This is a genomic window from Corynebacterium sp. HMSC04H06, from assembly GCF_001815935.1.
Taxonomy (GTDB): domain Bacteria; phylum Actinomycetota; class Actinomycetes; order Mycobacteriales; family Mycobacteriaceae; genus Corynebacterium.
This window is the reverse complement of record NZ_KV823442.1, coordinates 1-45,192: the sequence shown is the minus strand read 5'-3', so window position 1 is coordinate 45,192 and position 45,192 is coordinate 1. Positions and strand designations below refer to the sequence as shown.

The following is a 45,192-nucleotide window of genomic DNA, read 5'->3' as shown; positions in this document are numbered from 1 at the left end:
CGGCGGCGGTGGCGGCGATCCGCAGGCCGCGGGGGCTCAGACCCGCGCCGGCGGCACGCAGCGCCTCGGCCTCTGGGGCCTGCAAGGCGGCCACGCCGTTGACCTTTTCGACGACCAAGGGCTGGAGGCGGCCAGCGGCGATGAGCTCGCGCAGCCCGCCTAACGCCCGCTGCAATGCCTCGGCCGGGTCGACGCCTTCCGGCAGCACGTGAGGGAAGGTGGTCAGGGACTTGCCGCCGCGGCTTAAATGCACGATGGGCAGCCCGTCGACCAGCGCCACGAGGGCGCCAGCGGCGCGGTTGGGCTTACCGGGGGTCTCCGGCCAAGCCAGGGCCGCGCCATAGGGGTTGGCCGGGTCGCAGGCGGCAAGCACCACGGTGTCCGGTTCGTGGCCCGACGGCCAGCCGGTGACATCGGGGCTGTCCTGATCCCCGCGCAGGCGGTCGATGACCGCGGGTACGGAGAACTGCGCCGCGCCGAGGCCCTCAATGACGTAGCCGCGCATGGCCTTGCCGGATTCCTCGAAGCCGGACAGGACCTTGTAGGCTAGGGCGAAACCGCCCAGGACGTCCTCGGCCACGACGCTGCCGCGGGTGACCACGCCGTAACGGTCCAGCCAGGCTTCGCCGTGCGCGACCGAGCGCGCCGTCGGGTCCTGCGCGGCCGGCGGGGTGAGCGCCCAACGCCCGCCCACGTCCGGCGGGGTGCTCACCCGCTGCGCTTGCGCAAAGGACGTCCTCCCCATCCGCAGGCGCGAGCGGTTCGGCCGGCGCTTGGCGCGGTGGGCTGCCTTGCCGCCGGTCTTGCCCGCCAGGCGGGCGCGCACCGGGGCGAAGGAATCCGGGGAGACCGCGCCGGCCTCCACCAGCTGCCACAGCGCCTGGCGGACCTCCTCCTCGGTGCCCGGCGCGTCGGCGGCCAGTTCCCCGAAGTGGAAGGCCCCGCCCGTGCCCAGGTGTTCCAGGAGCGCACGCTCCAGGATGGAATAGCCCTCCGGTTCGTTCTGCGGCAGCAGCTGGGCGGCGTAGTCCGCCGGCAAGAGCATGATCCAAGGATCGGCCGAGCCGGCCTTGCCCGCGCCGACGATGAGGACCTCGCCGGACAGCGTGAGCTCGTCCAGGTGGGCGGGCGAATAATCCCCCACCCGGGCCGGCAGGATGAGGCTCTCCCAGGCCGAGGCCGGGGCCTTGGCCCCAGCGAGCTGTTCGATGACCGCTAGGACCCCGTCGGCCCCGCGCAGCGCCGGGCGGGTACCGGCCGGGGCGACCTGCTGCCAGGCGGGCAGGAAGCGGGCGAAGGCGGTGGCGCTAACCGGCTCGGTCGCCGCGCGGGCGGCGGCCAGGGAACGGCTGCGGATTACCTTGAGGACCTCGGCCGCGCAGTACTCGGTCTCCTCCACCCCGGCGCGGTAGTGGCCCTCCACCACCTTGTCCAAGCCGGTGATGGCCCCGTAGGCCGCAGAGACCGACAGCCCGAAGGCGGCCGCGGCCTCGCTAATCAGGAACGGCCCGCGGGTGCGCGCCCAGCGGCTGAGCAGCTGCGGCAGCGCGTCGGTGACCGTGTCCACCTGTGCCGGCACCCCGGGCGGGACCGGGATACCCAGGCCGTCGCGCAGCAGGGCGGCGTCATTGACCTGCGCCAGGTGCTCGGTCCCGGCTATGCGCACGTGCATCACGCGGCCGGCCAGGGCGGCATCGATAGCGCTTAACGGAACGTCCGTGTGCGCCGGCAGATCCTCGATGGCCACCGGGCCCAGGGTGCGCAGCAAGTCGGCCACCTCCTCGGTGGTTCGGGCCCGGCGGTCGGGGGCGGTGCGCTGGAGCTGGGCGTGAACTTCGGCGATGATGTCGGCATCCAGCAGCTCGCGCAGCTCCACCGTGCCCAAAAGCTTGGCCAGCAGGGACGGGTCCAGGGCCAGCGCCGCGGCGCGCTTTTCCGCCAGCGGCGAGTCGCCCTCGTATATAAAGGCGCCGGTGTAGTTGAACAGAAGCGTCGAGGCGAACGGCGAGGGGCTGTCCGTGGTGACTTCTGCGATCCGGATGCGCCGGTGGCCCAGCTCCCGCATGACCTCCTGCAGGGCGGGCAGATCGTAGACGTCCTGGAGACATTCGCGCACGGTCTCCAGGATAATGGGGAAAGACGGGTACTTCCGGGCCACGTCCAGCAGCTGCTCGGCGCGCTGGCGCTGCTGCCACAGCGGGGCGCGCTTGCCGGGGTTGCGGCGCGGCAGAAGCAACGCGCGGGCGGCGCACTCGCGGAAGCGGGAGGCAAAGAGCGCGGAGCCGCCGACCTGCTCGGTGACGATGTCGGTGATGTCGTCGGCGTCAAAGTTAAACAGGCTGGCGTCCGGTTCCTGGTCGGCCTCCGGCAGGCGCAGGACGATGCCGTCGTCGCCGGCCACGGCTTGGGCGTCCATGCCGGTGTTCTCCGCCACGCGGGCGCCGACCGCCAGCGCCCAGGCGGCGTTGACCCCGCGGCCGAATGGGGTGTGCAACAGCACGCGCCAGTCGCCTAGCTCGTCGCGGAAACGCTCGAGCAGCAGGGTCGTATCATCCGGGATGAGACCGGTGGCCTCGTACTGCTCACCCAGGTAGGAAACAATGTTGTCCCGCGCGCGGACGTCGACGTCGGCGAGGATTCCCGGGTCCTGGTGGACGTCCCGGCGCCAGGCGCCCAGCGCCCGGCCGAGTTCGTAGGGGCGGCCGGCGGCGTCCCCGTTCCAGAAGGGCAACCGCCCGGTGTGCCCCGGCGCGGGGCTAACGCGCACCTGGTCGCGGGTGATGTCCTCGATCCGCCAGGAGCTAGCGCCCAGGGTGATGATGTCGCCCACGCGGGACTCGTAGACCATCTCCTCGTCGAGCTCGCCCACCCTGCGCGGGGCCTGGTTTTCGGCGCCGGAGACCAAAAAGACGCCAAACATGCCGCGGTCCGGGATGGTGCCGGCATTGGTCACCGCCACGCGCTGCGCGCCCGGGCGCGGGGTTAGCACGCCGCCGACGCGGTCGTAGACCACCCGGGGTTTGAGTTCCGAGAAATCCGTCGAAGGGTAAACGCCGCTGACTAGATCGAGCACGGCGTCGAATACCTCACGCGGCAAGTCCCGGTAGGGCCAGGCCCGCCGGACCGTGTCGTACCAGTCCTCCACTCCGAGCCCGTCCGGGGCGGCGGCGACGGCGGCCACGGTCTGCTGCGCGAGCACGTCCAGGGGGTTGGACGGGGTGTGCAGACGCTCGATGAGGCCTTCGCGCATGCGCTTGGTGGTCAGGCTGGCCTGGAGCAGGTCGGCGCGGTGCTTCGGGTAGAAGGAGCCGGTGGACACCGCGCCCACAGTGTGCCCGGCGCGGCCGACGCGCTGCAGGCCGGAGGCCACCGACGGCGGGGATTCGACCTGGATGACCAGGTCGACCGCGCCCATGTCGATGCCGAGTTCCAGCGAGCTGGTCGCCACCACCGCCTTGAGCGTGCCCTCCTTGAGCATGGTCTCGGTCATAGCGCGCTCGTCCTTGGACACGGAGCCGTGGTGGGCGCGGGCGATAACGGCCGGCGCCTTGCCCGCGACGTCGACCTGCTTCATCAGCTGCGCCGGGTCCCGGCGCGTGGGCGCGGACAAAGATTCCGGGTCGTGTTCCTGAGCGTAGAGCTCGTTGAGCCGGCTGGTCAGCCGCTCCGCGGTGCGGCGCGAGTTGACGAAGACCAGGGTCGAGCGGTGCGCCATGACCTCGGCGTAGACGTCCTGCTCGATAAAGGGCCAGATGGACTTCGCCGTCGGCAGCGCGGATTCTTCCAGCAGGTCGTCCCCGCTGGTAATGCCAATCGAATCATCCACCGTCAGCTCCCCAATGGGCGAGCCCTGCTCCGGGGTGGGCAGGTCCGCCATGTCATCCACCGGGCAGTGCACGGCCAGGTCCCAGCGCTTGCTGGCCGGCGGGGCGATGATGTCGACGGGGCGGGACCCGCCCAAAAAATGTGCCACCGTCTCCAGCGGGCGCACGGTGGCGGACAACCCGATGCGCTGGAAGTCTCCGGCCAGCAGCGCCAGCCGCTCCAGGCTCAGCGCCAGGTGCACGCCGCGCTTGGAGCCGGCCAGGGCGTGGATCTCATCCACCACGACGGTCTCGACCGAGCTCAAGACGCCCGCGGCCTTGGAGGTCAACATGAGGTAGGCCGACTCGGGCGTGGTGATAAGGATGTCCGGCGGGCGGCGAACCTGGCGGTTGCGCTCAGCCTGCGGGGTGTCCCCGGAGCGCACGCCCACCGAGATGTCCGGGTGGTCCAGGCCTAGGCGCTCGGCCACGCGGGCGATGCCGGCCAGGGGCGCGCGCAGGTTGTGCTCCACGTCCACGCCGAGGGCCTTGAGCGGGGAAATATAGAGCACTTTCACCCCGCCATGGGTGGAGCTGCGGCTGGCCTCCTGCCCGATGGGCAGGCTGGTCTGGCCGTCGCGCTCGACCAGCCTGTTGAGCGCCCAGAGGAAGGCCGCCAGGGTCTTGCCGGAGCCGGTCGGCGCGACGACCAGCGCGTGGTCGCCCTGTGAAATAGCCGACCATGCCTCCTGCTGCACCTCGGTGGGCTGCGCAAAGACCTCGGTAAACCAGTCCCGCACCGGCGGGCTGAAGCGCGACAGGATGTTTTCGGCCATGCCTTACTTTAACGCGGCGGCTAGACTCTACGGGTATGACCGTCCAGCTAGATGATGCCCGCCTGACCAACATGATCGCCGAAGGCTGCGGCGAGATCCTCAAAGGGGTCCGCAAGGGAGGCCTGCTGCGCAGCCGCGCCTTAGGCGACGCCGGGGACGAGCTCGCCCAGGAGTGGATCTCCCGGGTGCTGGCCCAGCACCGCCCCGACGACGGATTCTTGTCGGAGGAGGCCACCGACAACCCGGATCGCCTCTCCAAGGACCGCGTCTGGGTGGTCGATCCGCTCGACGGCACGAAGGAATTCGCCACGGGCCGCCAGGACTGGGCCGTGCACATCGCCCTGACCATCGACGGCCGCCCCGCGCACGCCGCGGTGGGCCTGCCGGACCTGGGCGTGACGTTCAAGTCCTCCGACGTCCGCGCGGTCACCGGCCCGCTGTCCCACAAATTCGTGGTCTCGCGCAACCGCCCGCCGAAGGTGGCGGACTATATCTCGGAGAAGATGGGATTTGAGACCGTCGGCGTGGGCTCGGCCGGCGCCAAGGCCATGCACGTGCTGCTGGGCGACTACGACGGCTATATCCACTCCGGCGGGCAGTACGAGTGGGACCAGGCCGCCCCTGTGGGCGTGGCGCTGGCCGCCGGCCTGCACGCCTCCCGCCTGGACGGCAGCCCGATCACCTTCAACAACGAGGACACCTTCATCCCGGACCTGCTGGTCTGCCGCCCGGAGCTGGCCGACGATATCCTGGCCCACGCGGCGGACTACGCCAAAGAATACGGAGGGTTCTAAACTAGCGCTATGGCATACACCCCGTACGAAGACCTGCTTTCCGACATCCTCGACCACGGCTCCCCCAAGGGCGACCGCACCGGCACGGGCACAACCTCGTTATTCGGCCGGCAGCTGCGCTACGACTTATCCGAGTCCTTCCCCCTGCTGACCACCAAGAAGGTCTACTTCCACGGGGTCATCGGTGAGCTGCTGTGGTTCCTGCGCGGCGACTCCAACGTCAAGTGGCTGCAGGACAACCGCGTGCGCATCTGGAACGAATGGGCGGACGACAACGGCGATCTGGGCCCGGTCTACGGCGTTCAGTGGCGCTCCTGGCCCACCCCGGACGGGGCCCACATCGACCAGATCTCGCAGGCGCTGGAAACACTCAAGTCCAACCCGGATTCGCGCCGCAACCTGGTCTCCGCCTGGAACGTCGCGGAGCTCGACAAGATGGCGCTGATGCCCTGCCACCTGCTCTTCCAGCTCTACGTGGCTGATGGCAAGCTCTCGCTGCAGGTCTACCAGCGCTCCGCCGATATGTTCCTGGGCGTGCCGTTCAACCTGGCCTCCTACGCCGCCTTGACCCACATGTTCGCCCAGCAGGCCGGCCTCGAGGTCGGCGAGCTGGTCTGGACCGGCGGGGATTGCCACATCTACGACAACCACCGCGCCCAGGTCGAAGAGCAGCTCTCGCGCACTCCCCGGGACTACCCGCAGCTCAAGCTGCACAAGGCGGCGTCCATGTTCGACTACGACTTCGACGACTTCGAGGTCATCGGCTACGACCCGCACCCGACCATCAAGGCCCCGGTGGCGGTCTAGATGACAAGCTTGGGCTCCATCTGGGCGCAGTCCCTGGACGGCATCATCGGCGACGGCACGGACATGCCGTGGCACGTGCCGGAGGACCTGGCGCATTTCAAGCAGACCACCCTGGGCAGCCCGGTGGTCATGGGCCGCAAGACCTGGGAGTCGCTGAACCCGAAGTTCCGCCCCCTGCCGGGCCGGGAGAATTTCATCATCTCCTCCCGCGCCCCCGGCGAGTGGTCCGCCGGCGGTGAGGTACTGGCCGGCATCGATAAGCTGCCGGAGCTCGACTCCGCCTGGGTGATGGGCGGTGGGCAGCTCTACGCCGCCACGATCGACGACGTCGACGTCATCGAAATCACCTTGATGGGCGTGAACATCGGTAGTATCTACGGCGATGAGGCGGTCTTTGCCCCCGCGGTGCCTGCCCACTTCGGGCTCAGCCGCGATAGCGACTGGCTCACCTCCGACAAGGGCCGGCTAACCATCCCGGGCACCCCGCCCAGCGATCTTCCCATGAAGTACCGCTTTTTAACCTACGAACGAAAGGACGCTGCTTAACATGAGCGTTAAGACCCCGGAAACCCACGATCACGTCACTATCTTCTACGCGGACTGGTGCCCGTTTTCCGCCCGCCTGATTAAGCGCCTCGACCGCACGGAGACCCCCTACGCCCTGGTCGATGCGGAGGCCGCGGGTACCGAGGACATCAACGAGTGGATCAAGTCCGTCAACGACGGCAACCGGATCGTGCCCACCGTCCTCTACTCCGACGGCACCCACGAGACCAACCCGGAGGCCTCTACCGTGCGCGCCAAGCTGCGCGAGCTGACCGGCGAGGAAGCCTAGTCTTCGTCGCCTAGTCCTCTCCGTCCTCTTCTTCCCCGAAGAGCTCCACCATATCTGCCGGGGACAAGGTCCCGGCCATCCCAGCCAGCTCCTTGCTGTAGATGGTGTTGAGGTAGGCCTCTAGCACCGCGCGCAGGCGCTGCGCATCATACTTGTTGAGCAGCAGCACGCGCTTGCGCTCCCCGCCCGGCATGGCCTTGTCCACGGCGAGGACCTCCACCCCATCGCGCTGGATGATCTGGGTGAAAATCTCCCGGCGCTGGACATCCACGAATTCCGCGTCCGCCCGCCGCGGCGCGCCGCCAACCTCACTGCCTTGGTGTTCCATACCGCCAACGCTAGCCGATTTCCGCGCCTCGCGCGCCCTCGGGTAACCTAGCTTCCTAGGCCCCAGTAGCTCAGGGGATAGAGCACGGCTCTCCTAAAGCCGGTGTCGGTGGTTCGAATCCACTCTGGGGCACTGCCTAACAAGGGGTTTCGGAAAACTTTTTGAAAGTGTTCAGAAAACTCCCGCGGTACGAGAGCCGGAACCTTGAAATGAGGCTTCGGCTTTCATTTTCTACCGAAACTGGCTATTTTCCCAAGAAAATGAGCCTCGGAGCGAGTCTTTCGCGACCAATTCCGGGGCTTTTGGGGTTTCCGAACATGACTGTTGGACCGGAGGGTCTTCGTTCATTGAAACCCTGCGGTCTAGCGGGTTATGCGGCCACCGGTGGCGCGTTCGGGAAAGTGCCGGCCAGGGTGTTCGCGCTATATGCACGGTCTTGGGTGTAGTGAGGTTACCCTGAGTCGAGAGGCGTTGACGTGGAAGGATTGACCTTTATTGAGGTAGCCGGTGGCGTAGTCCTTTCGGTTGTAGCAGCCGAGAAGTGGCTCGTCGGTTTCACGCGACTTTGTGTCCACAATGGACATGAAGTCTTTCGCGAAGGTGCGAGCCATTGGCACCTTCGGAGCGAAGTATGGGCCGCGGAAGTGCTCGACGTTTAACCACACAACGCCGTTGTCATCGACCTCTACGTCGCGTGCTCTTACTAGCGCAGCGTCGTTGCCGAGACCTGCACCCATGCACATAGCCACAAGCAGCATGGCTCGTTCTCGCCGAAGTCGGGTCGGTTGCGTGACCAGCCAACCCCAGAGGGCATCGAAGTCTTTCTGCTCGTAGGGTTCTCGGATCGCGTACTCAAGTTCTTTGCCCGCCACGTTGAGGCGCACGCCGAGGATGATGTCGCTGGCGGCCGTAAGGAAGAAGCGGACAGAGGCTCGTATTCCACCTTTGAACTGCTCCAGCGTGAGCAGAATGTTCGCGTCTGAGAGCACCTCTTCCGGCGTGACGTCACGTCCGGAGTGCAGCGCCGTTACCGCTGCTGTTGTGAAAGCTCGCATGACGCGGTCGGGGCCACGGTAAAGACCGTCTTTGAGCGAGAATACGGTTTCGTCCTGGTACTCGAAGCACTCGGCAGTAGCCCACCGGGCGAAAGGCCCCACCTGCTCCCAGTCGTTGTTTGAGACCATTACCGGGTTGTAATTGTCGATGTGAAAGTCGAGCTTCGCTCGTTGTTCAGACGTGAGACTCATCGAGTGCCCCACTTCCGTGCGAGGGGTCTACCCCCGCAGTGTTGTGCGTCTCTCGACATGATCACGGACCCGAACGCGCTGTCCCGGTCTACCCCCGCAGTGTTGTGCGTCTCGGAAAGCGCTTCGATAACCGATACGGTTACACCCGTGAGCACTCTTGACCCGCCGGCCACCGCCTACCCCGAGTGGCCGAATGTTGACCCCGAAGAGTTGCCCGCCGCCTACAAGAAGGCGTGGTTGATGAGGCAAGCGCTCGCACTGGAGATCGAGCGGGGATGGGCGAGCTCGCAGAGCGAATTCGCGGTGCACTCGGGTATAGGACACGCGGTTCTTCGTCGGTGGCTGGCCGGTTCGTCGTGGCCGAGCACCGAGACGGTGGCGAGTGCCGAGGCCGTGTTGGAGCTGCCGTTGTAGCCGCACCAAAACGCTCGCAAACCCCACTTGCGGTCCAAAGGCGGCTACGACTACCCCTAGCAGTGCGTTCGATGTCCCCGGCGCTACGGTTAAGGCATGGTACGACCGAAGCCCGGTAGCCCCGCCAGCCTTTACCCTGGCTGGCCTGACAGCCTGGACGTGAGCGCGCCTGAACACCAGATGATCCAGGCCATGGTGATTAACCACCGGCGCTAGCGGAACGGCTACCGAAGCGTCAAGGGGGTCGCGGAGAAGTCTGGCGTCGCCGCCTCGACCATCTCTGTCATCCTCAACGGCAGTTCGTGGCCGACGTTGGAGACCGTGACCAGGCTCGAAGTCGGCCTCGGTGTGCGTCTGTGGCTGGGAGTAAAGACCGCCCGCGGAAATACGTAGTTCGTTTTGCATACCTCCACCGTGTCGTGGGAGAGAGCAAACACCAGCAGAAAATAGTGGGGTAATTCACTGCACCGTAATGAGACGATACGTCGTCATGAACCGGCAAGACGGACTAATCCGGTACACCGTTACGGGGGCTCTGTCTAACGATCCAAAAACATGTTCCCCTCGAGCCGAATTTTCTTCGGTGTCTGTCGCTGCTCCGGCTACAATAAAGTGCGAAATATTTGAACGCCCCGACAGACGAAACGAGGCAGCGAAACGGTGGCCGGCGCGAAGCAACTACTTGAATTGACCTGGTTCAACAAGGACAAGGCGCTCATTCCCAGCGAAGAGGGACGCTACGCATACGAGTGGGTCGACCCAAAAGACCCTCGGTACTGCGAGACTCGGGCATTCGTCGTTGACGAGGTGGTCACCGGCAAGCAGTCGCCGAAGGACGAGGACACGCAATACTCGGAGCGGGCTGACTTGGACCCGACCGAGGACAATTTGCTGATCCTTGGTGAGTCCGGCGACGTGCTTGAAGGCCTTACTCGCGTGCCTGAGTTACGCGAGAAGTACCTCGGCAAGGTGAAGTGCATCTACATTGACCCGCCGTTTAACACCGCACAGACCTTTGCCAACTACGAGGACAACCTCGAACACTCCGTATGGCTCACCATGATGCGTGACCGCCTCGTTCACTTACGCAAGCTTCTTAGCAATGACGGGTCGATTTGGGTTCACCTCGATGACGTAGAAAACCACCGCATGCGCGCACTCATGGACGAAGTGTTTGGAAGTGGGAACTTCGTCACGGAGATGACCTGGGAGAAGACGTACTCTCCTCGTAATGATTCAAAGGGTATCCCGAGTGTGACAGATGTGATTTTGGTCTACCGGAAGTCTTCGGCGTTCATTCCTAATCGGCTCCCACGAACTGCCGACATGGACTCAAGATACTCAAATCCCGATGGGGACCACCGAGGGTTATGGGCAAACTCCGATGCAACCGCTTCCGGCGCCAGCACCCACCAGGGAATGGTTTACGCTATCCAGCACCCAGTTAACGGGGGACTGTTGTACCCGACGCGCGGACGACACTGGGCACAAGGTCAAGAAGACGTACTAAAGGAGATGAAGCAATACTCAAGTCAATATGCTCTGGTAGACGTTGGGGATGAAAAAACAAGAGCCGAACTTTGCGGAATTGAGGTTGATGAGGTCCGGAGGGGCGTCAAAGCCATCGTATTAACTGGCGACGTGGGTCAAGCCCTTCAGGATGGCAAGAGGCGTTACACGCAAGGGAACTGGCCCCGTTTCTGGCTCACCCAGGGCGGTGAAGGGCGCTTCCGTTACAAGTCCTACCTCGATGAGAAGCCGGGCAAAGTCCCAGTCAGCCTGCTCCCCTACAAAGACGTTGGTCACACGGACACCGCGGCGAAGGAAATTCGAGCACTCTTCCCGGGAAGTTCGGCATTCTCCACTCCCAAGCCCGAACGCCTGCTAGAGCGCGTCATCCACATCGCCACGAATCCCGGAGACGTCGTTCTCGACGTGTTTGCCGGTTCGGGAACTACCGCCGCGGTAGCTCAGAAGATGGGCCGGCGCTGGGCCACCTGTGAGCTCGTGGAGGACACCTTCAACCGCTTTACTCGCCCCCGTCTGGAAAAGGTGATTAATAACGAGGACCAAGGCGGAATCAGCATTCAGAAGCCAGAGCGCATCGACGCGACCGAGGAAGGCCTTCCCGACGGTCTTTCGCCGGAGGAAGCACAAAAATTCAACAGTGCTCTCAACAAGGTGCTTGCAGCGAACCCCGAATTCAAAACCGAAGCGGTAGTCAAAGCGCTCAAGACTGCGACGAAGACCAAGAACCAGAAGGGAGTCGTCAACTGGCGCGGAGGTGGCGGTTTTACAGTCGCCCACCTTGCTCCACAGTGTTTCGACTATGTCCCCGATTTGGGTCTAGTGACGCTTACCGAAGCGGCAACCGGTGCGACTCTCGTCAACTCTGTCGCAGCGAACCTCAACTTCTCGCTCACCCCGGACAACCGCCATTTCGACGGCAAGCGCGGCTCTATGTTCCTCAAGGTGGTCGAAGGCCGGCTCGACAAAGACAAGGCCGAAGAGCTTCTCGCCCACCTCAATGAAGGGGAAGGCGTCACGCTCGCCGCAACGGAACTCGAACCGGGAATTAGGCAGTTCGCGAGGACAACGGACACGCCGTGTCAGATTGTCCACATCCCGAACGACATTTTCACTTACTCGGCTACGCAGGAGGGCAAGTAGACATGGCACTTCCAATCGCACTTGACCAAGGACTCATCGACAGTATTGCCACAGAGTTCCAGCTACGAGACCCCAACAAGCGTGCGTTGCGCAAGCTGATCTACCACCTCACGGGCGACTTTGACCCGCTAGAGCCCATGGTCATGCACATGGCCACCGGCGCGGGCAAGACCTACCTCATGGCGGCGTTAATTGAGTATCTGTCGCGCTTCGGGGTGAAAAACGTCATGGTGGTCGTCCCACCCTCCACGGTGTTGGAGAACAAGACCGTCCAAAACTTCACTCAGGGCTCGCGTCGCTACGTTGACGGCTTTTCTTCTGCTCCCCAGGTGGTTTCGCCTGGCAACTACGGCGCGTGGCGTGCTGACCAGTCTGAGCTTTTCCGAAATGCCGCAGACGGTCCGATGGTCTACGTCTTTAACGTGTCGCAACTTATTGAGCCGAAGAGAGCCAACGCTGCCGCAGACACGAAAGACGGTATGCGCCGCAAGATTCGCGACCACCAAGAGGAGTCCGGTTCGCTCTACGATTACCTGGTTAACCTGGACGACCTCGTGGTTATCGCAGATGAGTCTCACCTGTTCGGCACGTCAGCCAAGGCGTTTAACAAGGCATTAAAGGACTTGCGTCCCGCTGCCACGATTGGGTTGACCGCTTCGGCATCCGATACGGACCACGTCATCTTCCACTACCCGCTCTATAGCGCCATCGAAGACGGCTATGTGAAGTCACCCATGCTCGTCTACCGCGAGAACGGATACCCCAAGGACTCAGCCGAGGAAAGGCAACTGCTCGACGCAGTTTCACTGTTGCGAAACAAAGAGGCGGCCTACGAGGCGTACGGCAAAGCGAACTTCCCCGGCGAAACAGGTGAGCGAAAGCGGACGAAACCGCTCTTGTTCGTCGTTTGCGAAAGCGTCGCCCACGCCGGAGAAGTCACCAAGATCCTCCAAGGCCCGGGCTATTTCGGCGACCCCGAGGCAGTGCTCCAGTTCGACAACAAACACAACGACGCGGTCACGCTGCGCCGCTTAGACGAGCTCGACAGCCCTGCGTCGACCGTGCGTGCCATTGTCTCCGTTGACCGTCTCAAGGAAGGCTGGGACACCAAACGCGTCGCAGTGATGTGCGCGCTGCGCGCCATGTCGTCGGACATTCTCACCCAGCAAACGATGGGCCGCGGCCTGCGACTGCCTTTTGGTGCCCGCACTGGTGTCGCTGAGCTGGACCAGTTGGACATCTTGAGCCACAAGTCGTTCAAGGCCCTTCTCAAGGACGAGGACGTGCTGCGATCCTTCGGCCTCGGAGATGCCGCCCAGGGTGCAATCTCGGGCATGGACGTGGAAGAAAGCTTCCGCCAAGGCGAAGGACAGGTGCAGCCAAACACCAACAACCCTTCGACCGAAACCCAAAGGGGGTCGACTTCCGGCTCGCCCGCCTGGCCGACAACCTCTTCAAGCGAAACAACGGAGGCCCCGAGCGACACCGGCACCACGGCCGGCGAAACTACCCAGGTCACTGGTGGCAACACCGGAGGTGTCTCGTTCCGACGGGTCGGTGACAACGAAACTATACAACGTGCCGACTACATCCCGGCAACGGAAATCAGGGTCAACGAGCAGTTCGCCGGAAAGACCTTCCTGTTTCCGTCCACAGTTATGGCGAAATCAACCACGCCGTTCTTGCTCAGCCACATTGACGACGAAGACATTATCCGGGCAGCACGCCGTGTCGCCGACTCCAAGGAAGCGCTCACCCGCGAAGAAATCGTCGTGCGCAAGTCCAAGCTCGACACGAAACGCACCACCGACGCGGAGGTCGAATCGGCACCCGTGGCGGAAGACGATGTCATCGGCGAACTCACCCGCCGCGTATTCGGTCTCGGGGTTGTCACCCAGAACAAAAAGAACGCGATCACACTAGCCCAATACGTCCTTCCGACATTCATGGCGAACGCCGGTATCGACCACTGGACGGAGAAAGCGAAGCAATCCGCGGTAGACGAGCTTGTCGCACTTGTAAACGAGAAGGCGCGACAGCACGCCAGCAGCCTGCAAACCGAAACAACCATCGTTCCGGTCGAACTGCCAATTGACGAAGTCGTGACCTTACCGTTTGGCAAAGAGGTGCTCCAGCAACTCTCTAAAGACCAGCAGGCGAAGTTCAAGCCCCGCGAATTCTACGACGGTTGGAACCGCGGACTGTTCCCCGCTGCGAGTTTCGACTCGTGGGGCGGAGAGTACCTCCTCGCGCTGTTGCTGAACTACACCTCCGACATCGTATGGTGGAAGCGCCTCTACTCCACTGACGGCGCGTCGATTATGTACACCACCCGCGACACCTACTACCCCGACTTCGTCGCCCAGGACTCCGACGGCACGATGTGGATTATCGAGGGCAAGTCTGACAAGGGACGAGATGACGAAACGGTACAAGCGAAGCGAGCCGCGGCTCGGGTGCTCGTCCGGGAACTGCTCGGCGAAGAGGACTTCGTCGGCCAGAAGTGGGGCTACGTCATTGCCTACGAGTCCGATATTCGGGCGTCCGAGTCGTGGGAAGACTTAAAGCGGAAGTCGAATCCCGGAGCGTGAGACATCGCGGGATTCGGGTAGCGCGAGTGCCGACCAGCAGTTACGAGAAGCAAGACGGGTACAGAAGAAAGAAGGCTCAAGATGACAACACGGGACAATTGACAAGCCTGAGTACAAGCGCCACAAGGATCGTCGTTGAACGTTTGACGAAACCTAGTGCGCTAACCGACAAACCACCCGCAAGATCGAAGGAAGATAATCGAATATGCCCAAAACAGAGCCCTACACGTATATCCGGATAATCTCCGGTGTTCAGGACAGGAGCGCAACCAGCGGTTCACTCTCTGAAGATGTTCGAATGGTTCGCTCTGCCCTCTTGTATGCCGACCGTGTGGAGATGTTCTCGGCTGGAACTACGCTACTTCGTCAAATGAAAGAATTTTCAGGAAGCGGTGATAAAGAACTCGCGCTAAGAGTGTACGCCACTATCGCGGAGTCAGAAGAGATCGACCCATCCACAAGGACGCAACTAGCGACGCTAGTGGGAGTCGCCGAGGCATACTCGGAGCAGCGTAAGCAGTTTAGCCGATCAGAGCGCAGGAATAATCCAGAGTTCAGAAAAGTCGACCTCCATTTCAACGAAGTTTTCAAAGGTCTTCGCCGAGTGGGAAACGAGACAAAACGAAGTATCGACCGAATGTGGATGAACTACGGAGGAAACGAGCTTGACGCCGCGGTGGATGCGGGATTACTCACTATCAACGACGAGTGGGCTGATGAGCTCATTCAGAAAATGGCGAACGCTGATGAGGCGGCTGAGGTGCTAGGAAGAGCGATTACCACGGCTAAAGGAAATCTTCTATTCGATTCGATGGCCGGAGGACTTGCCCGAGCTATGCATAAGGAAGGCAGATTGGTTCTTCCCGCTTTCCATCGACAAAACATCCGAACAACTCGGTTAGGTAGCAATATGATTTTACTGCTCCCAAACATGGCCCAGGTAGATGTTGAGAAGGTGTTAGAGGTGAAGGAGGAGGTTTCTGCCAGTCTTGCCAACTATCGGAGAAGCACCAAAAATCTACAGGAAAAGCTACGGGAGGATGCACTATCGCCCCACCTTGACGAAGAAATCGAACAACTGTGGTTTGATGACGTTTCTGTTCAGGTCGAGGAACTCACACAGGCTGTGTATGACAGCAGGCTAGGGACTGTAAAAGACGTTGTTGTTGCTTCAGTAAAAGAGGGTACTAAAGCGGCAGCTCACGGCGCTTTCTCCGTTGCGATAGCTACATTGCCTTCCTGGGATCTGGCAGACTTCCAGGACAACCCCGCCGCCTACGCTGCATTTGGTGCTGCTGCTTTTTCAGGCAGCGCGATATTCAAGTATGCAAATCAAGGGATTGAAGAGGGGCTCAAAACCTACCGGGTTGCGAAAAACAGCAAAAAGCAAGCACGAAATGATGGTCTCTTCTACCTGGCTAATGTGAACCACCTGGCGAACTAAGGCCAAATGCGGAACTGCGGTGTTTCTGAAACATGATGTCTCTACACAGTGAAACCTCACCTCGAAAAGGGTGAGGTTTCTTTGCTACTCGCTACCCGTGACGACGTTTAAGACCAAGCGTTCAGCCCCTGTGCGCACCTTCACGGACGGCGCGGGGACCGTTCGGTCGGTTCCGCGGCGGTTGACGAAACGGGGTTCGGAGCGGGTGCCGAAGCGCGGCGCGCTTTGCCTGATGAGCACAGTGGCGTGGAACATTTTGGGCGAGGCCGTGGAACACCGGTCGCAAGGGGGTGGGGTTGGTGCTGGTGGAGGAGTTTTCCGAAACCCCCAACAATCGACTCGAAGCCCGAACGGTTGTATTTTCCGCTGCAACGGACAACTAAGTTGGGAGCGCTGCGGCAACAAATAATAAGTAACCTGTCCCTTATACCCGCGCACTAATCCCCCCCTGTTAGTCGCGCTCATCGCTGGCCTTTTGTACCTGAATGGCGTTTTGTCAACGACCGCGTTCATCGGGGCGGCCAGCGTCATGGCCGGAACGGCCCTCATCTTGGCCGGGGTCTCCTACTTTTCGCGGCGCTAAGGGCTTTCGATAAAGGCCCCGACAAAGGCCATTCTTTGCCATCATTGAGGCATGGACTTCCTCGATTATGACACCGTCTTTGACCGTCTCGACTACCCGTCTGCGGTGGCCGCCTTGCGGGGTGCGCTGCAGGAAGGCTTCGACCCGGCAGAGGATCTCGCGCGCCAGGCCATCGACGTCCCCGGTGGGGAGTTTCTGCTCATGCCCTCGGCCACTCCGGCCGGGTTCGGGATTAAGTTGCTGTCGGTCAACGCCGAAGCCCGCGGCAACGACCCGCGCATCCAGGGCACCTACGTGCTCTTCGACCAGCAAACGTTCGCCCCCAGGGCAACCATCGACGGCATCGCGCTGACCAACCTGCGCACGCCGGCGGTCTCCCTGGCCGGTATTGCCGACGTGTTAGAGCCAGGGTCCACCGGCCCCCTGTCCGTCGCTATCTTCGGTACTGGCCCGCAGGCGCGCGCCCACGCCGCGGCGGTGCGCGAGGTCTACTCCAGGCGCGAGGTCGAGGTGACCTTCCTCAGCCGCAGCCAGCCGGAGGATCTGGAGCCGTGGGCCCAGGCCGGCACCGAGCAGGTCGACAAGGTGCTTCGCGACGCGGAGCTCATTATCACGACCACCACGGCGGCCGAGCCGGTGCTGGAGGATGCCGCGGTGCGTGACGACGCCGTCGTCGTAGCGGTCGGCTCCCACTCCCCGTCCGCGCGGGAGCTGCCCGGCGCGCTGCTGGGGCGTTCCCAGGTCATCATCGAGGACCCGGAGACCTGCTTCCGGGAGGCCGGCGACGTCATCCAGGCCGTGGACGAAGGGGCCCTCGCGCGCGAGCGCCTGGTCACCTTCCGGGACGTCGTGCGCGGCGAGGTGCTCCTGGATAGGACGCGGCCGGTGGTCTTCAAGTTCACGGGCATGCCCTGGGAGGATTTGGTTCTGGCTGAGTCCGTCGCCAGCGCGCGTTAGCCTCGACGGAACTGGGCTGGCATGATATGGTACCCCTGTTACAGATGTGACTATTGTGGTCAATTCTTATTCTTGCGAGGTCTCCTATGCCCACCCCATCTATCGGCAACCGTTCCCTGTCCCGGCGCAGCCTTTTTAAGGCCGGCGCTCTGACCGCCGCCTTCGGCACTTTCGGCGCCTACAACCTGCAGGCCGCCCCGCAGGCCCAGGCCCTGGGCCCCATCCTGGGCACCGTGCTGGACTATTCCGCCGGTGTGCCCTCCGGCGCCGCGGTCAAGGCCGCCGGCCACCTCGGCGCGATGCGCTACGTCTCACAGCGGCGCCCCGGCGCGAATTGGATGCTAGGCAAGCCAGTCAGCCTGAAGGAAACCAAGGACTTCGCCGCCCACGGGCTGGCCACCGCCTCGGTCTACCAGTTCGGCCGGGCCGGCAACGCCGACTGGTTGGCCGGCGCCGCCGGTGCCGCCACCCACGCCCCGCAGGCCATCGCCCTGCACAAGGCGGCCGGCGGCCCGACCGGGCGCCCCATCTACATCGCCATCGATGACAACCCCACCCGCGCCCAGTACACCAACCAAATCAAGCCCTACCTGCAGGCCTTTTCCGCCGCGCTCAAGGCCGCCGGCTACCAGACCGGCGTCTACGGCAACTACAACGTGATCGACTGGGCCAGCAAGGACGGCATCGGCAGCTTCTTCTGGATGCACGACTGGGGCTCGGGCGGAAAGATCCACCCGCGCACCACCATCCACCAGCTGCCCAAGGCCCAGCAGCGCAACGTCGGCGGCGTGGTCGTGGACATCAACCACGTCTACGCCAAGGACTGGGGCCAGTGGACCCCGGGCCAGGCGGCCGGCAAGCGGCCTGCCCAGAACCGCCCCGCCACCCCGGCGCCGCAGGCCCCGGCGGGCAATTCCACGACCGACGCCATCAACCACCTGAGCTCCCGCCTGAACGAGACGGTGCCGAACATGCCGAACCTGCCTCGCGTGGACGGCAACAGCATCAGCTACAACGGCTCCTCGGTCTCCATGGATCAAATCCAGCAGGCCGCAGACCTGGCCAAGCGCTTTAGCGGCCGCTAAACCTCACTAGCAATCAGGGGCAGAAGAAACCTTCTGCCCCTTTTTCTATCCCTGGCTCCGGAACGGCCTATCTGTTGCCCTTATCGTCGCTTGCTTTCTTCCCCTTGTCCCGGGAGCCGGCGTCACCGGACTTGTCGGACTTTTCTTTGTCCTTCTTCTGGTCCTTCTTGCCTTCCTTGTCCGCTTTGCCGCTGTCCTTCGCCTTGGACTCGGACTGCTGCTCGACGTCCTGCGGGTCTTCGGTCACGGTCACCGGCGCGGACTTCCGGGCGGCGGCGCTGGCCTGCTCTAGGTAGTCGTCGGTGACATGGGCGGTGACGAAATCGGTCAGGTCGTCGGCGTCGCCGTAGTAGTTGGCCGCGACTACGAAGTCGTGCCCGAAGGAGACGGTCGAGTGTATGTCGTGCTCGTTGGACCAGCCGAACTTCGTGCCCACCACGTCGTCGAGCTGCGACGTCCCGTAGTCCTGGGCGTAGCCGTCCTCGGCAAAGCGGTCGCTGTGCGACATCGCCACCAGCACCGGGTGCAGCGGGTCCTTGGCTATCAGTTGGGCGATGAAGCTGGTCACATCAAAGGTCGAGGTCGTCGAGTATCCCCAGCGCTTATCCGGCTGGGTGGACTTGAGGGAGTAGCGCTCCGCGACGTCTTCGATGGAATCAGGGTATTTCTCGTAGAGCTCCTCAGCGCTTTTGTCCGAGGAATTGGCCACCATATCCAGGGCCTCAAACTGCTCTTCGGGCTTACCGTTTTCTACCACGTATTCGGCGATGTAGAGCTTGATCAAGCTCAGCGCCGGCCGCGACTCCCGCTCGTTGGCCGTGGCCATGTGCATGCCATCGCTCAGGCCCACGTAGGTCAGCTGGCCGGGCTGGTCCGGGAAGGTCTCGGCGGCGGGTTCTTCGGCGCCCGCAGCGCCCGAGGTTGTGGTCTCCTCCTCCGAGGCCTTCTTAGCCTCGCTCGAGTCCATGCCAGTACTACCCTTGTCTTTTGCGTCCTTTTCACCCTTTGCCTCCTCGGAGTCCTTAGAGTCCTTGGCTTTGGATTCTGCGGTCGCGGACTTGGCGGTCTCGGAGCGCCTTTCTTTCGAGCGCGGAGAGTCTTTGCTGTCCTTGCCTTCCTTGCTGCGCTTGCTGTCGTTGCTGCTGGTTGCTTCGGTGGTCGCAGTGGCCTCCGAGGACTCGGTGGTTTCGGAGTCCGCGGCGAAGACGAGGTCGGGGCGGTCACTGTCGCCGAGGATGCGGGTCTCGTGCCAGGCTTCCAGCTGCGGGATTTTGTCTTTATTAGCGCTGGCCTGGGCGGGCGTGTTCTGCCCGTCGAAGCGCCCGAGTCCCCACGCGGCTGCCGCCAAAGCGGCAATGACCAGCACAGCGATGGCAGGCAGCAACAGGTGGCGCGAGGAGGATTTAGGGTTCACGGATTACATAATACAAAGAGGCACCGTGGGGGTATTGCCCACGGCGCCTCTTTCTAGCGAGTTGTCCGCCTATCTTTAGTGATCCACGGGAGCTTCCACGCCCACGCCGGTCAGGGAGCGAACTTCCATCTCGGCGGCGAGTGCTTCCAGGTGGTCCGGCTTGCCCACCAGGGTGCCGATGTAGCCGGCCAGGAAGGCCAGCGGGATGGAGACCAAGCCCGGGGAGCTCAGCGGGAAGATGGCCCAGTCTGCGCCCGGGAACATGGAGGTCTCAGTGCCGGAGACGGCCGGAGAGAAGAAGATGAGCACCAGGCAGGAGACCACGCCGGTGTAGATCGATGCCACCGCGCCGGTGGTGTTGAAGCGGCGCCAGTACAGCGAGTACAGGATGGTCGGCAGGTTGGCGGAGGCGGCCATCGCGAACGCCAGGGAGACCAAGAAGGCCACGTTCTGGGTCATGGCCAGAATACCCAGGATGATGGAGGCAATACCCAGGACCACGACGGTGATGTGGGAGACGCGCACCTGCTCTTCCTCGGTGGCCTGGCCGTCGCGCAGCACGGCGTCGTAGACGTCGTGGGCGATGGAAGCCGAGGCCGTGATGGCCAGTCCCGCGACCACGGCCAGCACGGTCGCGAACGCCACGGCGGAGATAATCGCCATGAAGATGGAACCACCCAGCTCCAGGGCGAGCAGCGGAGCCGCCGAGTTCGCGCCACCCGGCGCGTTGAGAATCCGGTCCGGGCCCACCAGGGCGGCCGCACCGTAGCCCAGGATGAGCGTCATCAGGTAGAAAGCACCGATGATAACGATCGCCCAGGTCACCGAGCGGCGGGCCTCAGTGGCGGTCGGGACGGTGTAGAACCGCATGAGCACGTGCGGCAGGCCGCCCACGCCCAGCACCAGGGAGATACCCAGGGAGATGAAGTCCAGCTTGGTGGTCAGGGTCGCGCCGTATTTCAGGCCCGGCTCCAGGATCTGCTCGGCTTGGTAGCCCTCCTTGGCGAGGTTCTCCGAGCCGGCGTGCATGTCGATGGCGTCCTGGAAGAGGGTGTTGAAGCCACCGCGGATGGAGATGAACACCAGCGCACACATGACGACCACGCCGACGACCAGGAGAACGGCCTTGATCATCTGCACGTAGGTCGTGCCCTTCATGCCGCCGATCAGGACGTAGACAATCATGATGATGCCCACGACGCCAACCACGACGGCCTGCCAGACGAATTCGTGGATGTTCAGCAGCACGGCCACCAGGGAGCCGGCGCCGGCCATTTGCGCGACCAGGTAGAACAGGGACACGAACAGGGTCGCGATGGCCGCGGCGACGCGCACTGGCTTCTGCCGCAGGCGGAAGGACAGCACGTCGGCCATGGTGAATCGACCCACGTTACGCAGGGGCTCGGCCACCAGCATCAGGGCCACCAACCAGGCCACGAAGAAGCCGACGGAGTACAAGAAGCCGTCGTAACCGGTCAGGGCGACTGCGCCCACGATGCCCAAAAAGGAAGCCGCGGACAGGTAGTCGCCGGAGATGGCCAGGCCGTTCTGGCGCCCGGAGAAGCTACCACCACCGGTGTAGAAATCGGAGGCTTCCTTGGTGGACTTGCCGGCGCGCAGCACCAGCCACATGGTCACCACCAAGAAGGCGAGGAAGATGGCGATATTGAGCAGCGGATTACCGGCCGAGGTTTCCTGGGCCACAATCATCGTCGAGTTCACGGTCTAGCCCTCCAGTTCTTTGCGAATCGCGGCCGCACGCGGCTCGATGTTCTTATTGGCGTATTTGACGTAAATCCACGTGATCAAGAACGTGGTCACGAACTGCAAAAGACCGAAGACCAGGCCGACGTTCCAGTTACCGCCCAGGGATTGCCCCATAAAGCCCGGCATGAACACGGCCATCACCACATAGAGGACGTACCACACGAAAAACGCCACCGTCATGGGGAAGGCGAACTTCCGGTAAGAGCCGCGCAGTTCAGAAAACTGCGGCGACTTTTGCATCTCTATAAAGTCTTCCGCTGTGGGTTCGCGCCGTTGGGTCGGCGGAGTACCTACTTCAGACACTGCTTTCTCCTTCACTAAACGTACTTCCTCGTCCGCGGTCGCGGCCGCGAACATTTCACACACGCTTCACAGATAACCAACAATGAGCTACCCATCACATCTGCGTTGCCAGGTAAGTTACCTTAGTCACACTGCAAGGTTGTGAAATCGGCCAAGTTTTTCGCCTTAGCAGAAATTAGCTACCCCCACTCCCCCGCCTGACCTGCACCAGTATTGCTTAGCAAAATACCCCCAGATACGCGAAAGCCCCCGCTTGCAAAGGTTGCAAACGGGGGTTATGGCATAGGCTGTGGACTTAAGCGTTGTCCCCCGGGAATTCGCGCGGATCCTTAAACATGCGGCCGAAGCCCTGCTGGCCCTCCAGGCCGTCGATGGCCTCGATGTCGGCCGCCTCTAGCTCGACGTCGACCGCGCCCAGGTTCTCCTTCAGCCGCTCGGGCTTCGCCGACTTCGGGATGACCGAAATCCCCTTATCCATGAGGTAGGCCAAGGCGATCTGGCCCGAGGAGGCGGAGTGCTTGTGGGCGACCTCCTCGATGACTGGGTTGCTCAACACGACGCCACGGGCCAGGGGCGACCAGGCCTCGGTGATGATGTCGTGTTCGGCATGGAAGCGGCGCAGCTCCGGCTGGGTAAAGCCCGGGTGCAACTCCACCTGGTTGACCACCGGCACCACGCCGGTCTGGTCGATGATCTCCTGCAGCGGCTCCTCGTAGAAGTTCGCCACACCCACGGAGGCAATCTGCCCCATGCCCTGCAGGCGGGCGATGGACTCGAAGGTCTCCACGAACAGCCCGCCCTGCGGCCACGGCCAGTGGATCATGTACAGGTCCAGGTAGTCCAGGCCCAGTTTCCGCAGCGACTCGGTAAAAGCCTCCTGGACCTTCTCCGCGCCGTGGTGATCGTGCCACGCCTTCGAGGTCACGAACAGCTCATCGCGGGTGACGTCGCCAGCACTGATGGCGTCGTTGAGCGCCATACCCAGCGCTTCTTCGTTCTCGTAGAGAGTGGCGGTGTCGAAATGACGGTAGCCCAGCTCAATGGCCTCGCGCACCACGGAGATGCACTCCTCGCCGTAGAGCTTGTAGGTACCCAGGCCCAGCTGCGGCATAGAGCGGTCGTCGTGGAAGTTAACTGATGGAACTGTCATAGTCTCCATTGTGCCTCGAAACCCCGCGCCCGTGTGGGCTAAGCAGAAGAAAATTCCCCTTCCCAGAGTCCCCGGGAAGGGGAATGCACGGAATGCGCGGCGGGCCGCGGGGGCGCCTTAGCTAGGAGGCGCGCAGCAGGTCAATGATGAAGACAAGCGTGCGACCGGACAGCGGGTGCCCGCCGCCGGCCGGGCCGTAGGCCTTCTCCGGCGGGATGATGAGCTGGCGACGCCCGCCCACCTTCATGCCGGGGATGCCCTCCTGCCAACCGGCAATGAGGCCGGTCAGCGGGAACTCGATGGACTGGCCTCGGTCCCAGGAAGAGTCGAATTCCTGGTTGGTCTCGTAATCCGCGCCCACGTAGTGAACCTCGACCAGCCCACCCGGTTGTGCCTCCTCTCCGTCACCGACGACGATGTCCTCGATGACGACGTCAGTTGGCGCCGGCTCCGTGTGGGCTTCAATCTGTGGCTTATCCATGGGGAGTTCTCCTTGGGAGTATTGGGAAGATTTGGCATGTTCAGCGCAGTGAGCACTGAACCAAATATTCCCTAGTATAAGGCAACTGCCCGCCCAGCCGAAGCCGGGCCGGGCAGTCGTCCTGCGGAATTGTGGTTTTTAGCGCTCTGCGCGCGGGGAAACCTTGCGCAGGGTTTCGCCGGTGAAGACCTGACGCGGGCGGTTGATCTTGGTGTTGATCTCCAACTGCTCGCGGTACTGGGCGATCCAGCCCGGCAGCCGGCCGATGGCGAACAGGACGGTGAAGAAGTCCGTCGGGAAGCCCATGGCGCGGTAGATCAGGCCGGTGTAGAAGTCCACGTTCGGGTACAGCTTGCGCTGGATGAAGTAGTCGTCGTTCAGAGCGATCTCTTCCAGCTTCACGGCCAGGTCCAGCAGGTGGTCGCCGCCCAGGTGCTCCAGGATCTCGTGCGCGGTATCCTTGACGATGGCCGCGCGCGGGTCGTAGTTCTTGTAGACGCGGTGGCCGAAGCCCATCAGGCGGACGCCCTTTTCCTTATTCTTCACGCGGTTCATGAAGTCGGTAGCGTCGCCGCCGTTGGCGTGGATCTCCTCCAACATCTCCAGCACGGCCTGGTTAGCGCCGCCGTGCAGCGGGCCGGACAGGGCGTTGATGCCGCCGGCGATAGAGACGAACATGTTCGCCTGCGCGGAAGCAATCATGCGCACGGTGGAAGTGGAGCAGTTCTGCTCGTGGTCGGCGTGCAGAATGAGCAGCTTGTCCAGGGCCTTGGCCACGACCGGGTCGACCTCGTAGGGCTCGGTCGGGTAACCGAACATCATGCGCAGGAAGTTCTCGCGAGCGTTCAGCGCGTTGTCCGGGTACATGTACGGCTTGCCCTGGGAGGCGCGGTAGGCGTAGGCGGCCAACATCGGGACCTTAGCCAGCAGGCGGACGGTCGCCTTGTCCAGCTGCTCTTCGTCCAGCGGGTTCAGCTGGTCCTGGTAGTAGGAGGACAGAATGTTAACCGAGGAGGCCAGCACGGCCATCGGGTGGGCGTCGCGCGGGAAGATGTTGAACTGGGCCTTGAAGTCCTCGTCCAACAGGGTGTGGTGGCGGATCTCCTGGTTGAAGTGGGTCAGCTGCTCCTCGGTCGGGAGAGCGCCCTTGATAAGGAGGTAAGAGACCTCGTTGAAGGTGGCGTTTTCCGCTAGGTCCGCGATGTCGTAGCCGCGGTGGCGCAGAATGCCCTCTTCGCCGTTAATAAAGGTGATCTTGGACTCGGTGGAGCCGGTGGAGGCATAACCCGGGTCGAAGGTGACCAGGCCCGTCTCGTTGCGAAGTTTGGAGATATCGAAACCGGAGTCACCTTCGGTGGACTGCTTGATGTCCATCTCGTACTCGCCACCCGGGTAGTGCAGTACAACCTTGTTGTCTTCAGAAGCCACGTGCTTGTCCTTTCTGTAATCCTTTACGCGCTTGGGAGCCAGAGAAAAAGATGCGGTCGGCTTTACCCAGCGATACTATGCCCTAAAAGCGTTCGGGCATACCAGGCACCACTTTACCAATTATCTGTGACCCCTACTACACCAACCGGACAAGCGTCCTGTTAAATGCCGCTACCGCCTCGTTTCCCGTTACCGATACACCCATTCTAGGTTAGATTCTAATAACTGACAGAAAATAGGTTGGTCGCCGTTTAGGCTATGCGCATGACGACGCCCGAGTTAACTTTGCCAACTGAACTTCTGCCCACCGATGGACGCTTCGGCTGCGGACCGTCCAAGGTGCGCCCCGCCCAGATCGACTACCTCGCCCGGCACGGCCAGGACATCATGGGCACCTCACACCGGCAGCCCGCCGTAAAAAACCTGGTGGGCTCCATCCGCGAGGGCCTCAGCGCGCTCTTCCAACTGCCGGAGGGCTACGAGCTCGTCCTGTCCCTGGGCGGGGCCACGGCCTTCTGGAACTCCGCGGCCTTCGGGCTCATCGAGCGCCGCAGCGCCCACCTGACCTACGGGGAGTTTTCCTCGAAGTTCGCCAAGGCCACCGCCAAGGCCCCGTGGCTGGAAAAGCCGGTCATCACCGAGGCCCCGGTCGGCTCGGCCCCGGATCCCCTCCACGCGGACACCACGGACTGCGACTGCGTGGCCTGGGCGCATAACGAAACCTCCACCGGCGCGATGGTCCCGGTCGCCCGACCGAAGGCCGACGGGGACCAGCTGGTGCTGGTCGATGCCACCTCCGGCGCCGGCGGCCTGCCCGTCGACATCAGCGCCACGGACGCCTACTACTTCTCCCCGCAGAAGTGCTTCGCCGCCGACGGCGGCCTGTGGCTGGCGGCCTTCTCCCCCGCCGCCCTCGAGCGGGTCGACAAGATCGCCGCCACGGATCGCTACGTCCCGGAGTTTCTGGATCTCAAGACCGCGGTGACCAACTCGCGCAAGAACCAGACGTACAACACCCCGGCCATCGGCACGCTGCTACTTCTGGACGAGCAGGTCCGCTGGATGAACGACAACGGCGGCCTGGACGGCATGACGCAGCGCACCCGCGCTTCCTCCGAGATCCTCTACGGCTGGGCGGACGGCCACGCTCTGGCCCAGCCCTTCGTGCAGGATCCGGCGGCCCGCTCGCTGGTGGTCGGCACCATCGACTTCGACGAGACCATCGACGCCGCCCGCCTGGCTGCCGTCCTGCGCTCTAACGGAATCCTGGACGTCGAGCCCTACCGCAAGCTCGGCCGCAACCAGCTGCGCGTGGGCATGTTCCCCGCCATCGAGCCGGAAGACATCCACACCCTAACCCAGGCTATCGACTACTGCCTGGAGGCCGGTGCCGCCAACATACCCACTGACTTGGCATAAATTCTGCCTTGGGTCGACTACAGTGGAGCCCATCACAAGTAACCCTGTCCTCCACGGCTGAAGGAGACTCGCATGCGCGAGCTGTTTTTAGTTAACAGCGACTCAACCGAATCATCCCTGGTGCTGCGCGCCGACGATGGGGAGGAATTCTTCCTCGCCGTCGACGACGCGACCCGCTCCACGCTAGCCTCAACCATCCGCCCTACGGATGACGAGACCAGCGCCGGGAATGAAAACGCTGACAGCTCGCAGGATTCCGACGCTACCGGCACAGACTCCGAGGCCGAGCGGGGAGAAAGCTCCCCGGCTCGCGCCGCCAGCACGCCGACGCGCCTGCACGCCGCGTCGCCGTCGGGGGCTTCGGCCACGGGCCGGACCCTGCCCGCCACGCACGCGGAGTCCAAGAAGACCCTGCCGCTGCGCCCGGCGGAGATTCAGCACCGCATCCGGGCCGGGGCATCGGCGGCCAGCCTGGCCGAGGAGCTGGGCGTGGACGAGTCCCGCCTCGAATCCTTCGCCCACCCGGTAATGCTGGAGCGCTACCGGGTAGCGGACCTGGCCAAGCAGGCCCACCCGGTCCGCGAGGACGGCCCGGCCAAGCTGACCCTCTGGGAGGTGCTGGCTACCGCCTTCGCCGCCCGCGGGCACACCCTGGCCGAGGCCGAGTGGGACGCCTACCGCGAGAAGGGCGAGCCCTGGGTGATCTGCCTGCGCTGGCGCGCCGGCCTGTCCGACAACGAGGCCGAGTGGCTGTTCAAGCAGACCATGACCTCCGAGCCGACCGTCGAGGCCCGCAACTCCGTGGCCGCAGACCTAACCGACCCGGACTTTGCACAGCCAGTGCGCTCGCTGACCTCGGTGGGACGCGGCAACCGCTACGAGACCGCGGTGCTGGGCGACGACTGGGACGACGAGCACGACGCCGCGGCTGTCTCCGCCGCCAACGGCGAGTCCCTGCACGACGCCTCCGCGCCCACGGACTCCGCCACCGCGGACTCCGGCGACGACGACCGCGACCGCCCGGACTCCGCGGAGCACAGCGGTGCGGAGGAAAGCTCCCCGGAGGAATTCCTCCAAAACCCGGATCCGGAAAAGAAGCCGACTAAGCGCCGCCGTAAGGCCGTGACCCCACACTGGGAGGACGTGCTACTCGGCGTGCGTGCCAACACCAAGCGCCCGAAAAACTAAGCGACTACCAGGATCATGGATTTTTCCCGCGCCGTCATTACCTTGTGGTACGTGACCTCCCCCAACCCCGCCGCCGTTCTCGAAGCTGAGCCCAAAGCCGACCGCGGCTATGGCCGCAAGTTCCTGGCCCAGCTCAACCCGGCCTTCCCCATCACTCCCATCGGACAGTTCCCTTTTAACCGCTCCGCCCCCGCCGACAGCGCCGAGTACTACATCGGCGGCTACCCGGGCGTGACGGTGGTCCAGACGGTGATTGAGGGCGAGGGCATCATCCTCTCCCAGCTGCCGCAGGCCCTGCGCAAGGCGGCGCCGTGGGAAAACCTCTACGCCTTCGTCCACCACGACGAGGACACCTATGCCGGCTTCGCGCACTTCCACAACGGCGAGCTCAAGCGCTCGCTGTGCTGCACCCGCCTGGAGGTGCTGGAAGACTCCGGCCTTCCCGAGCCCTTCGAGGGCCCCTACTGGGCCGGCGAGCACAACGACTCCACCGGCGGCATCGCCCTGCCCTTCCGCCCGCGGGACCTGATGGAAGAGGCCCAGCGCAGCTGGCTGGGCGTCGACATCAGCGCCCAGGGCCCGGACCTGGACGTGGTGGGCTACGCCGTGGACGGGCGCCCGGAGCCGAAGATTGACAAGCCGAAGCGCCCCACCATCGCGCGGGTGACCTCGGCGTCGACGTCGAAGCTGGGCATCGGCCCAGGCAACACCGACTACGACGACTACGAGGACGCCGCGGCCGAGGAGGAATCCACTGGCGACGAGTTCCGCGCCCTGGCGCAGGCGTCTGCGGCCGCCGCCCGGCGCGTGAGCTCCACCGCGAACAAGTGGTGGTCCAAGGCCTCGCGCAAGGTCTCTCAGTCCCTCAAGGACCGCTGGCGCTCATAGAAAGCCACGGCCGCGGCGGTGGCCACGTTGAGCGAATCCGTGTGCTGCGCCATGGGGATGCTCGCGCGCACGTCGGTCGCGCGCATCGCGTGCTCGGTCAGCCCCGGGCCCTCCGCACCGACGAGCAGCGCCACCTTCTCCGCCCCGGCGACGGCGTCGGCGATGTGCGTGTCCCCACCCGGGGTCAGCGAGACCAGCCGGAAGCCGGCATCGCGCAGCACGTCCAGCGAACGCTGCCAGGTAGTGTACCCGCCCTCGAAGCGGGCAAAAGGCAGGCGCAACACGTGCCCCATGGACACGCGCACGCTGCGCCGGTAGAGGGGATCGGCCGCGCCGCTGCCCAGCAAGACCGCGTCCACGCCCAGGCCCGCCGCGTTGCGGAAGATGGAGCCGATGTTTTCGTGGTCGCCTACCCCCTCGAGCACGACCACCGTGCGCGCCTTGTCCACCACGTCCCCGACTGCCGGCAGCAGCGCGCGGTCCGCGGCGGCGACGAGCCCGCGGTGCATGTCGAAGCCGGCGACTTGGGCCAGCGTGTCCCGCTCAACCTCGTAGACCGGGCAGCCGGGCTCGCCGTAGGTCTCGACGTACTGGTCGATCTTCTGCGGAAAGCCCACCAGGCAACGCACCGGGAACGGGGAATCGACCAGGCGGGAGACCACCAGGTGGCCCTCCGCAATGACTAAACCCTCGCCGGACTTATCGGACTTGTTCAAGTCCCGGATATCGTCCAGGCGAGGGTCGTTCGGGTCGGCGATGAAAGTTCTATCCATGCCCCCTAATCTAGCGCACGCTATTCCACCAGACTCATGATGGGATCCATGGCGAAGTAGACCACGAACAAGCCGGAAATGAGCCACATCAGCCAGTGGATTTCCTTGGCCTTGCCGGCGAAGGTGGACATCAGAGCAAAGGAGATAAACCCGATGCCGATGCCGTTGGCGATGGAGTAGGTAAAGGGCATCACGACGATGGTCAAAAAGGCCGGGATGGCCACGTACATCTTGTTCCACTCGATGGCGGTAAGCTGGCCGGCCATCATGACGCCGACCACCACGAGCACCGGGGAGGCGGCCTCGATGGGCACGACCTCGTAGAGCGGGGTCAGGAACATCGCCAGGATGAACAGGACGCCGGTGGTGATGTTGGCCAGGCCGGTGCGCGCGCCGTCGCCGATACCGGCGGAGGAATCCGCGAAGACGGTGTTCGACGACGCCGAGCCCAGGCCGCCGCCGACGGCGCCGAAGCCCTCAACGACCAGCGCCTTCTTCAGGTTCGGCAGGTTGCCCTCGGAATCGGTCAGGTTGCCGTGGCGGCCGAGGGCCGTCATGGTGCCCATGGCGTCGAAGAAGTTGGTCAGCACCAGGGCGAAAACCAGCAGGGTCGCGGCGACCACGCCGATACGGCTGAACGCCCCCAGCAGGTCGACGGCGCCGACGATCGACAGGTCCGGCAGCCCGCCCAGGGAGTCCGGCACCTTCGGCACCGCCATGTTCCAGCCGCCGGTGTTCTCCGCGGCGGAGCCGGCGCCGGTGAGCGCTTCGACGACCATGGCGATGATCGTGGTGGCGATAATGCCGATGAACAGCCCGCCGGGCACGTTGCGGATGACCAGGGCTGCGCAGATGATAAGCCCCAGCACGAAGACCAGGCTCGGCCAGGTGGAGATGGAACCGTTGATGCCCAGGCTGACCGGCACGGTGGTATTCGCCGCGTCCGGCACGCGGGTGACGAAACCGCCGTCGACGAAGCCGATCATGGCGATGAACATGCCGATGCCCACGCCCATCGCGGCCTTCATGGAGGCCGGGATGGCCTTGAAGACCGCGGTGCGGAAGCCGAAGACCGCCAGGATGACGATGATGATGCCGTCGATGACCACCAGGCCCATGGCCTCCGACCAGGTCAGGCCCTCCGTGGCCACGAGACTGACCGCCACGAAGGTATTCAGCCCCAGGCCGGCGGCAAAAGCGAAGGGATAGTTAGCGATGGCACCGAAGGCGATGGTCATCACGCCGGCCACGAGCGCGGTGGCGGCTGCTACCTGGGGCACTCCCAGGGTGTTGCCCTCGACGTCCGGGGAGGTGCCCAGGATGAGCGGGTTGAGGAGGATGATATAGGCCATCGCGAAAAACGAGACGGTCCCGCCTCGAATCTCGGTGCCAATGGTGGATCCGCGTTCGGATATTTTGAAATAGCGATCGAGCGTCGCGCGCATGGAGCTGACTTCCCTTTACTTATGTGACCGTGCCCTATTGATTTACCGCTAACAGTTTCATACTTGTCAGCCCCGCGCACAAAATCCTCCACCCCCGCCCCGCCGAAATCCTCCGGGGGCGGCAACAGCGACGCTTTCTACAATAACGATTGCGGCAACAGCTACTGCTGCCGGTGACAGCTAAGGATTAATAGAAGGGCGCTTCGTCGTCGAAGACGGTGTCCGGGTCCACCGCCGGTTCCGGGGCGATGGTGGTCTGGGAATGGGCGCCGCAGCCGTAGCGGGCGTGGACGGCGCGCCCGTCGGCGGAGTACTCGTTGGCGCACACGCCGAAGCTGTCCTTCAGCGGCAGGAAGAACGCGCAGGTCGCGCACTGCAGGTGCGCCTCGGCGGCCATGGGCGCTTCCGGCCCGTAAGAAGCCAGCCAGCGCTGGGCCGCCTCCTTCCAACCGGCCTGGCTCAGCGTGCCGTCGTCGCTCAGGCGGCTATCCCCCGGCGCGGGCGGCATGACGTCGCCCGGCTCCAGGTCCCCGGGGCGCACCCGGTCGGTATAGGGCACCCAATCGGGCGCCTGCAGGGCCTCCCCACCGGGGACGAGGGCTAGCTCGCTGACGGTGACCTCGTCGCTGCCGGCGGCGCAGGCCAGGACCGCCTGCCATTCCCACCCGTGGTAGCCGGGCACGTCGGCGGCGAAGCGGTGGGTGACCGCGTGCGGGCTCAGCCCGCCGACGCCGATGTGGCGGCCGACATCGCCGTCGCCTAGTTCTTCCAGGGCCCACCGAGCGGTGTCGACGGCCGCCGGGCCCAGCAGCGGGTTGGTGGAGGTGGATTGGCGCTTTTTAGAGGACACATCGAATCATTATGGTGCATATGGGGCACAATATGGTGTATGGGTTCCCTCTTGTCGCCAGCACGTCACCGCAATCGCCAGCAAACGCGCCGGTGGGGCGCGCTTCTGACCTGCGCCGGCCTGGCCTTAAGCGCCTGCAGCGCCGCCCCGGACACCGACCGCGGCGCAGATCACGCTGCCTCCGCCCCGGAAGACGGGGCCGCCACCACTGCCGCCCCCGCGGTCGAGCGCCTTCAGGCGCGGGTGGTGGAGCGCCTCGACTACGACGAGAGCCTGTTCACGCAGGGCCTCGAGGTGGGCAAAGACGGCAACCTGCTGGTGGGCACCGGGCGCTACGGCGAATCCGGCGTGCACCGGCTGGTCCCGGGCGAGATCTCCCCGCAGAAGTCGACCGCGCTAGCAGACGATCAGTTCGGCGAAGGCATCACCCGTAGCGGCGACACGCTCTGGCAGCTGACATGGAAGTCGGGCACGGCGTTGTCCTTCGACGCGGATACCCTCGAAACCACCGGATCCGCGGAGTATTCCGGCGAGGGCTGGGGCCTGTGCGATATGGGCGACCGGCTAGCACTCTCCGACGGCACCTCCACCCTGCGCTTCGTGGACCGCGACAACTTCGACGAGCTGGATCGGGTCACGGTGACCTTGGACGGCGAAGAGATCGATGAGATCAACGAGCTCGAATGCGTCGACGGGCAGATCTACGCCAACGTCTGGTTTTCCACCGACATCCTGCGCATCGACCCAGCCACCGGGACGGTCGACACCGTCATCGACGCCTCGGGGCTGGCCAACAACGCCGCGCCTAACCCCGACAACGTGCTCAACGGGATCGCCCATATCCCGGGCACCGACGAGTACTACCTAACCGGTAAGCGGTGGCCGGATCTGTACCGCGTGACCTTCGAGTAAGATCTATGCCCATGGCCACCCGCAAAGAGGCAAAACGCAAGCAACTGATCCAGGTCTTGGCGCTGATCATCGCCGTCATCGTCACCGTGGTGGCGGTGGTGCTGTTCCAGAACTGGTGGAACAGCCGCCCGGGCCCGGAGCCGGAAGAGGTAGCGGTTACCGCCCACGTCGGCGACAAGGAGCTCGAGGTCCACCCGTATATGTCCTGCGAGCCGGGAACGGAGTGCGAGGAAAAGGACGTCCCCAACCTGGAGGTCGGCCCCAACGACAAGCTGGTGCTAGATATCCCGGAGGCCATCCATAACCACGAGTGGCGGGTCCTGAGCATCTACGACGACCCGGCCGCCAACGACGAGACCACGCACGGCGCCTACGACACCGAGACAGTAGAAATCCCCGGTTCCGTGGATCCGATTGAGGAATCCACATCCGGGGACAAGCAGGAACGCCCGAAGCTGATGGTGGTAGAGGTCTCCTCCATCATGATCGGCACGGACGCTGACGGGGAGGAAACCCCCTACACCACGGTCTGGTCGCTATCGACGATGTCCGAGGCCGAGCGCGCCGCGCAGGAGCAGAACAACTAGCCGCCCAGGCGCTGGGCGGACCATCCAGCGCGGGCCCAACTGTCCAGCCGCGGGGCCTAGCTGTCCAGGTCCTTGGCGATGGCGCGCAGGATCTCTGCGACCTGCCGGCCGGTCTTACGCTCCGGGTAACGTCCAGCGCTTAAGGCCGGCTGCACTTGTGTCTCCAGCACGGTCATCACGTCCGAGATCATGCTGCCGAGCTCTTCCGGCTTGCGGCCGGGGCTGCGGCGGCGCGGGCTATCCAGCACCTTCACGCGCAGCGCCTGCGGGCCGCGGCGGCCGGCCGCGAAATCGAATTCAATACGCTGGCCAGGGTACAACTCGGCCACGCCCTTGGGCAGCACGTTGCGGCCGATGTAGACGTCCTCATCTCCCGGGTTGGAGGCAAAGCCGAAGCCCTTCTCCGCGTCAAACCACCTGACCTTACCGATGGGCACGTTGGTTCACCACTTTCTTTTTCTCATAATGGAACTCACCATTCTAACCCCTGGCGGCCCCGAAAATGAAGTCAATAATTGGCCCACAACAACACCGTGGTGACTCATCTCACATGGATAACTTTTCCCTGGGGACCGATCGCCTCACCTGCGGTTTCCGCTTTAAGGTTTTCACACGCACCACTCGGGCCCCGCCCCCGTGTGCCGAAAAGTGTCGAGAACGTGACACTTTCGTTATAAACCGATAGTCTGTCGTCTAGGCACTTGGCCGCCGCGTTGGTCGAAGACATCCCCGACTAACCGTCTTCCCACGCCGGCGGCCAAATTTTTCCGTGCAAAAGAATTGTAACCGACCGGGGAAATAGAGAGGACCTTCAACAATGGGACGCCACTCGGCAAAGACTACTTCCGTAGCCACCAAGTTCGCGGCTAGCACCGTCGCTGTCGGTGCCGCCGCTGCCATCATGGCACCGACCGCCTCGGCCGCTCCGGACTCCGACTGGGACCGCCTGGCTCAGTGTGAGGCCGGCGGCAACTGGAACATCAACACCGGCAACGGCTACTACGGTGGCCTGCAGTTCAACGCTGGCACCTGGCAGGCCTACGGCGGCAACGAGTTCGCCCCGACCGCCGATGGCGCTACCCGTGAGCAGCAGATCTTCGTCGCCGAGAAGGTCCTGGCTAACCAGGGCTGGGGCGCATGGCCGGCCTGCTCCGCTAGCCTGGGCCTGAACTCCGCCCCGACCGACCGCGCTCACCCGAACGCCGCCCCGGCTCCGGCCGCTCCGGCTAACGCCCCGGCCGCCGTCAAGGAGGCCGCGAACGCTGGCTCCAGCGAACTCGCCGTCGACGCCCTCTACAACGCCGTGAAGTCCAAGCTGGCCACCTACGGCATCCAGGTCCCGGCCCCAATCCAGCAGTTCTACGAGGCCAACCGCCACGACTTCAACGCTTTCTACACCGCTAACCGCGGCCAGATCGACTCCATCCTGAACCTCTAAGAAAGGTCCACGCCGGTCCCGCCCCGGCCGGAGTCATCTCCAACAAGCAAAAGAAAGGCGCCACCCACCCCGGGTGGCGCCTTTTGGCGTTTCTACAGCAGAACCTAGAGCCACGTGCCCAGGTCAACCCCCGCTCCTCCGTCGCAAGGAGTGGCTAAGGCATAGCACAATGCCCGGTCCGCAGACCGGGCATTGTTACGGGTGAACTACTTGTTGATGCGCGTGTAGGGATGCACGTAGTTCAGCTTGTCTGCCGGCAGCGGCAGGACGGTGTCGTCACCGTACGGGCTGGAGGCACCCGCAAACGGAGCGGTAACTTCGGTAATGGCGTGTTCGCGGCCTTCCATGTTCTGCGGCCAAGCCGGAGAAACAAAGCCCTTCTTCTCTACATTCGACATACTCCTTATTGTGCCAAACCCGCGCGAAAAAAGTAACTCAAATGGCACTAAACTTGTCTTCCACGATGAGTATCACCCCTTCTGGCCCCAGCCGCACCGCACAGTACCGGGATTTCCTCGCTAATTTGGACTCGGATCAGCTCACTACTTTGTTCGGGCACCGCCCCGACGCCGCGGTCCCTCCCCCACCGGGGCCGGCGCCACTAGCCACCCGTTTGCTGCTGCGCACCTCCATCGCCCGCACGCTAGGCAACTGCTCGGCTGACCTGTTAGCTGCGCTGGAACGCGCAGCCAACCTCGGCGCGGAGCTAGAAGAGGTCGACGCCACCGCGGTCGCGGCGGCTCCCATCACCGACGCGCTGTGCAAGCGCGCCCTGCTTTACCGCACCAGCCCGGACAAGGTGATGCTGCCAGCCGAGGTGATGCCGGCGCTGCCAACTGGCTGGTCGCTGCTTAACCAGGTGGAGGTTACCCCCGCGGAACTGGCGCAGCTGCCGGAAGAGCAGCTCGAGGTGCTTCAGGGGATTGCCCACGCCGGCGGCGCCAGCGCGGCCAGCACGTTCGCGAAGGAGCCCGTGGCGAAGCTCGAAGAGCGCGGGTTCGTCTTGCGCCCCGAGCCGGGCACGCTGCGCCTGCCACGGGCGGTCTTTGGCGCCGTCCACGGGCGAAAGCACCCAGTCATCCCGCTCGAGCCGATTGCCCCGCCCGAGGAACCACACCCGGATCCGGCCGCCGATGCCGCCGGGGCTGCCAGCGGACTCGACGTCGCCCGCGAGCTCGAGCGCGTAATCGAGCACCTGGGCCGCAGCCCTGTCAGCCTGCTCAAGGACAAGTCCGTGGGCAAGGCGAGCGTGAAACAGCTTGCCAAGGCGCTGAGCCTGCCGGAGCCGGGCATCACCCGGCTGATTCACCTGGGCTATAGCGCCGGCCTGCTCGGCCGCGGCGAGCCCTCCGGCTACGAGGGCAACTTCCTGGCCCCCACCGCGGCCGCGACGGACTGGCAGGATCTGGCCCTGGGCGAGCGCTGGCAGGCGCTCATCGAGGCGTGGATGGCCAGCCCGTGGCAGTCGTGGTCGGCTAAGCGGCCTTTGGACAAGGAGGCCGTCGACGCGCACCTGCCCGGTTACCGGCAGCGCGTTTTGGAGGTCTACCGGCACCGCGCACGTGCACTCAGCGCGGAGGAGTTTGCCGCCGAGCTGCGCTTTTCCTCGCCGCTTTTCGCGCTTCTCACCGGCGAGGAGACCATCGCCGCCCTCGCCGCGGAGGCGCAGTGGCTGGGTCTTATCGCCCGCGGGCGCGCCACCACCGCGCTGACCGGCAACGCGACCGATCTCGCGCCGGAGGAGATTTCCTATTTCCTCCTGCAGGGTGACCTCAGCGTCATCGCCCCGGGCCCGCTGACCAGCCCCGTCCAGGCGAAGCTGGCCCTTATTGCCGATCTCGAATCACCCGGCCTGGCCAGCACCTACCGGCTCAGCGAGGAGTCGCTGCGCCGCGGCTTCGACGCCGGCTGGTCGGCCGCTGACTTCCAGGATTTCTTTTCCGAGCACTCCGCGGGCGAGGTCCCGCAGCCGGTGAGCTACCTGGTGCAAGATAGCGCCCGGCGCCACGGCGCCCTGCGCGCCGGCCCGGCCAACGCGTACCTGCGCAGCGACGACCCGGCGGTGCTTGCTCAGGCGGTGAGCGCCGTGCCGGAGCTGCGCCTGCTCGCCCCCACCGTGGCGGTGTCCCAGCTGCCGCTGCGCACGTTGCTGGACAAGCTCCACCGCGCCGGCCTGAGCCCCGCCGCCGAGGACGCCGTCGGCGCAACGGTGCAGGTCGCCCCGCCGCGGGCGACCGTGCCCCCGCCCAAGGCCTTCCATCCTTCGGCGAGCCAGCTATCCCCGGCCGCCCTAAACGCCGCGGTCGACGCCGTCCGCGCCGGTCGCCCCGACGAGCCGACGGCGACAACCGGCCCGGACCTGGATCTGCTACAGGCGGCCGTGCGCTCCGGACGGGCGGTGGTCATCGGTTATGCCACCAAGACCGGGACGCAGAAGTCCTTACGGGCCACACCACTGACGGTCTCCGGCGGGCAGGTCGACGCCCGCGCCCAGGCGCGGACCGTGCGCATCCCGCTGTCCCGGATTACCTCGCTCGCCCTGGACTAATCGGGCCGACCCGGCCCCTCCGCGCGGCACGCAACGAAGCTACTCCGGCGGTAATATTGCAAGTGCCCTTGACGCAATGTTGTGTTTATGCAATATTCTACTACGAACATCGACCCGACCCGGAAGGCCTCCTTGTGCCACGACTGGAAATAGACCAACTCAACAAGTCCTACGGTGACCACCGCGTCCTCCACGATCTTTCGCTCAACGTCGACGCGGGTGAGATTTATGGCTTCGTCGGCTCCAACGGCGCCGGTAAGTCCACCACCATGCGCATCGCGCTGGGCGTGCTGTCCACCGACTCCGGCCAGGTCCGCCTGGACGGCGAGCCGCTGGATGACAGCAACCGCCGCCGGATCGGCTACATGCCGGAAGAGCGCGGCCTCTACGGCAAGGAGTCGCTGATAAGCCAGCTGACCTTCTTCGCCTCCCTCCACGGCATCCCCACCTCGGAGGGCAAGGCCAAGGCCGGCGAGCTGCTCGAGCGTCTCGGCCTGGGCGAGCGCAAGGACGACAAGCTGGACGATCTGTCGCTGGGTAACCAGCAGCGCGTGCAGCTGGCCGCCTCGCTTATCCACTCCCCAGACGTGCTCATCCTGGACGAGCCCTTCTCCGGGCTCGACCCGGTGGCCGTGGAGGTCATGAGTGAGATGCTCGTCGAGCGTGCCCGCTCCGGCGCGGCCGTGCTCTTCTCCTCCCACCAGCTGGACTTGGTCCAGCGCCTGTGCGACCGCGTGGGCATCCTCTCCCACGGCCGGCTCGTCGCAGAAGGCGGAGTCGAGGAGCTGCGAACCTCCGGACCGGTGCGCTACCGCGTGGCCACGGAGGCCCGTGGCTGGTACCCGCCCGGCTGCGAGGTCGTCGAGGAAGGCCCCGAGCACGTGGTGCTCACCGCCGAGGGCGTGGACGACCAGACCATCCTCCGTGCCGCCCTCCAGGCCGGGCCCGTCCATGCCTTCGGCCGCGTGGTCCCTGACCTGACCGAATTGTTCCGCGACGTCGTCTCTTCGACTGCCCAGGAGGCCTAAACCCATGCGCTATTCTTCCCCCGCCACCATCTGGACCGTGGCCAAGCGCGAGATGGCCATCACGGCCAAGACCCGCGCCGTCCAAATCACCGTCGCCCTCTTGCTGCTGGTGACCATCGGCGGCATCACCGCCGCCAACTTCTTCTTAGGCTCCGACGACGAGCCAGATACCGTCGCCGTCGTCGAGATGCCCACCGAGGCCTTCGACAACAGCGGGCTGGACGCCCGCGGGGCTGACGATGCCGACCAGGCCGCCGAGCTAGTCCGCAACGGCGACGCCGAGGCCGCCTTGGTCCCCGGCGACGAGGGTTGGGACCTCATTAGTCAGGACGGGAATCCCAGCCAGACCATGACCGCCACCATCAACCAGGTAGTCGAGGCGTATTCCAGTCAGACCGCCCTGCAGGAGCTGGGAGTTAGCCCCACCGACTACGCCCAAGCGCTGCCGGAGATCACGGTCAACCTCGTCAGCGTAGACGAGGCCGACGGCGCGGCCAGCAGCGAGAACGAAATCTTCTCCGTGCTGACCGTGCTGGCCGCGGCGATGATCATCATCTTCTCCGTCATCACCTTCGCCAGCCTGGTCGGCGGCCGCGTGACCGAGGAGAAGTCCTCCCGTGTGGTGGAGATTATCCTCTCCTCCGTCCGCCCGCTGGACTTCCTGGCCGGCAAGATCCTGGGGGTTACCATCTTCGGCTTCGTGACCACCCTGGTGCTCGTCGGCGCCGGCGCCGCCGCCCTGGGGTTTACCGAGTTCTCGGACCATTTCTCGCTCGACTGGGGCCTCTTCGGCGTCATGCTGGTCGGCTGCCTGCTGGGCCTGCTCTTCTTCGGCAGCCTCTACGCCGCGGCCGGCTCCCTCATCCAGCGCACCGAGGACCTCCAGTCCACGCAGACCCCGATCCTCATCCTGCTCATCCTCACCGCCTATGTCCCCGCCTTCGGCTGGAACAGCCTGGACTCCACGCTCTTGCAGGTGGCCGGCTGGCTGCCGCCGTTTTCCATGCTGACCGCCCCGATGCAGTACGCGGTGGGCAACTTCGGCGCCGCCCAGCTGGCACTGTCCTACCTGCTTTTCGCAGCAACCACCGCCGCGGTCATCTGGTTGGTTGCCCGCATCTACCGCGGCGCTATCCTCAATAACGGAAAGAAAATGACCTGGCGCGCTGCCCTCAAGGGCTAGGCCCCAAGGCTCAAGCCAGCCTCAAGGCTCAAACCGCGCTAGGTTGTCCCCGACCGTTTTCGAGGAGAACCACCGCCCTATGCCCGGCCCGCTCATCGTCCAATCCGACAAGACCGTCCTGCTGGAGGTCGATCACCCGGAGGCCGATAGCGCCCGCCGGGCGCTTGCCCCCTTCGCAGAACTCGAACGCGCGCCGGAGCATATCCACACCTACCGCATCACGCCCTTGGCGCTGTGGAACGCCCGCGCCGCCGGCCACGACGCCGAACAAGTCGTGGATGTACTAGAAAGCTACTCCCGCTTCCCCGTCCCGCAGGCACTGCTCGTCGACGTCGCGGAGACGATGTCGCGCTACGGCCGCGTCAACATTGACAAGCACCCAGCCCACGGCCTCATCCTCACCTCGGCGGAACCGGCCATTCTCGCGGAGCTGGAGCGCCACAAGAAGGTAGCCCCGCTGTTGGGCGCCCGGATTGACGAAAACACTTTCGCGGTGCCGCCGTCCCACCGCGGCCGCCTGAAGCAGGCGCTGCTGCAGGTCGGCTGGCCGGCCAGCGATACCGCCGGATATGTCGACGGCGAGTCCCACCCGATTGCCCTGACCGAAAGCGGCTGGCAGCTGCGCGACTACCAGCGCCAGGCCACGGATTCCTTCTGGGAGGGCGGCTCCGGCGTGGTGGTACTGCCCTGCGGCGCGGGCAAGACCCTGGTCGGCGCCGCCGCGATGGCCCGCGCCCAAGCCACCACCCTGATCCTGGTGACCAACACGGTGGCCGGACGCCAGTGGCGCGATGAGCTGCTGCGCCGCACGAGCCTGACCGCCTCGGAGATCGGCGAGTACTCCGGCGAAAAGAAAGAGATCAAGCCGGTGACCATCGCGACCTACCAGGTAGTCACGCGCAAGACCCGCGGGGAATACGCCGCGCTGGATCTGTTCGACTCCCGCGACTGGGGCCTTATCATCTACGATGAGGTCCACCTTTTGCCCGCCCCGGTCTTCCGTATGACCTCCGACCTCCAGTCGCGGCGCCGTCTAGGCCTTACCGCCACCCTTATCCGCGAGGACGGCCTGGAAGGTGACGTCTTCTCGCTGATCGGGCCCAAGCGCTACGACGCCCCGTGGAAGGACCTGGAAAACGCCGGATATATCGCCACCGCCGAGTGCGCCGAGGTCCGCGTGGAAATGACGCCGGAGGAGCGCATGACGTACGCGACCGCGCCGACGCGGGACCGATACCGGCTGGCAGCCAGCGCGGAGGCGAAATACCGCGTGGTCGACCAGCTCGTGGCTGCCCACCCAGGTATTCCGACGCTCATTATCGGCGGTTTTATCGACCAACTCAAGACCATCGGTGAACGCCTCGACGCGCCCGTTATTGACGGCCGCACCTCGACCGCCAAGCGCGAGAAGGCCTTCCGCTCTTTCCGCGCCGGTGAGACCACCACCCTGGTGGTCTCCAAGGTGGCAAACTTCAGCATCGATCTCCCGGAGGCCGCCCTGGCCATCCAGGTCTCCGGCACCTTCGGCTCGCGCCAGGAAGAAGCCCAGCGCTTGGGCCGCCTGCTGCGCCCCAAGGCCGACGATAACGAAGCCGAGTTCTACACCGTAGTCACCCGCGACAGCGTGGACGCCGAGTTTGCTCTCCACCGGCAGCGATTCCTCGCGGAGCAGGGATATGCTTACCGTCTGGTCGACGCAGTAGACTTGGGTAGCGATGAAGATCTTTAAATTTGAGGTCGATGAGGCCTTCGCGAAAAAGCACAACGAACTGCTCCGGGATTCCAAGCGGCTGCTGATGTCCGGACTCATCATGGGCGTGCTCCTGGTGATTATCGGCGCGGCGCTTTGGTACTTCGTCGAGTCCGCGTGGGGTTTTACTGTCGGGCTGGGCATCATCCTGTTCGGCATCATGTGCGCCGTGGTCGGCGTTCTCTCCTCCCGCAAGGTGGGCACGGCCCAGCAGCTCTACGACTCCTACCCGCTCGCCCCCGGCGTCATCGCTGAGGTCACCGACCGGGAGATGTACCTGTTGGCCCTGGTCAACACCAACGTCGATCCGGAAGCCGAGCCCCGCTGGGGCGCCGCGCTGCGCCGGGTAAATTCCATCCCCGGCGTGGACCGTAAGGTCGGCACCAAAGTCCCCGTCGCCGCGATTGGCGGGCACCACACTAACTCGGACAAGAACCACTGGCAGCAGATCTCCCCGATGCCCGTCGCGTGGGGCACCCCCGACCAGGAGGTCGTCGACATCGCCCGCAGGTCCATCCCCCAGGACCAGTGGCAGCGCCTCGAGCGGGCCCGCAGGCGCCTGAGCGACGTCAAGGCCACCAAGTTCGACCTGTTGATCCTCTAGCCGCCAGAGCTCTCTTAGCCCCAACTCACCAACTGCCCGCGTCATCCATTGGCGTGGGCAGTTTCGTATATCTAAGCATTGTTACAAAGCCGTAACCGACTTAAGTAGCGACAGTTGTCCGATCAATATATGTTTAATGTGCCCCATCTCACTTATGAAAGTAAAACGAGAAACACCATGACACGAACAGGACAACACACACAGCCAGTCACCGCCCTGGTCGCGATCCTCGCTCTACTGGCAGCCTTCACCGGTATCTGGGCACCGACCGCTACCGCGCAAGACGACGCCAAAGGCGACTCCCAAGCTTCCTCGGTACTCATCATGGATGCCTCCAGCTCTATGCTCCAACCCGACGGCGACGGCACCCGAATGGACTCAGCCAAAAAGGCCGCCCACGAACTCCTCGACGGCCTTCCCGATACCGCCACCATGGGCCTAGTCGCCTACGGTGCGAACGAAACCGACGCGCCCGACAACCACGAGGTCGGCTGCCAGGACATTGAGACCCTCTCCCCCGTCGGCAAACTCGACCGGGACAAGTTCAGCAAAGGTATCGACGACCTGACTCCCACCGGATACACCCCGATGGGCAACGCCCTGCGCCACGCCGCAGATGAACTGCCCGACGAAGGAGACCGCTCCATCATCTTGGTTTCCGACGGCATTGATACCTGCGCACCGCCAGAGGTGTGCACCGTGGCCAAGGAACTGGCCGACGACGGAGTGGGACTTGCCATCCACACCGTCGGCTTCAAGGTCGACGACGAAGCCCGCGAAGAACTCGAGTGCATCTCCGAAGCCACCGGCGGCGAGTACCGCCAGGCAGACGACGCTGACAAGCTCACCGAGGATCTGAAATTCCTGTCTCAGCGCGCCGTGAACACCTACAAAGCCGCCGGCACGGAATTCGAGTTCGCCGACACCGTCGAAGACGCCAAATGGCTGGGCGAAGGCCTCTACCACACCCGCTTGACCCCCAACGACGACCAGGACCAAGGCCTGCGCTACATCCGCGTCGCCGTCCCCGAAGGCTACAACGCCTACGTCTCCGTCACCGGTTACCCTGACCGCGACGCCACCGGTGACGCGGGCAGTAATTCCGGTGTTCACCATGACCTTTACTACCACCTTGACGAGATAGATAATACCTCCAACGGTATGGATTGCACCGCCGGCGAAATAGGGTTAGTGGACGGAAGCACTTCCCTCACTGCGTACGCTCCGCCGGATCCTGTGGTCGCTGCTATAGAAGCCACTGAGGGCGACGACTGCGACGACGCCCAGTGGTACCTTGGCTACGACGTGTGGTACAGCGATGATGAGGTTGATAACGAAGCGTCCTTTGAGGTTCAGGTCGCGTACGAGCCCATCCCCGACGAAAAGCCCGTGGAAAACCTCCCTAAGGATGACTCCAACAATAAGCAGGAAAACCACTCCGACCTTCCCCTGAATGATGCCGCTCCCATCACCGGCGGTACCGGTTTCTCCGACGCCGTCGAGGTCAAGCCCGGCGCCTACTCCGATACGATCGTGCCAGGTGAATACCGCTTCTATAAGGTGCCGGTGGAATGGGGCCAACGTCCGGTGGTGACCATTCGAACCGGTAAATCGGAGCGCGACGATTACGACCGTATCGAGGGGGTCATCTACTCGCCCCACCGTCTTGAAATCGACGACTTGTCCGTCAGCCCTCCTTACAAGGAGGGCTCTGATTCGGATACCGCAACGACGGAGAAGCCGGTCCTCTTTAACAATCGCGAAAAAAACAGGGCCGGTGGCAAATTATCTCTTGCGGGCGACTACTACATCGGAGTCTCCATGAACTACGGGGTGGGCGAGGGAACAACTGGTGTCGACCAGCCCTACAAGATCGGCTTCGATGTCGAAGGCGAAAAGCTCGACGGCCCGGAGTGGCGCCTAGTTACCGCTGACGGCCCACCGCCGTCCGACACCCCGCCGGCTGCCGAGGAGGAAGAGACCGAATCTTCTGAGGCCGAGGAGCCTGAAGGCACCGACACCGACCAGCAGGCTCAGGAATCCGACTCCGACGAAGGCGGCCTCAACCTGATGTGGATCGCCGCTGGCGGCGGCATCCTCCTGCTCATCATCCTGGCAGCCCTTCTGCTCCGCCGTAGATAATCCTCTACTGCTCAATCGCCCGTGCTACTAAATAGCGCGGGCGATTTCGCTTGCTAGGCCCGTATAGTTCTCCGGGCGTTGGATTTCTGTTAGATCCACGAACTTCAGTTGATCAGCGACCTCGGGACGGCCCGCAATAAAGTTTTCCAGGCTAATCCCCGTGTCCCGGTACTGGGTGGCGAAGTCCTGGACTAGGTCGTGCGCCGGTCCGTGACCAATGACCTTCGCGAACTCCATCATGATGGCTTCGGTCATGGTTAACACGCCCTCGGCTTCGACGTTGGCACGTAGGGCATCCGCATCGAAAGAAAGATTGCCAAGGAGCTTCTCGAGCTTACGACCGGCACCTTCCACGGCGGCGAAGATACGCGGCAAACAATCGCGCTCGACCTCAATGGCACGGTGGTCGCGCTCATCCGCGCTGGGCGTCTGGGTCAGCATGGTGGACGCCGCGCCCGCCGCCATACGCGCGGCTGCGGAGATCTTCATGGTCGTAAACGGGTTCCGCTTCTGCGGCATAGTACTTGAGCCAGAGAAGTGCGGGTCTAGTTCCTCCTCAGCCTCGCCGGCGTCGGAGCGCTGCATCTCAAAGAGGTCTTCTGCGATCTTGGCCAAAGTTTGGCCGTAGATGCTGACGGTACACGCAAGCTCCGTGATCGTATCTCGTTGTGCGTGCCAGGCGATTTCCTCGAACTCTAGCCCTAAGCGGCGAGCGACCAGGCGTGCGACAGTCGAACCATATTCTCCCATCGCGGCATAGGTGCCCACCGCGCCGGAGAATTGCACGAGCAACACGTGATCGCGCGTATTTTGCAGCCGCCCGTAGCAACGGCGCAGCGCCTTGACCCACGTAGCCACGCGGTAGCCCAAAGTGGTCGGCAGAGCATACTGCCCATTGGTGCGCGCAACCATCACCGTATCTGCGTGCTCATGCGCTAGGTCCACGAGTACGTCGATCAGGCGGCGCAAGGTGCGCATGATCAGATCCAAGCTCGCCTTGATCTGCAGCGCGCGCCCGGTATCCAGGATGTCTTGGGTCGTCGCCCCGAAGTGAACCCAGCCGCGGGCGTCCTCGGGGAGCTCCGCGCGCAGCGCATCCAGGCCCAGGGTGAAGGGGTTGCCCATTGCGCCCCGGCTAATAGCCTCCTCTACCTCAGAGCTGACCGTGGCGTTGTCCACGATGGCAGCCGCCGCGGATTCCGGGATCATCCCCACCTGCCCCTGCGCCGCCGCCAACGACGCCTCCACGGCGTACCATCCGGCGATGGTCTCGCGAACGGACCACACCTTCTCCATTTCTGGGGTGACGTAACCGCGGCTACTAATCGCACTGTCAAAAGAGCTAAAGGGCATGGTGTAAATCCGAACTTTCTAAAGAAATAGACAATAGTTCGTCATTGTAGATCCGCCGATGATAGCGACCACAATCAGCTAGGATCGCTAGCCCTAAACCGGGCTAGCGGCCCTCCCTTGGGCATGGGGAAGCACCCGGTAGAAAAC

Annotated in this window: 37 protein-coding genes, 1 tRNA gene and 1 pseudogene; 24 read left to right on the top strand and 15 right to left on the bottom strand. The window is 64.1% G+C overall.

From position 1 onward, the window contains the following. A partial coding sequence (locus HMPREF3067_RS08895) for an ATP-dependent helicase (protein WP_070769370.1) occupies window positions 1–4,639 on the bottom strand: 4,639 nt, incomplete at its 3' end. Between the two features lie 35 nt (window positions 4,640–4,674). Between HMPREF3067_RS08895 and HMPREF3067_RS08890 the strand changes: the two genes are divergently transcribed. Genes HMPREF3067_RS08890 through HMPREF3067_RS08875 form a run of 4 tightly spaced genes read left to right on the top strand, consistent with a single transcriptional unit; the run spans window position 4,675 to window position 7,075 of the window. Then, the gene (locus HMPREF3067_RS08890; RefSeq protein ID WP_070769369.1) at window positions 4,675–5,433 is read left to right on the top strand and encodes a 3'(2'),5'-bisphosphate nucleotidase CysQ; all 759 of its coding nucleotides are present in this window, start codon (window positions 4,675–4,677) and stop codon (window positions 5,431–5,433) included. Window positions 5,434–5,442: 9 nt separating this feature from the next. Then, window positions 5,443–6,240, top strand: coding sequence for a thymidylate synthase (locus HMPREF3067_RS08885; protein WP_070769368.1), 798 nt, complete (start codon window positions 5,443–5,445; stop codon window positions 6,238–6,240). Further along, window positions 6,241–6,786: a dihydrofolate reductase gene (locus tag HMPREF3067_RS08880; protein WP_070769367.1), complete on the top strand. Its 546-nt coding sequence runs from the start codon at window positions 6,241–6,243 to the stop codon at window positions 6,784–6,786. A 1-nt stretch (window position 6,787) separates the two neighbouring features. Next, window positions 6,788–7,075, top strand: a complete 288-nt coding sequence (locus HMPREF3067_RS08875) for a glutaredoxin domain-containing protein (RefSeq protein ID WP_070769366.1) — start codon at window positions 6,788–6,790, stop codon at window positions 7,073–7,075. 10 nt (window positions 7,076–7,085) lie between these two features. Here HMPREF3067_RS08875 and HMPREF3067_RS08870 read toward each other — a convergent pair whose 3' ends face one another. Beyond that, window positions 7,086–7,403 carry a cg0963 family protein gene (locus tag HMPREF3067_RS08870; protein WP_070769365.1) on the bottom strand — a complete coding sequence of 106 codons (318 nt, stop codon included), beginning with the start codon at window positions 7,401–7,403 and terminating at the stop codon, window positions 7,086–7,088. A gap of 59 nt (window positions 7,404–7,462) precedes the next feature. On the opposite strand from HMPREF3067_RS08870, the gene HMPREF3067_RS08865 reads away from it, so the two are divergent. Continuing rightward, window positions 7,463–7,535: transfer RNA gene (locus HMPREF3067_RS08865), tRNA-Arg, on the top strand. Between the two features lie 290 nt (window positions 7,536–7,825). Here HMPREF3067_RS08865 and HMPREF3067_RS08860 read toward each other — a convergent pair. Further along, window positions 7,826–8,650 (bottom strand): hypothetical protein, encoded by an 825-nt coding sequence (locus HMPREF3067_RS08860; RefSeq protein WP_070769364.1) that lies wholly within the window; start codon window positions 8,648–8,650, stop codon window positions 7,826–7,828. Window positions 8,651–8,797: 147 nt separating this feature from the next. Here HMPREF3067_RS08860 and HMPREF3067_RS08855 point away from each other — a divergent pair, with 147 nt between their 5' ends. The 7 genes and pseudogenes from HMPREF3067_RS08855 (at window position 8,798) to HMPREF3067_RS08830 (ending at window position 18,394) form a co-directional block, all read left to right on the top strand. Continuing rightward, window positions 8,798–9,064: a helix-turn-helix domain-containing protein gene (locus HMPREF3067_RS08855; protein WP_070769363.1), complete on the top strand. Its 267-nt coding sequence runs from the start codon at window positions 8,798–8,800 to the stop codon at window positions 9,062–9,064. Between the two features lie 243 nt (window positions 9,065–9,307). Continuing rightward, window positions 9,308–9,457, top strand: a pseudogene (locus HMPREF3067_RS11675) (helix-turn-helix domain-containing protein); the annotation flags it as partial. Between the two features lie 267 nt (window positions 9,458–9,724). Then, window positions 9,725–11,734: a site-specific DNA-methyltransferase gene (locus HMPREF3067_RS08850; RefSeq protein WP_070769362.1), complete on the top strand. Its 2,010-nt coding sequence runs from the start codon at window positions 9,725–9,727 to the stop codon at window positions 11,732–11,734. A 2-nt stretch (window positions 11,735–11,736) separates the two neighbouring features. Next, window positions 11,737–14,325 carry a DEAD/DEAH box helicase gene (locus HMPREF3067_RS08845; RefSeq protein WP_070769361.1) on the top strand — a complete coding sequence of 863 codons (2,589 nt, stop codon included), beginning with the start codon at window positions 11,737–11,739 and terminating at the stop codon, window positions 14,323–14,325. A 205-nt stretch (window positions 14,326–14,530) separates the two neighbouring features. Then, window positions 14,531–15,769 (top strand): hypothetical protein, encoded by a 1,239-nt coding sequence (locus tag HMPREF3067_RS08840; RefSeq protein ID WP_070769360.1) that lies wholly within the window; start codon window positions 14,531–14,533, stop codon window positions 15,767–15,769. A 634-nt stretch (window positions 15,770–16,403) separates the two neighbouring features. Beyond that, entirely contained in the window at window positions 16,404–17,309 is a 906-nt protein-coding gene (locus tag HMPREF3067_RS08835; protein WP_070769359.1) for an ornithine cyclodeaminase family protein, read from the top strand. Between the two features lie 86 nt (window positions 17,310–17,395). Beyond that, window positions 17,396–18,394, top strand: coding sequence for a DUF1906 domain-containing protein (locus HMPREF3067_RS08830; protein WP_070769358.1), 999 nt, complete (start codon window positions 17,396–17,398; stop codon window positions 18,392–18,394). 67 nt (window positions 18,395–18,461) lie between these two features. Here HMPREF3067_RS08830 and HMPREF3067_RS08825 read toward each other — a convergent pair whose 3' ends face one another. From HMPREF3067_RS08825 to HMPREF3067_RS08800, 6 genes are all read right to left on the bottom strand, one after another. Then, complete coding sequence (locus HMPREF3067_RS08825) at window positions 18,462–19,808, bottom strand: DNA-directed RNA polymerase I subunit RPA34 (RefSeq protein ID WP_070769357.1); 1,347 nt, start codon at window positions 19,806–19,808, stop codon at window positions 18,462–18,464. 75 nt (window positions 19,809–19,883) lie between these two features. Further along, on the bottom strand, window positions 19,884–21,518 hold the full coding sequence (locus tag HMPREF3067_RS08820) for a solute symporter family protein (protein WP_070769356.1): 1,635 nt from the start codon (window positions 21,516–21,518) through the stop codon (window positions 19,884–19,886). 15 nt (window positions 21,519–21,533) lie between these two features. Further along, the gene (locus tag HMPREF3067_RS08815) at window positions 21,534–21,815 is read right to left on the bottom strand and encodes a DUF485 domain-containing protein (protein WP_246819280.1); all 282 of its coding nucleotides are present in this window, start codon (window positions 21,813–21,815) and stop codon (window positions 21,534–21,536) included. 358 nt (window positions 21,816–22,173) lie between these two features. After that, window positions 22,174–23,037, bottom strand: a complete 864-nt coding sequence (locus HMPREF3067_RS08810; RefSeq protein WP_070769355.1) for an aldo/keto reductase — start codon at window positions 23,035–23,037, stop codon at window positions 22,174–22,176. Between the two features lie 112 nt (window positions 23,038–23,149). Next, window positions 23,150–23,509 carry an FKBP-type peptidyl-prolyl cis-trans isomerase gene (locus tag HMPREF3067_RS08805; protein WP_070769354.1) on the bottom strand — a complete coding sequence of 120 codons (360 nt, stop codon included), beginning with the start codon at window positions 23,507–23,509 and terminating at the stop codon, window positions 23,150–23,152. Between the two features lie 138 nt (window positions 23,510–23,647). Continuing rightward, complete coding sequence (locus tag HMPREF3067_RS08800; protein WP_083319237.1) at window positions 23,648–24,937, bottom strand: citrate synthase; 1,290 nt, start codon at window positions 24,935–24,937, stop codon at window positions 23,648–23,650. A 264-nt stretch (window positions 24,938–25,201) separates the two neighbouring features. Here HMPREF3067_RS08800 and serC point away from each other — a divergent pair, with 264 nt between their 5' ends. The 3 genes from serC (at window position 25,202) to HMPREF3067_RS08785 (ending at window position 28,432) form a co-directional block, all read left to right on the top strand. Beyond that, a complete protein-coding gene (serC, locus tag HMPREF3067_RS08795; protein WP_070769372.1) occupies window positions 25,202–26,356 on the top strand; it encodes a phosphoserine transaminase in 1,155 nt (384 codons plus the stop codon). 72 nt (window positions 26,357–26,428) lie between these two features. After that, entirely contained in the window at window positions 26,429–27,544 is a 1,116-nt protein-coding gene (gene sepH / locus HMPREF3067_RS08790) for a septation protein SepH (protein ID WP_070769353.1), read from the top strand. A 15-nt stretch (window positions 27,545–27,559) separates the two neighbouring features. Further along, entirely contained in the window at window positions 27,560–28,432 is an 873-nt protein-coding gene (locus HMPREF3067_RS08785; RefSeq protein WP_070769352.1) for a DUF6928 family protein, read from the top strand. On the opposite strand, the gene HMPREF3067_RS08780 is transcribed toward HMPREF3067_RS08785, so the two are convergent. The 3 genes from HMPREF3067_RS08780 to HMPREF3067_RS08770 form a co-directional block, all read right to left on the bottom strand. Next, window positions 28,402–29,205, bottom strand: a complete 804-nt coding sequence (locus HMPREF3067_RS08780) for a TrmH family RNA methyltransferase (RefSeq protein WP_070769351.1) — start codon at window positions 29,203–29,205, stop codon at window positions 28,402–28,404. The genes HMPREF3067_RS08785 and HMPREF3067_RS08780 overlap by 31 nt on opposite strands. Window positions 29,206–29,225: 20 nt before the next feature. Beyond that, window positions 29,226–30,650: an NCS2 family permease gene (locus HMPREF3067_RS08775; protein ID WP_070769350.1), complete on the bottom strand. Its 1,425-nt coding sequence runs from the start codon at window positions 30,648–30,650 to the stop codon at window positions 29,226–29,228. A gap of 187 nt (window positions 30,651–30,837) precedes the next feature. Then, the gene (locus HMPREF3067_RS08770) at window positions 30,838–31,500 is read right to left on the bottom strand and encodes a DUF3027 domain-containing protein (protein WP_070769349.1); all 663 of its coding nucleotides are present in this window, start codon (window positions 31,498–31,500) and stop codon (window positions 30,838–30,840) included. 39 nt (window positions 31,501–31,539) lie between these two features. On the opposite strand from HMPREF3067_RS08770, the gene HMPREF3067_RS08765 reads away from it, so the two are divergent. Further along, window positions 31,540–32,412 (top strand): glutaminyl-peptide cyclotransferase, encoded by an 873-nt coding sequence (locus tag HMPREF3067_RS08765; protein ID WP_070769348.1) that lies wholly within the window; start codon window positions 31,540–31,542, stop codon window positions 32,410–32,412. Window positions 32,413–32,423: 11 nt separating this feature from the next. After that, entirely contained in the window at window positions 32,424–32,999 is a 576-nt protein-coding gene (locus tag HMPREF3067_RS08760) for a DUF2771 domain-containing protein (protein ID WP_070769347.1), read from the top strand. 56 nt (window positions 33,000–33,055) lie between these two features. Here HMPREF3067_RS08760 and HMPREF3067_RS08755 read toward each other — a convergent pair whose 3' ends face one another. After that, window positions 33,056–33,436 carry a cold-shock protein gene (locus HMPREF3067_RS08755; RefSeq protein ID WP_070769346.1) on the bottom strand — a complete coding sequence of 127 codons (381 nt, stop codon included), beginning with the start codon at window positions 33,434–33,436 and terminating at the stop codon, window positions 33,056–33,058. Window positions 33,437–33,816: 380 nt separating this feature from the next. Between HMPREF3067_RS08755 and HMPREF3067_RS08750 the strand changes: the two genes are divergently transcribed. Further along, entirely contained in the window at window positions 33,817–34,437 is a 621-nt protein-coding gene (locus tag HMPREF3067_RS08750) for a resuscitation-promoting factor Rpf1 domain-containing protein (RefSeq protein ID WP_070769345.1), read from the top strand. A gap of 206 nt (window positions 34,438–34,643) precedes the next feature. Here HMPREF3067_RS08750 and HMPREF3067_RS08745 read toward each other — a convergent pair whose 3' ends face one another. Continuing rightward, complete coding sequence (locus tag HMPREF3067_RS08745) at window positions 34,644–34,835, bottom strand: hypothetical protein (protein ID WP_070769344.1); 192 nt, start codon at window positions 34,833–34,835, stop codon at window positions 34,644–34,646. Between the two features lie 65 nt (window positions 34,836–34,900). Between HMPREF3067_RS08745 and HMPREF3067_RS08740 the strand changes: the two genes are divergently transcribed. The 6 genes from HMPREF3067_RS08740 (at window position 34,901) to HMPREF3067_RS08715 (ending at window position 43,692) form a co-directional block, all read left to right on the top strand. Next, complete coding sequence (locus HMPREF3067_RS08740) at window positions 34,901–36,985, top strand: helicase-associated domain-containing protein (RefSeq protein WP_070769371.1); 2,085 nt, start codon at window positions 34,901–34,903, stop codon at window positions 36,983–36,985. Between the two features lie 134 nt (window positions 36,986–37,119). Further along, window positions 37,120–38,013, top strand: a complete 894-nt coding sequence (locus tag HMPREF3067_RS08735; protein ID WP_070769343.1) for an ABC transporter ATP-binding protein — start codon at window positions 37,120–37,122, stop codon at window positions 38,011–38,013. 4 nt (window positions 38,014–38,017) lie between these two features. Next, on the top strand, window positions 38,018–39,196 hold the full coding sequence (locus HMPREF3067_RS08730; RefSeq protein ID WP_070769342.1) for an ABC transporter permease: 1,179 nt from the start codon (window positions 38,018–38,020) through the stop codon (window positions 39,194–39,196). A 79-nt stretch (window positions 39,197–39,275) separates the two neighbouring features. Next, a complete protein-coding gene (locus tag HMPREF3067_RS08725) occupies window positions 39,276–40,925 on the top strand; it encodes a DNA repair helicase XPB (RefSeq protein WP_070769341.1) in 1,650 nt (549 codons plus the stop codon). Beyond that, window positions 40,912–41,550 (top strand): DUF3239 domain-containing protein, encoded by a 639-nt coding sequence (locus HMPREF3067_RS08720; protein ID WP_070769340.1) that lies wholly within the window; start codon window positions 40,912–40,914, stop codon window positions 41,548–41,550. Before HMPREF3067_RS08725 ends, HMPREF3067_RS08720 begins: the two co-directional genes overlap by 14 nt. Window positions 41,551–41,727: 177 nt before the next feature. Continuing rightward, window positions 41,728–43,692: a vWA domain-containing protein gene (locus HMPREF3067_RS08715; protein ID WP_168166964.1), complete on the top strand. Its 1,965-nt coding sequence runs from the start codon at window positions 41,728–41,730 to the stop codon at window positions 43,690–43,692. 27 nt (window positions 43,693–43,719) lie between these two features. Here the strand turns inward: HMPREF3067_RS08715 and HMPREF3067_RS08710 are convergent, their stop codons facing one another. Continuing rightward, entirely contained in the window at window positions 43,720–45,045 is a 1,326-nt protein-coding gene (locus HMPREF3067_RS08710; protein WP_070769338.1) for a lyase family protein, read from the bottom strand. Window positions 45,046–45,192 lie beyond the last annotated feature (147 nt).

Bases quoted from the DNA above. Each gene is read 5' to 3' on its own strand.
- serC (WP_070769372.1), top strand. From the start codon at position 25,202: ATGACGACGCCCGAGTTAACTTTGCCAACTGAACTTCTGCCCACCGAT.
- HMPREF3067_RS08840 (WP_070769360.1), top strand. From the start codon at position 14,531: ATGCCCAAAACAGAGCCCTACACGTATATCCGGATAATCTCCGGTGTT.
- HMPREF3067_RS08830 (WP_070769358.1), top strand. From the start codon at position 17,396: ATGCCCACCCCATCTATCGGCAACCGTTCCCTGTCCCGGCGCAGCCTT.
- HMPREF3067_RS08740 (WP_070769371.1), top strand. From the start codon at position 34,901: ATGAGTATCACCCCTTCTGGCCCCAGCCGCACCGCACAGTACCGGGAT.
- sepH (WP_070769353.1), top strand. From the start codon at position 26,429: ATGCGCGAGCTGTTTTTAGTTAACAGCGACTCAACCGAATCATCCCTG.
- HMPREF3067_RS08785 (WP_070769352.1), top strand. From the start codon at position 27,560: ATGGATTTTTCCCGCGCCGTCATTACCTTGTGGTACGTGACCTCCCCC.
- HMPREF3067_RS08730 (WP_070769342.1), top strand. From the start codon at position 38,018: ATGCGCTATTCTTCCCCCGCCACCATCTGGACCGTGGCCAAGCGCGAG.
- HMPREF3067_RS08720 (WP_070769340.1), top strand. From the start codon at position 40,912: ATGAAGATCTTTAAATTTGAGGTCGATGAGGCCTTCGCGAAAAAGCAC.
- HMPREF3067_RS08760 (WP_070769347.1), top strand. From the start codon at position 32,424: ATGGCCACCCGCAAAGAGGCAAAACGCAAGCAACTGATCCAGGTCTTG.
- HMPREF3067_RS08880 (WP_070769367.1), top strand. From the start codon at position 6,241: ATGACAAGCTTGGGCTCCATCTGGGCGCAGTCCCTGGACGGCATCATC.
- HMPREF3067_RS08815 (WP_246819280.1), bottom strand. From the start codon at position 21,815: ATGCAAAAGTCGCCGCAGTTTTCTGAACTGCGCGGCTCTTACCGGAAG.
- HMPREF3067_RS08885 (WP_070769368.1), top strand. From the start codon at position 5,443: ATGGCATACACCCCGTACGAAGACCTGCTTTCCGACATCCTCGACCAC.
- HMPREF3067_RS08845 (WP_070769361.1), top strand. From the start codon at position 11,737: ATGGCACTTCCAATCGCACTTGACCAAGGACTCATCGACAGTATTGCC.
- HMPREF3067_RS08835 (WP_070769359.1), top strand. From the start codon at position 16,404: ATGGACTTCCTCGATTATGACACCGTCTTTGACCGTCTCGACTACCCG.
- HMPREF3067_RS08710 (WP_070769338.1), bottom strand. From the start codon at position 45,045: ATGCCCTTTAGCTCTTTTGACAGTGCGATTAGTAGCCGCGGTTACGTC.
- HMPREF3067_RS08890 (WP_070769369.1), top strand. From the start codon at position 4,675: ATGACCGTCCAGCTAGATGATGCCCGCCTGACCAACATGATCGCCGAA.
- HMPREF3067_RS08810 (WP_070769355.1), bottom strand. From the start codon at position 23,037: ATGGAGACTATGACAGTTCCATCAGTTAACTTCCACGACGACCGCTCT.
- HMPREF3067_RS08745 (WP_070769344.1), bottom strand. From the start codon at position 34,835: ATGTCGAATGTAGAGAAGAAGGGCTTTGTTTCTCCGGCTTGGCCGCAG.
- HMPREF3067_RS08870 (WP_070769365.1), bottom strand. From the start codon at position 7,403: ATGGAACACCAAGGCAGTGAGGTTGGCGGCGCGCCGCGGCGGGCGGAC.
- HMPREF3067_RS08875 (WP_070769366.1), top strand. From the start codon at position 6,788: ATGAGCGTTAAGACCCCGGAAACCCACGATCACGTCACTATCTTCTAC.
- HMPREF3067_RS08820 (WP_070769356.1), bottom strand. From the start codon at position 21,518: ATGATTGTGGCCCAGGAAACCTCGGCCGGTAATCCGCTGCTCAATATC.
- HMPREF3067_RS08860 (WP_070769364.1), bottom strand. From the start codon at position 8,650: ATGAGTCTCACGTCTGAACAACGAGCGAAGCTCGACTTTCACATCGAC.
- HMPREF3067_RS08750 (WP_070769345.1), top strand. From the start codon at position 33,817: ATGGGACGCCACTCGGCAAAGACTACTTCCGTAGCCACCAAGTTCGCG.
- HMPREF3067_RS08765 (WP_070769348.1), top strand. From the start codon at position 31,540: ATGGGTTCCCTCTTGTCGCCAGCACGTCACCGCAATCGCCAGCAAACG.
- HMPREF3067_RS08780 (WP_070769351.1), bottom strand. From the start codon at position 29,205: ATGGATAGAACTTTCATCGCCGACCCGAACGACCCTCGCCTGGACGAT.
- HMPREF3067_RS08725 (WP_070769341.1), top strand. From the start codon at position 39,276: ATGCCCGGCCCGCTCATCGTCCAATCCGACAAGACCGTCCTGCTGGAG.
- HMPREF3067_RS08715 (WP_168166964.1), top strand. From the start codon at position 41,728: ATGACACGAACAGGACAACACACACAGCCAGTCACCGCCCTGGTCGCG.
- HMPREF3067_RS08775 (WP_070769350.1), bottom strand. From the start codon at position 30,650: ATGCGCGCGACGCTCGATCGCTATTTCAAAATATCCGAACGCGGATCC.
- HMPREF3067_RS08805 (WP_070769354.1), bottom strand. From the start codon at position 23,509: ATGGATAAGCCACAGATTGAAGCCCACACGGAGCCGGCGCCAACTGAC.